This is a genomic window from Nocardia sp. NPDC059228, from assembly GCF_042754245.1.
Classification (GTDB): Bacteria; Actinomycetota; Actinomycetes; order Mycobacteriales; family Mycobacteriaceae; genus Nocardia.
The window spans coordinates 166325-223995 of record NZ_JBHZAL010000013.1; the positions used below are offsets into that span (position 1 = coordinate 166325).

The following is a 57671-nucleotide window of genomic DNA, read 5'->3' on the forward strand; positions in this document are numbered from 1 at the left end:
GCCAGGTTCTTGACCGGGATGATCAGAAGCAGCAGCCCGATCGTCAGCGGGAGCATGACTTTGAGCGGATGACGCATGACCCATGCGGTGAGTCGACCCCAGAAGCCGTTGTCGGTTTCGTGGGCGGTCTTGGTCTTGCGCAGTCGTTTCCATCCCCATTTGTCCACGCGTGGGCCCAGTACCGACAGCATGGCGGGTAGCAGGGTGATCGCGGTGAGTGCCGCCAGCAGCACGGCCGCCATGGTCCCGTAGGCCACGGATTTCAGGAACCCCTGGGGGAACAGGAGCATGCCCGAGCTGGCGGCGATGATCATCGTGGCCGACGACGCCACGGTGCGCCCGGCGGTCATCACGGTGCGGCGCACCGCGGCGCGGGTGTCGTATCCCTCGGCGAGTTCCTCGCGGAAGCGGCTGACGATGAACAGGCCGTAGTCGATGGCCAGTCCGAAGCCGATCATCGAAACGACAGCGCTGACAAAGGAGTTCACGTCGGTGAACTTCGTGATCGTCATGACGATGCCGGTAGCGCCGACGATGGTGAGGCCGCCGACGATCAAGGGCAGCGAGGCCGCGACGATGCCACCGAAGATGACGAACAGCAGGATCGCCACCGCAGGCAACGCCAGTACTTCCATCCGGCGCTGGTCTTGGGCCATGGTGTCGAACAGTGCGCCCCCGATGGGCTGCAGGCCGGTGACCTGCACGGTGACGCCGTCGATGGCGAAGGCGTTCTTGACTTCTCGGAAGTGGCGCATGGTGGTCGTGTCGTCATCGCCTTTGATGGCGATCGAGGCGAAGGCGTGCCGCTTGTCGGGCGAGCCCATCAGTTTGGGTGCGTACTCGCCGGTGTCGGTCTTCCAGTAGGCGCCGTTGATTTTGCTGATCTGGTCGGGATGCTCGCGCGGTAACCGGTTGAGGTTGTCGACGATCTTCTGACTGAACTCGGGATCATCGATGCTGCCACCGTCTGCAGCGGTGTAGAGGACCAGAACATCGGAGAGATGGCTGCGTCCGTACGTGCGGTCCTTGAGTTGCGCGGCCTGGGCCGCTTGCGAGGTCGGATCATCCAATCCGCCCGGGCTGAGGTGGTCATCCAGCCCCAGCCCGTAGGCACCGAGAGCCAGCAGAGCACCCACGACGACACCGATGACAGCCCAGCGGAACCGATAGACCACGTGTCCCAAACGGGTGAACACCACAAATCTCCTTGTCTAAGCCACGCGCTGTCTCCATGGCTCAGCCCGAGCGGCTACAGACTTCGAGATTCGGTGCAAAGGGCGAAGACCAGGATGGCGATGCGATGAGCGCGATGCTGAACCGACTAGTCCTAGATCCGAGCGTGTTGGCCTTCGGCGCTGTGCCGGGCCCTCGAACGGAACGGCAGGCCACGCAATCGGATACCGGTACGACGAGGCACAGCGTGATGAGCAGAGTGCCGCGCCCCCCGGCGGCGGAATCTTCGCACCTGATCCACTGCAGACAACCGGCTCCCCCTCTTCGCCCGAAATGGCCTGTTGCGCAGCATGACAGCCCACTCGGGCGGCAACACTGCACGGGCCCCGACGCTACTGACCAGGCATGCCGAAGAACACCGCCGACATGCGCAAACCGACCATTTCTGTCCAGTTCATCAACGCTGCCACAGTGGTCTCTCAGAATCCGGACCGGATCGGCGCGCTCGCGGACATGGTCAGCGACCGGGCCGTACGCCGACGCGCCCTCATCACGCACAGCCGGACATGAAACCAGCAGCAGCCCAACGCCGCTGCCGATTTCACCCGACCGCCGCCAGAACAACCAGACCGCTCCGTAGACCGCTAAGGGCTACTTCTCGCACGACTATCCCTCACGGGCCGGTCCGGGGTGCAGCCGCAGGTCTCACCGATGCTGAGCTCCACTGCGATCGGCGCCGCGGGTGCGTCGGCGGACTGTGGATTGCCGGCGGCGTCGAGGACTCGGGACAGGGCCGTGCGCGCGATGTCGCCGATCGGCTGTTGCACGGTGGTGAGCATCAGTGGGGCATAGGCGTTCGCGGTGTCGGCGTCGTAGCCGACCAGGGCGACGTCCTGTGGGATGCGCAGGCCGGCGTCGGCGACCGCCCGCAGCGTCGCGGCCGCCTGGGCGTAGGTTCCGATCACCATCCCGTCCGGGGCGGGACGCTCGGCCAGATACCGGCGCACCGCACGATAGGCGCCCTCCGGGGTGAGATCGGTGGGAATCCGCTCTGCCGCAGTCGATCCCACGACGGACAGGTAGCCCTCGTAGCGTTGGGTCACCGTCTCACGGTCACCGTGCGCGACCTCGACCGCGGTGAATCCGCCTACGAAGACGATGTTTTCGCGGCGATGGGTCTGTGCGAGATGACCGGCGGCGAGCCGGCCCGCGTCCACATGGTCGGCGCCGATGACGGCGGTGTCGATGTGGTCCCGATTGTTGTGGACCCAGACGATCGGAATGCGGGCCTGCCGACACAGCTCGGCGGTGGCGCGGCCGTTGGCTCCACCGACCACGATCAGGCCCTCGATGCCGGAATCCGCGAACGCGGCGGCGAATTCGATCTCACGTTCGGGGTCGTATCCGGTGTTACCGATCAGGGTCAGATGGTCGCGCTCGCGCGCCTCGATCTCGATGCGCCCCACCAGGGTGCCGAACAGGGGCAGGCGCACATCGGGGACGAGCAGGCCGAGGTGCCGCCAGCGCCTTGGCCGGCGCAGCGCCCGCGCCGCACGGTCGGGCCGATAGTTGAGTTCGTCCAGCGCCGCGACGACCCGGGCACGCAAGGCGTCGGAAACCGGGCGCGGCCCGTCGTTGAGCACGTAGCTGACCACCGCGGTGGAGGTGCCCGCCCGCCGGGCCACATCGGCGAGGGTCGTGCGTTTGACAGTCACGTTCGTCCTACTCTCGTCGCTCGCGGGCCGGGCGGCCATGCTTGAAATCGTTCTGATTCTTACAGTCTGCGCACGCGCAACGTGCCACGCAAATCGATTAGATTCGTAACATCCACGACCTGATCGCTTAACAGCCGACTGATGGAGTGAATGCATGGCCTTCGTACGACTCACGGGCGTGACCCATTACGAACCGGATTCAGCACATGACAGCTACATCCTGTTCAGTGGCGCGGACTCGATCACCCGTCTCATCGATATGCACGGTGTGGTGCGTCACCAGTGGCCCTACGCCGGTGTGCCGCCCCGCATTCTCGACCCCGCACTGACCGGTGGGCGACTCGGCGACCTCGGTGTACAGCTGTCGCTCAGCGGCGACCCGCGTGGCGGCATCTACGCCAACGGCACTGTGGGGCAATTGAACTGGGACGGCGAGCAGGTCTGGGAATGGGGTGCGCAAGCTCCCGGGGGCGCGGCGCGCCAGAACCATGACTGGGAGTTGCTCGACAACGGAAACCGATTGCTGCTGGTCACCATTCCGCGGGTCGTCCCGTTGCTGGGTCCCGCCGTGGTCGGCGACCAGGGGCTGTACGAGATCGCCCCCGACGGGTCGATCGTGTGGGAATGGCGTGCGGGCGACCACCTCGATGAGCTCGGGTTCTCCGAGGCGGGGTGGAATGCGTTGCGCGAGACCGTCGCTCGCGACCCCGATGACCCCTGGGGAGTGCTGGAGATCAACAGCGCCAAGACACTCGGCCCCAACCGCTGGCACCGAGCCGACCCCGGCACGGTGTTCCAACCCGACAACATCCTGATCAGCAGCCGCAAGGCGAATGTGATCGCGCTGATCGACAAGACCACCAAATCCATTGTGTGGAAACTCGGTCCGTACTTCACCGCCGAGGCCGGGGCGCAACATCAGCGGATCAATGCGCACAAGGTGCCCCGGCCGCTCGATCAGATCTCCGGGCAGCACAATCCCCACCTCATCGCCGACGGCCTGCCCGGAGCCGGCAATATCCTCGTCTTCGACAATCAGGGCGGCGCCGGGTTTCCGCCCGCGCCCCTCGGCATCTACGCGGGATCGCGGGTCCTCGAGATCGATCCGTCGACCGAGCAGATCGTCTGGCAGTACACCGCCGAGGACTCGGGACTGCCGTCGTGGACCTTCTTCAGCTCGTTCGTCAGCAATGCCCAGCGCTTGCCGAACGGCAACACGCTCATCACCGAGGGCATGAACGGGCGCATCTTCCAGGTGACGCCGGACGGTCAGGTGGTGTGGGAGTACCTGTCGCCGTACGAAGGTCACGGCGTCGCCGGTGAGCCGGAGGTGCACGAACCCCGGGTGCCCGGCGTGGATCGGCTCAGCCGCACCCGGCTGGTCTATCGAGCCCAGGCGGTGCCGTTCGACTGGGTGCCCCTCGGCACTCCGGTCGCACACTCAGGAGGACGAATCCCATGACATCGAGTCTGCAAACCACTGCGGTGAGCATTCGGTCACCGCGGGCCGGCACCACCGCGGACGAACGGCCGCGGAGAATACGGCCGTTCGCGCGCCTCGGACCGCATTGGAGGAAGGCCGGGGGCACCGCGGCCGGAATCGGTCTCGCCGCACTCGTCTGGTCCGTGGTGGCGGCCACCGGAATCTTTCCGCGCCAGCTGTTTCCGACCGTGGCGCAGATTCTGCACGCCGGACAAACGCTGTGGGCCGATGACCTGTTGATCTCCGATGTCGCGGCGAGTCTGCGGCGGGCACTGTTCGGGCTGGCCGTCGGTGCGGTCGCGGGCGTCGTCGCGGCGATCGTCACCGCGAACACCCGAACCGGGCGTGGGCTCCTGCAGCCGGTGCTCCGTTTGCTCGCACCGGTCCCGACCATCGGTATGGTGCCGCTCGCGATTCTGTGGTTCGGCATCGGCGAGAACAGCAAGATTCTGGTCATCGCGCTCGGCGTTTTCGTTCCGGTCTGGATCAGCAGTCATTCCGGATTCGCGGGCACCCCGGCCGACTATCTGCAGGCCGCCCGCTGCCTGGGCGCGGGTCGCTGGCAGACGCTGGTGCGGGTCATCGTCCCAGAGGCGGTGCCCGATGTGGTGGCCGGCGTACGGGTCGGCGCCGCAATGGCATTCGTGCTGATCGTGGTCTCCGAGATGACAGGCACCACCGCCGGGATCGGCTATCGCATCTATCAGGCACAGCTGTTCTCGCAGGCCGACCGGCTGATCTTCTGCCTGCTGGTGCTCGGGGTGCTCGGCTCGGTCTGCGATCTGCTCATCGCCGCGAGCACCGCGCCGATCCAGCGCTGGGCGCGGGAGGTGAACTGACCATGGCCATCGCCACCCGAGACCTGACGGTGCACTTCCCGAACGCCGCGCACCCCACGCTCGGCGGGATCGATCTGACCGTGCCGGACGGTTCGTTCACTGTCCTGGTAGGGGCATCCGGGAGCGGGAAATCGACGCTGCTGCACTGCCTCGCAGGGCTCATCACCCCGACATCGGGCACGGTCACCGACAACGGCGCACCGGTGCTCGCGCCCGACCCGCGCCGCGGCGTCGCATTCCAGCGTGACGTGTTGTTTCCGTGGCTGAGTGTCGCGGGCAATATCGACTTCGCCTTACGGGCACACGGGGTTCCGGCCCGGCTGCGCCGCAGCCGGATCGACGAGCTGATCGGCCTGGTCGAACTGCCCGGTGAGGTCCGCGGCAAACGACCCACGCAGCTCTCCGGCGGAATGCGCCAGCGTGTCGGGATCGCGCGCATGCTCGCCGGTGAACCCGACATCATGCTGATGGACGAGCCCTTCGCCGCACTCGACGCGCTCACCCGGCTGAAGATGCAGGACCTGCTCATCGACCTGTGGAATCGGCTGCGCCGCACCATCGTCTTCGTCACCCACGACGTGGACGAGGCAATTCGGTTGTCCGACACCATCAATGTGCTCGGCGGCGGCCGGATCACCAACCGGATCCCCAATCCGCTCCCGCGACCCCGCCCCGCCGATGCCCTCGCCGATCAGCCCGGCTACAGCGAGCTGCGGCGCATCCTCCACCACGAACTCGGTGTCGAGAGCGTGACGGCGTAGACCGGACCTGTTGCCGGCCAAGCGATTCAGCCCAATCCGTGACATACGAAAAGAAGATCAGCCGTGAAGAAACTCATCCGCCCGCTGACGGCCGCCGTCGCACTCCTCGCTCTGCTCGGACCGCTCACCGCCTGCGGCACAGCCGACAATTCCGACCCGAAGACGCTCACCGTGGGATTCGTGGTCGACCCGTCGTGGGCCCAGATCCCGGTGGCCCAACAGTCCGGGTACTTCGCGAACCACGACGTGAAGGTCAAGGTCGTCAACTTCTCGACCGGAGTGGAGGCGTTGCAGGCGCTCGCGGCCCACCAGCTCGACATCGCGACCGCCGCCGATGTTCCGGCCGCGGCCACCTTGACCCGCTCGCCGGCACTGCGCGTCGTGGGCGACGGATCCCGGTGGCAGGGTTCCCGCATCGTGGCCCGGCGCAGCGCCGGCATCACCTCCCTCGACAACCTCGCCGGGCATTCGATCGGCACGCCGCTGGGCACCAGCGCCGCCTTCTTCGCCTCGGATGTGCTCTCGCAGAACAAGATTTCGGCGAATCTCGTTCAGGTGGCGCCGTCCGCGACGGTCACCGCTGCCACGCAGCACAATGTCGACGCCGTCTCGATCTTCCAGCCCTACCAGGCCCAGGTGGCTCAGGCGCTCGGCGACGACGCGGTCCAGCTCGCCGGTGGGAGCTACAACCAGCACAGCCTGTACCTCGCGAGCGATACCGCGATCTCGGCGAAATCGGCGGCGTTGACCGCCTTCTTCGCCGCGTTGAACGACGCCGGAGCGCAGCTGACCGCGCGATCCGACGCCGCGGTGTCCGCGGTCTCCACCGCCACCCAGTTGTCCCCGGACCTCATCCGGAAGATCCTCCCGGAGTTCGACTATGCCCTGCAGTTGCGACCGGACCTCGCCGATACCCTCGGCGCGCTCGCGAGCTGGGCGAAAGAACAGGGGTCGGTCGATCGAGCGACCGCGCTACCCGACTACCGGACGCTTCTCGACGCCACCTTCGTGAGCCACGGGAACTGACTCGTTCCGCCAGTCCGCAGCCCGCTCGGTCAAGCTCGACCGAGGCCGGATGGTGCCGGTTACTGTTGTGCCGCATGGGTTCTGAACTGAACGACTATGTCGCCGGACTGCCGCGCAAGCGCATGGGTGCGGGCGCGCTGTTCGTCGACGAGCAGGATCGGGTGCTGCTGGTCGAACCGACCTACAAGCCGTACTGGGAGGTGCCCGGCGGGGTCGTCGAGGCCGGTGAATCGCCCTACCGTGCGGCTGTGCGGGAGATCCGCGAGGAGCTGGGGCTGAGTGTGCCGATCGGGCGGCTGCTGGCGGTCGACTGGGTGCCCGCCGGTCTGTATCCCGACGACGGGGTGATGATGGTGTACGACGGCGGGCTGCTGGCCGCCGAGCAGGTCGACGCGATAACCCTTCCGGCGGACGAACTTCGGAGCTGGGCGTGGTGTGACACCGAGACGGCGACGCGGCTGCTGCCCGCGGTGCTGGCCCGGCGCGTGGCGGGAGCGCACCGGGCCAGGACGGCCGGGATCACGGTCTATCTGGAGGATGGCTTCGAGATCGGTTGACGCTCGATCGGGGCGCGGCCAGGCCCCGGAGGGTTCGCCCGGTCACGGGGCAATATCTACTACGTCTCGTCGTTTTCGGCCTAGGATGTCTTCAAGGGAGCATCCGCGAACGCGAAGGGGAGTGGAGCGCATGCGAGCAATCACCCGAATCCTGAACTACGTCAAGGCGATGCGGCGGGCTCGCCGTAATCGGACAGATCTCCTCGGCTGGCTCATCCGGCGGCCACAGCTGCTGGTCAGCACCATGATCCAGGAGACGATGCTGCTGTTCTCCAACCGGGTCGACCCGCATCTGAAGGACCTGGCCGAGCTGAAGGCCGCCGCTCTGGTGAACTGCCAGTTCTGCCTCGACATCGGTTCGACGCTGGCCCACTACGGCGGACTCACCGAAGCCCAGGTCACCGAGCTGCCGAAGTATCGGGACAGCGACGCGTACAGCGGTCTGGAGAAACTCGTCCTCTCCTACGCCGAGGCCATGACGCTCACGCCGACCTCACTCGATCTGAGTGAGATTCGGGCCCAGCTGTTGACCCACCTGAGCAAGGCCCAGCTCGCCGAACTGGCCGCGGCCATCGCCTGGGAAGAACCAGCGTGCCCGTGTCAACCAGGCACTCGGCGTGCGCCCGGCCGGGATGGCCGAGGGCATGACCTGTGCGCTGCCCGAACCCCGCCAGGCGGGCTGACACCTTCAGGTTCACACCTTTTCCATTCGCGCAGCAATGAATTCGGCGCGGTCGTACCGTCATAGCCGGTGTCCATGTACTGACCACTTGGAGCAACCATGACCTCGACCGCACCCGTCACCTCCGGAACCGTCGCCGTGCCGGACGGCACCATCTACTACGAAGTCCGCGGCAGCGGCCCACTGATCGCCCTGATCGGCGCGCCGATGGATTCCGGACCGTTCGGCGCGCTGGCCGAACTGCTCGCCCCCGACTACACCGTGCTCTGCAGCGACCCGCGGGGCCACGGCCGCAGCCCGGTCAACGACACCGACAAGGACTCGACTCCGGAACTGCGCGCCGACGACCTCGCCCGTGTGCTCACCCATGTCGGCCAGGGACCGGCCACCGTGCTCGGGTCCAGCGGTGGTGCGATCACCGGTCTGGCGCTGGCCATCGCCCGGCCCGATCTCGTGCCGACCCTCATTGCACACGAGCCGCCGCTGCGCGAACTGCTCCCCGATCGCGACGAGCTGCGTGCTCGGACCGACGAGGTCCGGGCCGTCTACGAGACCGGCGATGTGCTCGGCGCGGTCCGCAAATTCTTCGCCATGACCGGTCTGTTCATGCCCGAGGAAGTGTTGCAGGAGATGTTCGGCGGCGAGCGGGACCCGCAGTCGATCGCCTCCGATGACTTCTTCTACCGCCACGAGCTGCACACCACCTCCGGCTGGCAGCCGTCCCTCGACGCCCTCCGCGCCACCCCGACGAAGATCATCATCGGCATCGGCGACGAATCCGCCGACAAGTTCTGCGATCGCACCTCCCGGGCCCTCGGCGTCGAGCTCGGCATCGAGCCGACCCTTTTCCCCGGCGGCCACGGCGGTTTCATGGAACAGCCCGACGCCTTCGCCAAGCGCCTGCGCGAAATCCTGCAGGACAACTGACCGAATTCGTCGACGACCATGCATGGGCGGCAGGGCCACCCGGGTTTTGCCTGCGGCAATGCATGGTCGTCGGTAAACGTGAGGAATAGGCTGAGGACACACTGATCCGAGGGTGCGGAGGTGTGGACTATGAGGATTCGAACGGTTCGGGGCGTGGGATTCGGGGTGGTGGGGCTCGCGATATTCACGGCCGCTGTGGCGGTCTCGCCGGCGGCTCGCGCCGATGGGCAGCTCTACGTGTGCGATGAGGTGCAGGTCACGATGGACGGGCACGGGCTCGGGACCGGGAACTGCGTGTCCGCGGGAGGCGGAGCGCCTGCCATGGGATTGATCACCGGCGCTTTCGATATCTCGAGGCGCTCGGACAACTACACGGTGCATTGTTCCGACAATGGCGGCACGACCGGAGAATCATGGCTCCCGGGTGAGGTGAACGGGGGCTCGACACAATGCGCTCCGACTTCCTGACCGGATTCAGTCGGGACGAATTGCCCAGCGCGCGTATGTATTTTCGGGATTCACCGTGACGATGTCGGCGACCTGCACGATATCGTCGGGTATCAGGCCGCCGAAATGCGCGAGGCTGGGAACGATCACCGCATCGGCCTCGAGGCGGGAGATCAGCGTGCGTACGCGCACGAACGGGCGATCGGTCTCGGGGCCGAAGACCAGGGTCTTGCACAGGTCGTAGCCGAGCCGGCGAGCCAGATGCTGGATCTGAGCCTCGTCCCAGTGTTGCTGTGCCCCCGACACGTCGTGCCGGAGGAATCCGATCGCTGATGGTTGTGGCCGCATCTTGCCGCTCTCTTGAACTGATCCGCCTGGCGCCGGTGTCAACGCTACGGCTAACCAGTGCCGAACATAGGGTGATCGGGCCAGAAACTGCTCCTCGCAAACGTGTCGCGATCGGAGTGTCCGCGCCGACGCCACCGCGATTACCACCGAAAATGCTTGGTATGCAATGCATTACCTAATTTCGGTGAGCCTCTCTTTGCTGGCGGGAATCCCTCTGAAGCATTACCGTTCCCCTCGTGAGGGACGATTTCGACGGGTCGGTGGCGGTCGCGCAACCGACCGAACCGCATGCGGTGGGATTGGCGACGCGCCTGAATTGGCTGCGTGCCGGCGTATTGGGAGCCAACGATGGAATCGTCTCCGTGGCAGGCATTGTGGTCGGCGTGGCGGCGGCCACCAGCAACAGCACCGCGATCATGACGGCGGGCGTGGCCGGACTCGCGGCCGGCGCGGTCTCGATGGCCTTGGGCGAGTACGTCTCGGTGAGCACCCAGCGCGACAGCGAGCGCGCGCTACTGGAAACCGAGCGACGCGAATTGGCCGAGCAACCCGAGGCCGAACTGGCGGAGCTCGCGGCCATCTATCGGGCGAAGGGCCTCTCACCGGCCACGGCTCAGGCTGTGGCGGAGGAACTCACGGCCCGGGACGCGTTCACCGCGCACGCGGAGGCCGAGCTCGGCATCGACCCGGACGAACTGACCAACCCGCTGCACGCCGCGCTGTCCTCAGCGCTGTCGTTCACACTGGGCGCGCTACTGCCACTACTGGCAATCCTGACGCCCCAGGCGATCCGGGTACCACTCACCATGGCCGCGGTGCTCGCCGCACTGGCCTTGACCGGGGCCGTGGGCGCCCGGCTCGGCCAGGCCCCGGTGGCGCGGGCGACCGTGCGCGTCCTCGCGGGCGGTGCGCTCGCCATGATCACCACCTATACGATCGGGCACCTGGTCGGCGTCGCGATCTGATCGGGAATCGCTGCGGCCGGCCAGGTCTCACGCGATCGGCGTGGGCGTGAGTCGCGGACCCGCCGACGCGGCGGTGTCTTCTTGCAGTGGGTACCCAATGGTGCGACGGCCCGGACGCTGCGGAGACGGCGTCCGGGCCGAGCTGCCCCGGCACTGCATGCGCTGCCCAGCGCACTGCTGGGCACCGGAGGTCCTACGGCGTCACCGGTGGCGGGGAGTCTGAAGTCTGCCGCCGGTGACACGGGGGTGCATTCCCTGCGCGGTGCCGCGCGCAGCGCGCCGCGTAGTGCCCGGATCAATGCCGGCGGGCGCGAAGTTCCGCCGGTGCCAACGAGTTTCGCGTATCCGGCTGGGCCCGGCATCTCGGGAAAGCCGGTAGGCACGCAAGGTCTCCGGCTTGGCACGACTGGTCGGTCATGTGCGGAGTACGGCCGCTGCCTGCGCGCCGGCTTCGCCACGCGGGCAGCCCGCGGCGGGGCCGGCGACCAGGAGATCGCGGGTCAGGGCCGCCGGCCCAATCCCCGGACCGTGCACGGGTACATTCGGGCCGTGAATCCACTGGAAGGCAATGCCGTGACCTAACTTTGTTTGTGATAGCTGTTCAGGAAAATGCGCCACTATTCTGGTCGGCAGTCCAGATTATTGGAAGCCTCCGCATCGAATCGAGTAGTGCAATACGCAGGTAGCCCAGGCGGTCGGGGGATAGGGTGACGACATCAACTATCCGGGCGTCTCAATAAGGGGGGACCTCGATGTCTCGGGATGCAGAACCTGCCGAACTGCGCATAGCGCTCGTCTGCTATGGCGGCGTATCGCTTGCCATTTATATGCATGGCATAACTAAAGAACTGCACAAACTCGTCCGCGCATCGCGTGCTCTGGATCAAATTCTGGAAAGCGACTCGCAGGTCGTGAATCCGTTCGTGGGAGCAGATGGCCAACCATCGGATACGGAAAGCGTTTACTTCGACGTCCTTTCGCGGATGCGGGCGAAGGGGCAGCCGCTGTCGGTCGGGATCGACATCATTGCCGGAACCTCCGCCGGGGGCATCAACGGCGTGGTCCTCGGCAAGGCCATCGCGCAGAACGCGGATCAGGGACCGTTGAAGCGGCTCTGGATCGACGAGGCCGACCTTGGAATATTGGCACGCAGCATGCATATCGGCGGGCCGAAGCTGCGCACGGCGCTGGCGTTCATCGGCAAATTGGCGACCTTCTGGACCGATCGCGCGGTATTGAACGGCGAAGTCATGTCACGGCTCCTGTATCAGGCGCTGGCCGGGATGGATGAGAAGCGACCGGTCGCTTGGTCGGCGAATTCGCGTGGGCCCGCGGCCGAAACGCTGATTTCGCGAACCGGTGAGTTGTCGCTCTTCGTGACCACGACCGATCTGAACGGATTCGACGTAGCGGTGGCGTCGAGCGATGGCGGTGTGGGTCAGCGGGACCGGGAACATGCGCAGGTACTCGAGTTCATCCGGGACGACAACAATAGGGAGGCATTCGGCGCGCAGGCGACACCGACCCTGTCCTTCGCGGCGAGGGCGACCTCCGCCTTCCCCGGTGCGTTCGAACCGGTCAATCCGGGAACTTTCCCGGCCCAGGCTCAGTTTCCTCCTAGCGCACGGGTGAATACCGATCTCTTCCACTACAGCTATCAAGAGGACGGCCGTAACGCGGGCGCCGCCTGGTTCGTGGATGGTGGCGTGCTCGACAACGCGCCGTTCGACCTCGTCGTCGACGCGATCAGCCGCAGACGGTCGTCCACCGAGGTGCATCGCCGGCTCGTCTACATCGAGCCGGATCCGGGATGCGCTCTCTCGGCTCCACCTGCCGACCCCAACAGCGGCAAGGCCGCGAAACGCAGTTGGGCAGCGGATGTTCAGAAGGTGCTCGTCGGAATCAGGGGTAGCCGATCACTGATCAGAGATCTGATCCGACTGCGTGACATGAACGAGAAGATCACCGAGATGGGCGCCATCGCCATGCGCCAGGAGGTCGAGGTTCTCGACCGGATCAGCGCTGCCGTCGCATCGATACCTGGTTGCGAACAGGCTGTGCCACAGCTCAATTCGCAAGATCTCGGTACGGCCATCGAGGCAATGCCCGAACTCGGGTTCTTGAGGGACCAGGAGAAATTCCAGGAGGTTTCGGACAAAATGCACACCGAAGCCGTCACCGCACTCGGTTCGACCTGGAATACCTATCAACGGCTGAAAGTCGAGGCAGCCGCCCGATGCATCGCGGACGCGATCGTGCAATATTTCGCGTTGCCCGGCGAATCGGGGACCGCGGTGTTCATCCGATGCGCTATGGCCGCCTGGCTGCGCAGGCAACCATGCTGGACCGCAAACGACTCCGCGGAACTGTCCAAGCTCCTGCAACACATCGATACCCCGTACCGGCATCGCCGGATCATGTTCATCCTCGCCGGGCTCAACAAGCTCTATACGGCCGAGGGCGGGCCACCGCGGGCGGATATCAACGATCTCAAGGGCCAGGCATGGTCGCAGCTGGACGAGATAACGGCTGCACCCGTTGCCGCGATTCGAGCTCTGGCCGACAAGGGGCTGCTCGACTTTCTGCGCCCGCAACGGTTGCAGGCCAACTTGTTCGAGGGCGAGAGGTTCCGGAAACCGGAGGACTTCGCCGGATGCGAGGAGAATGCGAAGAGTTTCACCGACCTCAAAACCGCTTACGCAGAACAGATTCAGGAAAGACTCGGAAACGGTGGACAGGTGCTCTGGGACGCGTTCGCGGCGATGACTCAGAAGTGGAACAAGCGCGATCGCATCCTCCTGGCCAGCCGGTACCTGGGCTTCCCGCTCTGGGACGGGCTGCTGTTCCCGACGATCTCGTTGTCGTATCTACCGCAATTCACTCCCATTCCGATGACTCAGTTCAGTCCCCTTCGCGCGACCGCACTCGAGCCGCTGGGCGCGGGCAAGCTCAAGGGTGTCGAGCTGCACCACTTCGGCGCGTTCGCCCACGCACCCGACCGGGAGAACGACTACCTGTGGGGCCGGCTCGACGCCGCCGAGCTGATACTCCGCACCCTCGACGAAACATTCCCAGACGGAACACCACTGGGCCGAACCCTGCTCCCGCAGGCGCTGCATGCCGTGCTGACGACCGAAGATGATCTCCGGCGGATCCCGGCGCAATTGCTCGAGTCCCTTCACGCACAGATTCCGGTGCTCAGCGCCAAGATCGCCGAAGGCGGTGACGCCGCGCGCTGGCCATAGCGAAAACAGCTGGCGGACCATGCTTTCTGCGATACACAGCCCACGTTCCGGCGAAAACCACGGGGCCACAACGTTGCACTACCAGGGCAGCGGGCCATTGACATCGAAGAATCCGCCGGTCGGGCCGTCCACGCCGATCAGCGCCATCCGCACGATCATCTCGGCCGCTTCCTGAGCTGTCTGGTGACCGCTGTTGTTGTGCCACACCTCTTTCGTCGCCTGCCGCCCCCGCTCGGCGTCCCGACTCCCGAGATACACCGTGTGTGCCCGTCCGCCACGAGCTGCCGCGCAGTCTCGAAGCTGATCCCGTTGTCAGCTCCAGTCACATGGCCGCCGTAAAGAGCGACGGAGATCGCTCGATGCCTGGTCACCGGGCGCGAATGGTCACCGACAGGTAGCTGTCGCGGGCCTTTGTATCCGTTCGATCTCGTTGGGAGTTATGTGGTCTTTCGTCCGTTACGGTGATCTTCCCACTTGAGCCATGTTCGCCGCCAAGGATTCGGGAATGAGCTCGAAGGGTGCTATCGGTTTGCTGCGCGATGGTCGGGAGTCGGGTGCGGGGACCGGCGCAGTGGTCTGGGGTTGTGTTGTCGGCGGTAGGGCTGCCGGTGAGCTCGGCGGGTCTGGTGGCAGCCCGAATTCCGAAAGGGGTAGGGCAGTGGCGATCCTCGATGATGGTGTCGTGCAACAGGTTTCGTTGCCGGCCGACTCGCTGTTGGACGATTATGGTGCCTGGTTGGCTGGGCATTCCGCTGCGCTGGAGTTGTTCTTCGCGCAGGACGCGCCGAGTGTGGGCGCGCTCGACGACCCCTGGACACTGCAGGGGCTGCAGGCCGCGGTGCGGATGGCACGGACACGGATCGTGGATCGTCGTGGCATCCTCGCCCCCGAGAATCGCGCCCTGATCGATCGGTTCGGACGGTTCGTCGGGGAAGTGTTCGTGCGTCAGTTCGACGGATCGTGGACCAACGTGCTCGACAACGCACCGCCCGACGTGCAGGTCTGGCCGATGGTCCGCTGCACCGGCTACCTCGCCTGCATCGCACCACACAGCGCGGTCGAGATAGCCATCGCACAGGGCCGCCCCCAGGGACCCGCCGCAACACCCGACGGCATCCTCACCGATCTGTACCGGGGGGTGCAGGACAAGTACCTGACCTGGATCGCCGCCGACCCGACCTCGCCGTACCGGGCGACAGCATGAATCGGGCCCGCCGCGAATGTCGCGGCGGGCCCGATCGATTGGCCGGGGCTCAGCGGGTGAATGTCGAGGCGTTCTTGGCCAGGTCGAGCAGGGGTTGAGGGAAGATGCCGAGGACCAGGGTGGCCGCGGCGGTGAGGGCGATGACCGTGCTGGTCAGGGTGGGGTAGACGACGTTGGGCGGGGTGGCCGGCGGGTCGGTGAAGAACATCAGAACGATCACGCGGATGTAGAAGAAGGCCGCGATGGCGCTGGAGATGACACCGACGATGACCAGGGTGGCGGCATCGCCGCCGGTTGCCGCGGCGAACACGCCGAATTTGGCGATGAAGCCGCTGGTGAGCGGGATACCGGCGAAGGACAGCAGGAACAGGGAGAAGATGGTCGCCAGCCAGGGGGAGCGGCGGCCCATGCCGGCCCAGGCGGGCAACGCCGTTGCCTCGTCACCGTTCTCGTCGCGCACCAGACTGACCACGGCGAAGCCGCCGAGGGTGCCGAGGCCGTAGACGGCGAGGTAGAACAGGACGGACGAGACGCCCGCGGTGGTCGCGGCCACCAGGGCGGTCAGGATGAATCCGGCATGTGCCACCGAGGAATACGCGAGCATGCGCTTCATGTCGGTCTGGGTGACGGCGAGGATCGCGCCGACGACCATGGTGGCGATGGCGACCGCCGCGAGCACCGGCCGCCAGTCGTTGCGCAGGTCGGGGACCGCCACGTACAGCACGCGCAGCAATGCACCGACCGCGGCGATCTTGGTGGCGGCGGCCATGAATGCGGTGATCGAGGTCGGCGCGCCCTGGTAGACGTCGGGCACCCAGGACTGGAACGGGACCGCGCCGATCTTGAACAGCAGGCCCACCGCCAGCATGGCGATGCCGAGAATCGCCAGGGTGTGCGAGCTTCCGGCATCGCGGGTGACGGCTTCGGCAATGCCTGCCAGGCGGATGGTGCCGGCATAGCCGTACAGCAGCGCCATGCCGTAGAGGAAGAAGGCCGACGAGAACGCGCCCAGCAGGAAGTATTTCAGCGCGGCCTCCTGCGACAGCAGCCGGCGCCGCCGCGCCAGCCCGCACAGCAGGTACAGCGGCAGCGACAGCACTTCCAGCGCCACGAACATGGTGAGCAGGTCGTTCGAGGCCGGGAACAGCATGAGACCGGCGAGCGCGAACAGGGTGAGGGGGAAGACCTCGGTGGTGGCGACTCCGGCCTTGGTGGCGGCGACTTCGTCGCCGCTGCCGGGCGTGGCCGCCGCCTGCGGGGTGAAGGCGTCCACCCCGCCGCGCGAGGCGGTCAGGCTCCAGGTGCCGGGCCCTTCCCGCCGCACCGGCATGCGGTCGGCATGGCGTTCGGCGATGAACAGCAGTCCGAGGATGCCGACCACGACGATGGTGCCCTGCAGGAACAGGGAAACCCCGTCGATGGCAACCGCGCCCACGACCGCCGTCTCGCGGACATCACGCAGTCCGATCACCGCGCCGAGCGCGACGGCCAGGCCGCCCAGTCCGAGCACCAGCTGGATCCCGTATCGGAATCGCCGGGGCGCGAAGGCTTCCACCAGCACGCCCGCGACGGCGACGCCGAACACGATCAGCATCGGGGACAGGTCTCGGTACTCGATGCTCGGTGCCGGGACTGTCGCGGCGAGCAGCAGACCTCCACTCATTTGTGGGCACCTCCCGTGGTCGTCTGGGCGGCTTCCGGCTGTACGGCCGGCGCCGGGTTGTGCTGTCCGATGGTGGTGAGGGTGCGGGCGACGGCCGGATCGATCCGGTCCAGCGCCGGTTTCGGGTACGCGCCCAGGAACAGCAGGGCGAGGATGAGCGGGACCACGACCACCAATTCACGGGGGAGCAGGTCGTAGAGCCGCTCGTTGCCCTCCTTCACCGGGCCAGTCATCATGCGCTGGTACATCCACAGCACATACAACGCCGCCAGCACCAGCGCGGAGGCTGCGAGGACGGCCGCCACCGGGTATCGGGTGAATGTGCCGATCAGGACCAGGAATTCGCTGATGAACGGTGCGAGACCGGGCAGCGAGAGGGTGGCCAGGCCGGAGATGAGGAAGGTGCCCGCCAGGATGGGCGCGACCTTCTGGACACCGCCGAACGCGGCGATGAGCCGGGTTCCCCGGCGCGACACCAGGAATCCGGCGATCAGGAACAGCGCCGCGGTGGAGATGCCGTGGTTGACCATGTACAGCGTCGCACCGGTGCCACCCTGGGTGGTGAGCGCGAAGATGCCGAGGATGATGAACCCGAAGTGCGAGATCGAGGTGTACGCGATCAGTCGCATGACGTCGGTCTGGCCGATGGCCAGCAGCGCGCCGTAGATGATCCCGATCACCGCGAGCACGCTGATCAGCGGCGCGTAAGTCGAAGTGGCGGAAGGGAACAGCAGCAGGCAGTAGCGCAGCATGCCGAAGGTGCCGACCTTGTCGACCACCGCCATCATGAGCACCGCACTGGCCGGGGTGGCCGATACCGCGGCGTCGGGCAGCCAAGTGTGCAGCGGCCACAGCGGGGCCTTCACCGCGAAGGCGAACATGAAGCCCAGGAACAGCGCGTTCAGCACCGCGGGCGTCGCACCGAGGTGGCCGGAGTTGGCCGCCTCCATGACCGTCCGGAAGTCGAAGGTGCCGCCGCCATTGCTGCCGAGCTTGTCGCGTGCGGTGATGACGTACAGCCCGATGACCGCCGCCAGCATGATGAGCCCGCCGAACAGGTTGTACAGCAGGAATTTCACCGCGGCCCGCGACCGCTGCTGCCGCACCGCCGCATCCCCGGTCCGCGGTCCGAAGCCGCCGATGAGGAAGTACATCGGAATGAGCATGACCTCGAAGAACACGTAGAACAGCAGAATGTCCAACGCGGTGAACGAGATCAGCACCATGGATTCGACGACGAGGGTGAGCGCCACGTAGTAGTGCGCGACCCGCGGGCCGCTGCCCACCTCACGCTCGTCCTGCCATCCGGCGAGCAGCAGCAGCGGCACCAGCCCGGTGGTCAACAGCACCAGGACCAGCGCGATGCCGTCCATGCCGAGGGTGTAGCCGGCCCCGAAAGCCGGGATCCACTGCTGCTTCTCGACGAACTGGTATTGCGCGCCACCGGTTTCGAACCGGGTGGCCAGCCAGATGGCGATGCCGAGGGTGCCCAGCGAGACCAGCAGCGCGAAGACCCGCACCCCGGTGCGCCGGCCCGCCGGAAACAGCAGTGCGAGTGCGGCTCCGGCGAGGGGCACCGCCCACAGCGTGGTGAGCCAGGGGAATTCCCGCACGGCGCCCAACGATGAACTAGCAAGGTCGTTCACAGGAACCTCACCGCCAGCAGGGCGGCGACCACCAGGGCCGCGCCGGTGAACATGGACAGGGCGTAGGAGCGCACGAAACCGGTTTGCACGCGCCGGACCCGGGCCGACAGGCCGCCGATGACGGCGGCCGTGGTGTTGACCAGGCCGTCGATGCCGCGGTTGTCGAGGAACACCAGCGACCGGGTCAGGTGCTGGCCGGGGCGCATGAAAGCGGCCTCGTTGGCGGCGTCGCCGTAGAGGTCGCGGCGGGCGGCCTCGACGAGCGGTCCTGCGGCAGGGGCGGTTTCGGGGATCTTGCCGTGTGCGTACTGGTCGTAGGCCACCCAGATGCCGGCCGCCACCACCGCCAGCGCGAAGAAGGTGATCGCCCAGGACGGGATGAACGGTTCGGCGTGGTGCTCACCGACGACCGGGGCCAGCCAGTTGGTGAGCGAGGAACCGTAGGCGAAGAGCATGCCGGAGAACACCGAGCCGAAGGCCAGCAGGATCATCGGCCCGGTCATGGAGGCGGGTGCCTCGTGCGGGTGCACGCCCGCACGCCAGCGGCGTTCGCCGAAGAACGTGAGGATCATGACGCGGGTCATGTAGAAGGCGGTGATGCCCGCGCCGCACAGTGCGGCGAAGCCGGTGATGATGCCGCCGAATCCGCCGTGCGCGAACGCCGCCTCGATGATCCGGTCCTTGGACCAGAACCCCGCGAACGGCGGAACACCCAGGATGGCAAGGTATCCCAGCCCGAAGGTGACGTAGGTGACGGGCAGCAGTTTGCGCAGTCCGCCGTAGCGGCGCATATCGGTCTCGTCGTCCATGGCGTGCATGACCGAGCCCGCGCCGAGGAACAGCCCGGCCTTGAAGAAGCCGTGCGTGAGCAGGTGCATGATGGCCGCCGCGTAGCCGATGGGGCCGAGTCCGGCGGCGAGGACCATGTAGCCGATCTGGCTCATGGTCGAGGCCGCGAGGGCCTTCTTGATGTCGTCCTTGGCGCAACCGATGATGGCGCCGAACAGCAATGTGATTGCGCCGACTGCCATTACGGCGGCCTGCGCACCCGGAGCCAGATCGAAGATCGGGTTCGAGCGGGCGATCAGGTAGACACCGGCGGTGACCATGGTGGCCGCGTGGATGAGCGCCGACACGGGTGTCGGGCCCTCCATCGCGTCCCCGAGCCAGGACTGGAGCGGCACCTGCGCGGACTTGCCGCAGGCTCCGAGCAGCAGCAGCAGCCCGATGGCCGTGAGGGTTCCGGTGCCGGCCTGACCGGCGGCCCCGAACACGGTTCCGAAGTCGATGCTCCCGAAGGTCGCGAACATGACCATGAGCGCGATGGCCAGCCCCATGTCGCCGACCCGGTTGACCACGAACGCCTTCTTGGCCGCCGTTGCGGCGGAAGGCTTCTCGTACCAGAACCCGATCAGCAGATAGGACGCCAGACCGACGCCTTCCCAGCCCAGGTACAGCACCAGGTAGTTGTCGGCGAGGACCAGCACCAGCATGGCGGCCAGGAACAGGTTGAGGTAGGCGAAGAATCGCCGCCGTCCCGGATCATGGGCCATGTAGCCGACCGAGTAGAGGTGGATCAGCGAGCCCACGCCGGTGATCAGGAGCGCGAAGCACATCGACAGCTGATCCAGTTGCAGAGCGAAGTCCACCTTCAGCCCGGTCAGCGGCAGCCACTCGAACAGGCTGTAGTGCACGGCCCGTTGCGCATCCGACCGATCCAGCATGTCGGTGAACGCCCAGGCCGCCACCACGAACGAGGCCAGCGCCATGAGGGTGCCCACGAGGTGACCCCACGTGTCGCTGATCCTGCCGAGCAGCAGCAGGACCACGGCGCCGGCGAGCGGGAGCGCCGGCAGCAGCCACAGCATCATCTGTGCGGTATCCATGTCAGTACCGCAGCAGGTTCGCGTCGTCGACCGAGGTCGAGCGGCGGGCACGGAAGATGCTCATGATGATGGCCAGGCCGACCACGACCTCGGCGGCGGCGACCACCATGGTGAAGAAGGCGAACACCTGGCCGTCGAGGTTGCCGTGGGTGCGGGCGAAGGTGACGAAGGCCAGGTTCACCGCGTTGAGCATCAGCTCGATGCACATGAACACCACGATGGCGTTGCGCCGCACCATGACTCCGGCTGCGCCGATGGTGAAGAGCAGGGCCGAGAGATACAGATAGTTGTCCGGATTCACCGCAAGCCTTCCTCGTGGGAGTCGTTGCCGTTCTTGCCGCCGCTCGCGTCGGTGCCGTTGTGGCCGTTGCCGTTCCGGTGACTGTCACTGCCATTGCCGACGGTGAGCACCACGGCTTCGGTGTGGGCCCGATTGCGCCGGTGCCGCAGGATGGTGCTGACCGACAGCTCCTCGAAGGAGCCGTCCGGCAGTCGCGCGGGGGCGTCGACCGCATTGTGGCGGGCGTACACGCCGGGCGTGGGCAGCGGCGTGACCCGGGTGCCCCGGCGGAAACGTTCCTTCGACAGCGTGCGCTGATCGGTGGGCGGCCCGAACTTCTCGCGGTGCGCGAGCACCATGGCGCCGATGGTGGCGGTGATGAGCAGCGAGCCGGTCAGCTCGAACGCCCACACGTAGCGCACGAAGATGAGTTCGGCCAGCGCCCCGATGCTGTAGTTGCCGCCCAGGCCGGGTCCGGTCTCGGCGACGCTCTTACCGGACATCCCGCGCGCGATGCCGCCGATGAGCAGCATGCCGAAGCCGATGCCCACCACGATGACCGCGAGCCGCTGCCCGCGCAGCGTCTCCCGCAGTGACTCGGCGGAATCCACGCCGACCAGCATCAGCACGAACAGGAACAGCATCATGACCGCGCCGGTGTAGACGACGATCTGCACGATGCCCAGGAACAGCGCGCTCTGGGCGATGTAGAACGCGGACAGCGTGATCATGGTGGCGGCCAGGCACAGTGCCGAATGCACGGCCTTGCGCGCGCACACCATGCCGAGCGCGCCCAGCACCGCGACCACGGCCAGGATCCAGAACTGCACCGCCTCACCGGTGGAGGTGTGGGTGACGATCTGCTGGGCCGGCTGCGACAGGTGGTCGATCATTGCTGCGCCCCTTCCGCTCCGGCGAGTTCGCCGGTGGCGCCGGGGACTTCACCGCGGTAGTAGGAGCCCTCGTCCGCGCCGGGATACATGGCGTGCGGCGGGGCGATCATGCCCGGCTGCATCGGCGCGAGGAGGTCCTGCTTCTCGTAGATGAGGTCGGCCCGATTGTCGTCGGCGAGCTCGTATTCGTTGGTCATGGTCAGTGCCCGGGTCGGGCAGGCCTCGATGCACAGGCCGCAGCCGATGCAGCGCAGATAGTTGATCTGGTAGACGCGGCCGTAACGCTCACCGGGGGAGAAGCGTGCCTCGTCGGTGTTGTCCGCGCCCTCGACGTAGATGGCGTCGGCGGGGCAGGCCCACGCGCAGAGCTCGCAGCCGATGCACTTCTCGAGACCGTCCGGGTGCCGGTTGAGCTGGTGCCGGCCGTGATAGCGCGGCGCGGTCGGGGTTTTGACCTCGGGATACAGCTCGGTGTTCGGCTTCTTGAACATGGTCGAGGCCGTGACCAGGAAGCCGCCGAGCGGTTCCAGCAGACCGGCCTTCTCGGTGGCCGCCGGGGGCGCAGCGGGCATCGGCGGCACCGGGAAGTCCGAGTATGCCCGGGTGGAGTCCGGATCCGGCGAAGCCTTGGTGCGGTCGCCGCCCGCGTGCCCGGCCCGGATGACCAGCGCGAGCAGCACGACCGCGACCACGATCCCGCCGATCACCATGCCCGGCGTTTGGACGTGGGTCCCGTTGTCCTGCAACACCTTCAGAGTGGCGACGTACATGACCCAGGCCAGCGACACCGGGATGAGCAGCTTCCAGCCCAGGTTCATGAACTGGTCGTAGCGCAGTCGCGGCAGGGTGCCGCGCAGCCAGATGAACACGAACAGGAACGTCCACACCTTGGCGGTGAACCACAGCACGGGCCACCAGCCCGAGTTCGCGCCCGCCCACAGGCTGATCGGGAACGGCGCGTGCCAGCCGCCGAAGAACAGCGTGGTGGCCAGCGCGGAAACCGTTGCCATGTTGATGTACTCGGCCATCATGAACATGGCGAACTTCAGCGAGGAGTACTCGGTGTGGAAGCCACCTACCAGCTCACCTTCGGCCTCGGGGAGGTCGAAGGGCGCCCGGTTGGTCTCGCCGACCATCGATACCGCGTAGATCAGGAACGACGGCAGCAGCAGGAAAACGTACCAGGTTCCGTTCTGCGCCTTCACGATTCCCGAGGTGGCCATGGTGCCCGAGAGCAGGAACACCGCCGCGAAGCACAGGGCCATGGCGATCTCGTAGGAGATGACCTGCGCGGTGGAGCGCAGACCGCCCAGCAGCGGATAGGTGGAGCCCGACGCCCAGCCGGCCAGCACGATGCCGTACACGCCGACCGAGGCCATGGCCAGGATGTAGAGCACGCCCACCGGCATATCGGTCAGCTGCAGCGCCGTGCGGTGCCCGAACATGCTGACCTGAGGCCCGAACGGGATCACCGCGAACGCCATCACGGCCGGGATGAGCGAGATCACCGGCGCGAGAATGAAAATGGGCTTGTCGACGATGACCGGGACGATGTCCTCCTTGAGGAGCATCTTGACGCCGTCGGCGATGGATTGCAGGCTGCCGCGCGGGCCGACCCGGTTGGGGCCGACGCGCATCTGCATGAAGGCCACGATCTTGCGTTCGGCGTACACCGCGAGCATCGGTATCAACAGCAGGAAGATGAAGATGCCGATCGATTTGACCAGCACCAGCCACCAGGGGTCGTGGCCGAACATGGACAGGTCACTCACGGTGGTCCTCCCGTCGGATGCGCACCAGGTGTCCGGGTGTGGTGCCGAGCTGCACCAGCACGTCGGAGCCGGGGGAATTCATGGGCAGCCACACCACGCGGTCGGGCATCTCGGTGATGACCAGGGGCAGGGTGATGTGGCCGTGATCGTTGCCGACCGTCACCGGATCGCCGGTGGTGGCGCCGATCTCGGCGGCCGTGTGCGCCGAGAGCCGCACCACCGGGGTGCGGGCGGTGCCGGCCAGGTTGGGTTCGCCGTCCTGGAGCCGGCCGCGGTCGACGAGCATGCGCCAGGATGCGAGCACCGCGGTGCCCGCATGCGGCTGGGCGATGGGGTGCGGGCGGTGCACCGGGGTCGCGGCGGGCGGGCCTTCCCACGCGCCCAGATCCGCCAATTCGGCTCGGGCACTGGCCGCGTCGGGCAGGCCGAGCCGGATCCCCATGTCCGTGGCGATGGCGTCGAGCACCCGGTATTCGGGCATCGGCGCGGCCTCGCGACGCACGGTGGCGTCGCGCAGGGCCGCGTCGAACTGGCGGTGGCGGCCCTCCCAGGTGAGAAAGGTGCCGTTCTTCTCCATGGCCGAGGCGACGGGGAAGACGACGTCGGCGCGGTCGCTGATATCGCTGCGGCGTAGTTCGATCGACACCACGAAGCTCGCGGCATCGATGGCCGACAAGGCCGCGTGCGGGTCGGGCAGGTCGCCGACCTCCACCCCCGCGATGAGCAGCGCGCCCAGCGTCGGGGCGGCGGCCAGGATGGCGCTGGTGTCGCGGCCCGGCGCCGCGGGGAGATCGTTGACATTCCACGCGTCCCGAACCTGCTGGCGCGCCGCGGAATCCGCGACGGGCCGCCCGCCCGGCAGGAGCACCGGAAGTGCACCGGCCTCCAGCGCGCCGCGCTCACCGGCACGGCGCGGGATCCACGCCAGGGTGGCGCCGGTCTCGTCGGCCAGGCGGGCGGCCGCGGACAGACCACCCGGAATGCCGCCGAGACGTTCGCCGACCAGGATGAGGGCGCCAGGCCCGCGCAGCAGGTCCGCGATCTCGCGCAGGCGGGTGTATCCGGCGGTGGCGGGATCGGTCTCACCGGTGCGGACCGCCTCCAGCACATGCGGTTCCGAGCCGGGCGCGGTGAGCAGCAGGGTGCCGGACATGCGCTGCAGGCCGCGGGTCATATAGGGGGCCAGCGAGTAGATCGGGGTGCCGTTCTTGCGGGCCGCCTTGCGCAGCCGCAGGTACACCATCGGCGATTCCTCTTCGGCCTCGAAGCCGGCGAGCAGCACGAACGGGGCGCGTTCGAGCGCCGCGTAGTCGACCGTGATGCCCTGTCCCGCAATGCGAGCCGCCAGGAAGTCGGCCTCCTCGCCGGAGTGCTCGCGGGCGCGGAAGTCGATGTCGTTGGTGTTCAACGCGATTCGCGCGAACTTGGAATACGCGTAGGCATCCTCGAGCGTGACGCGGCCGCCGATCAGCACACCGGCATTGCCGCGTGCCGACGCCAGTCCGCGCGCCGCAGTCCTGATCGCCTCGGACCAGGAGGCGGGCTGCAGCGTCCCATCCTTCCAGCTGCGCACCATGGGCGTGGTGAGCCGGTCCGGTTCGGTGGCGTACGCGAACGCGAAACGGCCCTTGTCGCAGTTCCATTCCTCGTTGACCTGCGGGTCGTCACCGGCGAGGCGGCGCATGACCTTGCCGCGGCGGTGGTCGGTGCGCTGGGCGCAGCCCGAGGCGCAGTGCTCGCACACCGCCGGGCTGGACACCAGGTCGAAGGGCCGGGCGCGGAAGCGGTAGGTCGAGCCGGTGAGCGCGCCGACCGGGCAGATCTGCACGGTGTTGCCGGAGAAGTAGGAGTCCAACGGCTCCCCGGTGGCGATGCCGACCTGTTGCAGCGCACCGCGATCCATCAGTTCGATGAACGGGTCACCGGCCACCTGCTGGGAGAACCGGGTGCAGCGCGCGCACAGCACACAGCGTTCCCGGTCCAGCAGGATGGCCGCCGACAGCGGAATCGGCTTGGGATAGGTGCGCTTCTCGCCGTCGAAGCGGGATTCGGCACGGCCGGTGGACATGGCCTGGTTCTGCAGCGGGCATTCGCCGCCCTTGTCGCAGACCGGGCAGTCGAGGGGGTGGTTGATGAGCAGCAGCTCCATCACTCCCTCTTGGGCCTTGGCGGCGGCGGGGGAGGTCAGTTGGGTGTGGATCACCATGCCCTCGGCCACCGTCTGGGTGCAGGAGGCGACGGGCTTGCGCTGTCCCTCGATCTCGACCAGGCACTGCCGGCAGGCGCCGACGGGATCGAGAAGTGGATGGTCACAGAACCGGGGGATCTGGGTGCCGATGAGTTCGGCGGCCCGGATCACCAGGGTGCCGACGGGCACGGAAACCGTTGTGCCATCGATGGTTACGGTCACCATGTCGGTGGGGGTCACCCCGCCGCCGGTCGTGGAGCTCACTGTCGAGGTCATCGCGCTCCTTCAGCCCAGACGGTGGACCGGGCCGGGTCGAACGGGCAGGCGCCGAGGCGGATGTGCTCGGCGTACTCGTCGCGGAAGTACTTCAGGGAGGAGAAGATCGGGCTGGCCGCGCCGTCGCCGAGGGCGCAGAAGGACTTGCCGTTGATGTTGTCGGCGATGTCGGCGAGCTTGTCCAGATCGGTCTCGTGGCCCCGGCCGTTCTCCAGCCGCTGCAGCAGCTGGACCAGCCAGTAGGTGCCCTCGCGGCAGGGGGTGCACTTACCGCAGGATTCGTGGGCGTAGAACTCGGTCCAGCGCAACACCGCCCGCACGACGCAGGTGGTGTCGTCGAAGATCTGGAGGGCCTTGGTGCCGAGCATGGAGCCCGCCGCCGATACGCCCTCGTAGTCGAGAGCGACATCGAGGTGCTCGTCGGTGAAGATCGGGGTGGACGAGCCGCCCGGCGTCCAGAACTTGAGGGTGTGGCCGGCGCGGATGCCACCCGCGTAGGTCAGCAACTCCCGCAAGGTGATTCCGAGCGGCGCTTCGTACTGCCCCGGTCGCGCCACGTGACCGGAGAGTGAGTAGATCGTGAAGCCCGGCGACTTCTCGGTGCCGAACGACCGGAACCAGTCCACGCCATTGGCGATGATGGATGGCACGGACGCAATGGATTCCACATTGTTGACCACGGTCGGGCAGGCGTAGAGACCCGCCACCGCCGGGAACGGGGGACGCAGGCGCGGCTGGCCGCGGCGGCCCTCGAGCGAATCCAGCAGGGCGGTCTCCTCACCGCAGATGTAGGCGCCCGCACCGGCGTGCACCACGATCTCGAGGTCGAAGCCGGAGCCCTGGATATCGCGGCCGAGATAGCCTGCGGCATAGGCCTGCTGGACCGCCGCCTGCAGACGGCGCAGCACCGTCACCACCTCCCCGCGCACATAGATGAAGGCGTGCGAGGCGCGAATGGCGTAGGCGGCGATGATGACGCCCTCGACGAGGGTGTGCGGGCTCGCCAGCATGAGCGGAATGTCCTTGCAGGTACCGGGTTCCGACTCATCGGCGTTGACCACCAGGTAGTGCGGCTTGGTGGTGCCGTCGGGACCGGGGCCCTGCGGGATGAAACCCCACTTCATGCCGGTGGGGAAGCCTGCGCCGCCGCGGCCGCGCAGGCCGGAGTCCTTCACCGTGGCGATGACCTCGTCCGGGTTCATGCGCAGGGCCTTCGGCAGTGCGCGGTACCCGCCCTGGTCGCGGTAGGCCGCCAGGGTCCAGCCCTCCGGGTCCGCCCAGTGCTTGGAGAGGACGGGAGTCAGAGCGGTCGTCACTGCGCGCCTCCGTCGATCGGCTTCTGTTCCGCGACATGCAGATCCCGTTCGGCGACATGCAGGCCGGCGAGAGTGGCGGGTCCGGCACCGCCGTCGGTGGCGCCGGGCCGCTGGTCCTCGTATCCGGCGAGAATGCGGGCGGTCTCGCGGAAGGTGCACAACGGGATGCCGCTGCGCGATCCGGTCACGGGTTCCCCGCGCCGCAGCGAATCCACCAGTCCCTTGGCCGATTCCGGGGTCTGGTTGTCGAAGAACTCCCAGTTGACCATGACGATCGGTGCGTAATCGCAGGCCGCATTACACTCGATGTGCTCGAGGGTGACCGCGCCGTCGGCGGTGGTCTCTCCGTGCGTGATTCCCAGGTGCTGCTTCAGCTCCGCGAGGATCTGATCGCCGCCCATGACCGCACACAGCGTGTTGGTGCAGACACCGACGTGATAGTCGCCGGTCGGCGTGCGCCGGTACATCGAGTAGAACGTGGCCACCGCCGTGACCTCGGCATCGGTCAATCCCAGCTGCTCGGCGCAGAATTCGATGCCGGTCCCGGAGACGTACCCCTCCACCGATTGCACCAGATGCAAAAGGGGAAGCAGTGCAGAACGCGGATGGGGGTACCGCTCGATGATCTCGCGGGCCTCGAGCTGCAGACCCTCGCGCACCTTCTCCGGGTAGGGAATCGGCCGCGTGGTCAGGTTGAGCAGGATCTCGGTCATCGGTCCACACCACCCATCACGGGGTCGATGGAGGCGACGGACGCGATCACGTCGGCCACCAGGCCGCCCTCGCACATCGCCGCCACCGCTTGCAGATTCGTGAAGGAGGGGTCGCGATAGTGGACCCGGTAGGGCCGGGTTCCGCCGTCGCTGACCATGTGCACGCCCAGCTCGCCGCGCGGTGATTCGACCGCTACATACACCTGGCCCGGCGGGACGCGCAGGCCCTCGGTCACCAGCTTGAAGTGGTGGATGAGCGACTCCATGGAGGTGCCCATGATCTTGCCGATGTACTGCGGCGAATTGCCGAGTCCGTCCGGCCCGAGCTGCAGATCGGCAGGCCATGCAATCTTCTTGTCCTCCACCATGACCGGGCCCGGCCGCAGCCTGTCGAGGCACTGCTCGACGATCTTGACCGACTCCTTCATCTCGTTGACGCGGATGAGGTAGCGGCCGTAACAGTCGCAGCCGGTGTCGACCTGGACGTCGAACTCGTAGTTCTCGTACCCGCAGTAGGGCTGGGACTTGCGCAGATCGTGCGGCAAACCGGTGGCGCGTAGTACCGGACCCGTGATGCCCAGCGCCATGCACCCGGTGAGGTCCAGGTAACCGACATTGCGGGTACGGGCCTTCCAGATGGGGTTCTGGTTGAGCAGAAGTTCCATGTCCCGCAGGCGCTTCGGCAGCAGGTCCAGCAGCTCGCGCACCTTCTGCACGCCATCATCCGGCAGATCCTGGGCAATGCCGCCGGGCCGGATGAAGGCGTGGTTCATGCGCAGACCGGTGATGGTCTCGAACACGTCCAGGATCAGCTCGCGTTCCCGGAAGCCGAACAGCATGGGGGTGAGCGCACCCAGTTCCATGCCGCCGGTCGCCAGCGCGACCAGATGCGAGGAGATGCGGTTGAGCTCCATGAGCATCACCCGGATGACATTGGCGCGTTCGGGGATGTCGTCGGTGATGTCCAGCAGTTTCTCGACCGCCAGACAGTACGCCGTCTCGTTGAAGAACGGCGACAGGTAGTCCATGCGGGTCACGAAGGTGGTGCCCTGCACCCAGCTGCGGTACTCGAGGTTCTTCTCGATGCCGGTGTGCAGGTAGCCGATGCCGCAGCGGGCCTCGGTGACGGTCTCGCCCTCGATTTCGAGAATGAGCCGCAGCACCCCGTGCGTGGAGGGGTGCTGCGGGCCCATGTTCACGACGATGCGTTCCTCGGCGACCCCGTTCAGGCCAGCGGAGATCTCGTCCCAGTCGTTTCCCACCACGGTGACCGTGTGTTCGGGCCGTTCCTCGGTGTTGCGACGGGACTTGGTGTCGATGTCGTTCATCAGCTGTACGTCCTCCGCTCGTCGGGCGGCGGAATGCGCGCGCCCTTGTATTCGACCGGGATCCCGCCGAGCGGATAGTCCTTGCGCTGCGGGTGGCCACGCCAGTCGTCGGGCATGGCGATGCGGGTCAGCGAGGGGTGACCGTCGAACAGGATGCCGAAGAAGTCGTAGGTCTCCCGTTCGTGCCAGTCCACGGTCGGATAGACCGTGTACAGCGAGGGCAGGTGCGGATCGTCGTCCGGCACCGAGACTTCCAGCCGCACCCGGCGGTTGTGGGTGATGGAGTTGAGGTGGTACAGCGCGTGCAACTCGCGCCCGGTGTCCTCGGGGTAGTGCGCGCCGCTGACACCCAGGCACAACTCGAAGCGCAGGGCTTCGGTGTCGCGCAGCGTCTTCGCCACCAGCACCAGGTGCTCGCGGCGGATGTGCAGGGTCAGCTCGCCGCGGAAGACGACGATCTTCTCCACGGCCTCGTCGAAGGTCTTCGCCAGCGCCGAGCGCAGATTCGCGATGATCTCGTCGAAGATGGGACCGTAGGGCGCGGGCGTGCCGCCGGGCATGGAGACCGTGCGGACCAGCCGGCCGTAGCCGGAGGTGTCGCCGGTGCCGGAGACACCGAACATGCCCTTGCGGACGCCGATCACCTCGTCGGCCGGCTCGGCGGCTGCGGTTGTCTCCGGGGTGTTCTCAGTCGGTTCCACCGCCGCCTCCGGGGGGCTCTCCGTGCCGGTAGGTGCATCAAAGGTCATCGCAGCAGCCCCTTCAACTGAATGGTCGGGGTGCTGGCGAGCGCGGCGCGCTCGGCCTCGCGCACGGCTTCCTCGCGATTGACGCCGAGCGGCATCTCCTGAATCTTCTCGTGCAGCTTCAGGATCGCGTTCAACAGCATCTCCGGCCGCGGCGGGCAGCCGGGCAGGTAGATGTCGACCGGCACGATGTGGTCGACGCCCTGCACGATGGCGTAGTTGTTGAACATGCCGCCCGAGGATGCGCAGACACCCATGGCCAGCACCCATTTCGGTTCGGTCATCTGGTCGTAGACCTGGCGCAGCACCGGGGCCATCTTCTGGCTCACCCGGCCCGCGACGATCATCAGATCGGCCTGGCGCGGCGAGGCGCGGAACGCCTCCATGCCGAAGCGGGCGATATCGAATCGCCCGCCGCCGGTGGCCATCATCTCGATCGCGCAGCACGCCAGGCCGAACGTCGCCGGCCAGAGCGAACTCTTGCGCAGATAGCCGGCCAAATCTTCCACCGTGCTCAGCAGGAACCCGCTGGGCAGCTTCTCCTCGAGACCCATGTCGGACTACATCTCCCGGATCGGGACACCCCGTCTCGCACGGGGTGTCTCATTGGAAATCCCCTGTGCGCCAATCAATCCCAGCTGAGACCGCCGCGCCGCCACTCGTAGGCGTAGGCGACCGAGACGTTGAAGATGAACAACGCCATGGCGGCCAGCCCGAACACTCCGAGCGCGTCGAAGTGCACAGCCCACGGGTAGAGGAACACGATCTCGATGTCGAAGATGATGAACAGCATGGCGGTGAGGTAGTACTTCACCGGAAAGCGCTGGCCCGCAGCATTTCCCGGCCCGCCCGCGACAGCGTGGGGGGTGGGTTCGATACCGCACTCATAGGCTTCGAGCTTTGCCCGGTTGTAGCGTTTGGGGCCGATCAGGGCCGCCAGGAAAATGGAGAACACCCCGAACGCGGCGGCCACCGCGCCGAGAACCAGGGTCGGAACCTCGATATTCACAACAGCACTACCCCTCCTGCGAGCTGGACGACGCAATACGGACGGCAGCTGCCGAGGCGCGGGCTGACATCGTCGTCCGCCGGCCAGTCTCGTTCCCCGGGCACCGCTCAGCGACGGCACGGACCTTCGGGGAGTGAGGCGGTGGCTTCATTGATACCGATGCCCGCGCTCGTGTGAGCTACGGCACAGCCTACAACTCGGATGAGAAGATACATCACGATTCGCAAACGCGTTTGATCGAATTCGGAACGGCCTTTTATGACCGATCGGACGCAATCACGAATGTCACGTGACATGGGTTTGCCCTGATCACGAGGGCGAACGAAGATCAGGCCGCGAAGCTATTACCGAGCACACCCAGGACAGCGTCGGTGAGCCGGATGGGGTCGATCGGATGGGGCACCGCGGCCTCGGCGCGCGACCAATTGGCCAGCCAGGTATCGTCCGGGCGGCCGGTCAGCACGACGATCGGCGGGCAGTCCGCGATCTCGTCCTTGAGCTGCTTGGCCAGGCCGAGACCGCCCTCCGGGGCCGACTCGCCGTCGAGGATCAGCAGATCCAGATTGCCGGCGTCCACGCGCTCGAGGGCGACCGGCCCGGTCGCCACCTCGAGATATTCGATGGGCGGCAGATCCGGGTGCGGCCGTCTGCCCAGCGCCAGCATCACCTGGCTCCGGGTATCGGCGTCATTGCTGTAGACGAGGACCCGCACCGCGGCGGGACGTTTCGCATCGGCCACGTTCCGCATGCTACGTCGGTGGTGGGGGAGTGCGGGGCAGCTTCGCCCGAAGTCGCGCGCGCGTCGCGGAATCGCCTGTCGCGCACTACGTCGATGGCCGATTGTTCGTAATTCACGACCGGTACCATCCAGCGAATGAGGGGATACATCACGCAGCGCCTCATCGAAACCGACGTGTGGACCGACGGGTTGGTGGAGCAGGCGGGGGCCGGGTGAGATGAGCACGCGGGTCGAGGTGGTGCCGGGCGACCACCTGGTGGCCAGCGTGGACGGCGTGGTCGCGATTGTCGCACACCGGGATTCGCGGCCGCTGGCCGCCGGATCCGACGCCGTGGCGGTGCTGGACAAGCTGCTGGATCTGGTCGCGGAGGCGTCGTCGCGGGAGACCCGGCGGACCGGGCGGACCTTCGCCCGGCTGGTCAGCACCTGGCTGATGGCTCGCGACGACGAGGAGAACGTCGAATTCGGGGTGCTCACGCCGGGCAGCCGCGGGCTGGCCGTATTCCTGCACGGGCAGGTCACCGCGATCCTGGAGGACGAGCAGCGCCGCGAGGTGCTGCACGGGCGCGACGCGGGATTCAGCGTCGACCGGGTGGTCAGCCCCGCGCCCGCGCGGGCTGCGGCGGTGTTCGTGGACGACGGCGAGCCGCGGGCGACGTTGCCGCCGCCGGGTATCTTCGCACTGCGCGATGGGCGGGTACCCGGGTCCGGGGCGGTGATGTGGCGGGAGGACGCACCCGATACACCGGTCGGTGGCGTGTCGGCGGGAGCACGCGATTCCGGGGCGCGCACGAATCCTGATCCCCGCGTGCGGCAATCGAGACGCAATGGGCAGCCGGCGAACGAGCCCGCAAGGTCGGGGGACGCCGTGTCCGGCAGCGCAGGCAGGAATGCACCGCGTGCCACTCGGCTCGGGGTCGTCGTGCACGGATACGATTGCGCGCGTGGGCATCTCAACGATCCGCGGGTCTCCCGCTGTGCGGTGTGCGGCATTCGGATGGAACCGGTGACCGGTGTGCTCACCGAGGGCATCCGGCCGCCGCTGGGTGTGCTGCAGCTCGATGACGGGACCTCGTATGCGCTCGACAGCGATCTGGTGATCGGGCGGGAGCCGGAACGATCCGACCAGGTGCGGCGCGGTGCGCAGGCGATTCGGATCCCCGACACCTCCGGCGGCATGTCGCGGGTGCACGCCGAGATCCGGCTCGTGGGGTGGGACGTGCTGGTGATGGACCGCGGCTCGGCCAACGGCACCCACATTCGACCGCCGGGCCGTCCGGATTGGGTACCCGCGGCACCCGGACAGCTGACAGTGCTGAAACCGGGCAGTCAGCTACTTCTTGGCGGCCGGGTATTCACCTTCGATTCTTCGATCAGTCCGGGCTCTCCGCCCTAGGATCACATGAGAATTTAGTCAGGTCAGGCGTACGTTCGGCACCGCGACCACGGCAGACGATGTCAGTCGGCAAATATGTAGATAACCCTGTTGCCGGAAGATGGAACGCGAGCCTCGATGCCCACGCATCCGGTTAGGCATCGAATCGCAATCTTTGCTGGTCACGCCCGGTTATCAGCGGCATCCTAGTAACCACGGATAGTCCCGAGCGTTGGGCGGTGGACACATGCGAATCTCCGAAATACTGCGCCGGAAGGGCAGCGGCGTGGTCACGATTGCACCGGATGCATCAGTGCGTGAACTGCTCAGGGTCCTGGCGACCCACAATGTGGGCGCGGTGATCGTCTCGCGAGACGGTGCCGCCATGTCGGGCATCGTCTCCGAACGAGACATCGTGCGCCGACTCCACGACCAAGGCGCCGCACTCCTCGACGCCTCCGTCTCCTCGATCATGACCGCCGCCGTGCACACCTGCTCGCCCGACGACCGCGTGGAAACCCTCAACGCCACCATGACCGAGCACCGGATCCGCCACCTCCCGGTCCTTCGCGACGGCCGGATGATCGGCATCGTCAGCATCGGAGATGTTGTCAAGAGCCAGATCTCCGAACTCGAAACCGAGCGCGAAGCCCTGGTCAAGTACCTGCAGCACGGCTGACGGATAAACACACTCGTTTCACCCGACTGCCTGCCCGATACGATCGAATCGATTCGTCGTATCGAGAAAAGGCTCTGCGCCCGTGCAGTGAAAGCCCAACGCCTGACGACACTCTGGGCGATTTCACCAAGCGCAGCATTGCACTTCGAACGTGACGACCTCCGCGCCCTCGCCTACCGCTTCGACAACGACAAATGGTGTACCGGCCAGCGTTTCGCCGCCTACACCCAACTCCTCGGCGACCGCTTCAGCGGCCGAGTTCTCTCCGGCGCCCACGCCAATCCCAGCCCCGCACCCTTCTTCCAGCACATCGCCCCACACAGCGTCGTCACCGCCCACCTCGTCGACGAACAAGGCCACCACACCCTCCAGGGCCCGAGACGAAATCCTCGCCTACCTCCGCACCCGCCTCCACCCCGAACCACCCGCGTAGCCTCGCTCGGCTGCCGAAGTATCCGACCCTCGCCGCGCTACGCCGACGACGGGTTCCGGACTGGCGACGATGGACCAGCCACTTGCACGATGCTGCGCCCCGGACAGCACCGTCGCCTATCAGGTTTCGGACGCCTTCAGTGACTGATTCGCTGAGGTCCCAGCCGCTTTCGTATCAAAACAATGGGTGGCGGCGGCTCGACCCTCACCGGCGTTTCTTGAGCCTTGGCGTCTTCGGTGTCTGTTCGACATTCCGAGCATGTCGGCCCTCCGATTCGCGGTGGTGCCTCCGCAGCGCAACGTCCACTGGTTCTGCGCCGACGATGCGGAGGTGTACTCCCGGTAGCCCTTTGTGTGCGCCGTGCTTGGACATGCGGGTCACCACCGCGTCCCCGACGCGCAGCGGTTTGTTGAAGTTCGTCGGGACATAGGCCAGGACCTGCATCGGGGCAGCGCCAGGTCTGTCGTAGGGCGTGAGGGAAACTACCCGAGGCAACGGCGACTTGTTCGGGCGGTCGTTGGACGCGGGTTCCCGGGTAGGACCGACCTCGGTCACCACAAACGTCCTGTCCGGCCATTTCTTCCGTCGTGTCGCCGCGTACCCGAGCGCGGCCGAACGATACGTGTGATCAGAAACTGCGAGCTTGACGCCAATTTCATCGTCACCGCGAAGCCTCTGGCTGCTTTTACTCATTGCCCTCACCTTCCCGCGAGTCGTCTGCGGGTAACGGCGTGCCCGCAGCTGTGCTGAACCCAGTTGAGCAGGGGACGTATCCGCTGCTCAGCATGCCATCACGCTGGCCAGACCGAGGCCGAACCTCACTAAATCCGCCACGTGCCCGGGCACCCCACCCAATGCTGACCGATCCGCTCCAGCAGGGCATCGCGGTGAAGATCCTCGACGGCATCGCCGGCGGCGAGCACGACCCGCGGGTGCTGGTACTCGTCGATCTGAGCCCCGCGATTCCGACGAGCGGCCCGTTCCGCAGGGGCGCGGTGTCGGCGCGGCAGTGGACTGCGGAGGATGGGGAGGCGTTCATCAACTCTTTGCGCAGTCGGGCGTTGCCGATCGGTGTCCACTGCGCGCTGCGTGGAGATCAGCCTGTTCCTGGAGCTTCTGCATCAAGCCCGCGATGGCTGGGTGTGCAAGTGTGCCGAGAGTCCTGCAAGCTCGCCATGGTGACCAGCAGGGCCAGAAGCCGCAGGAGCTGGGCACGTTGTTCGCGCGTGGCGGTGTTGTCGCCGCAGCGGGGAGAATGGTGGTCCGCGGTCGGGTGAGGTGGTGTCATGGCTCTGTGGCGATTGCGCGACTTCCGAGAAGGCGATCTTGACCAAGCGCTTCGGATATGGGATCAGAACCGGCAGATCGACGATGCGACGCCGGTGTTTTCCATCTCCGAGGCGATGGCGGCGGCCCGGGGCGGCCAAGGCGGCGTCGTGGCCGTGGTCGGCGAGGAACTCGTCGGCATCGCGGTAGCGCAGGTCCATGGGGAGCGCGCCTGGGTGCTCCTGGTGGCCCTGGCAGGACAATGGCGCGAGCGCGGGATCGGCAGCGCGTTGCTCGCCGAGCTCGAGCGACGACTGCGTGCGCAAGGGGTGCGCCGCATCAGCGCGCTGCTGCCCTCGCACAGCACCGGAACCAAGGCCCTGGAGAATTCCGGTTACCTCGCTCGTGGCGACCTCACCTACTACGAACGGCCCGAGCCGTCCGGAGTGGCCGACGCGGACCTGCTCGCGCTGCTCGGGGGGCGGATGCTGCCGGTGGGACTGTGGAACCAAATGGCCGGCATGGAGGCGGAGAAGCGGATCGTCGAACAGCGGATCGTGCTGCCGCTGGCGGAACCTGCCTTGTCCGAGCGGTACAACGTCGCCCCGCCGAAGGCGTTCATTCTGTTCGGTCCCCCCGGGACCGGCAAAACGAGCTTCGCCAAGGCGGTGGCTTCCCGACTGAAATGGCCTTTCGTGGAGTTGTTTCCCTCCCGGCTCGCCGCAGCCACCAGCGAGGGGCTAGCCGCGGCCCTGCGGGAGGCGTTCGCAGACCTCGCCGAACTGGAGGCGGTGCTGCTCTTCATCGACGAGGTTGAGGAGATCGCTGGTGTACGTTCCGGGCAAGCAGTCGACCCCGGGCACGGGGTCACCAATGAGCTGCTCAAGCTGATCCCCGGATTCCGTGAGCACGATGACAGGCTGTTGGCCTGCGCCACCAACTCGGTCCGCTCCCTCGACCCGGCTTTCATGCGACCTGGCCGCTTCGACTACATCATCCCGATCGGCCCGCCGAACTCGGGCGCGCGCGCGGCAATCTGGTCCCGCTATCTCGGCTCCGCCGCCGAATCGGTGGATGTGGCCGCGCTGGTCGCGGCGAGTGAGCTCTTCACCCCTGCCGACATCGAGTTCGCTGCACGCAAGGGCTCGCAAGCGGCCTTCGAGCGCGAGGTCAGCCGGCGACTGGGCAAACCGGCCAGCACCGACGACTATCTTGACGCCATCGCCAACACACGACCGACGCTCACCACGCAGGCCATCGAGGAGTTCACCGAGGACATCGAGACCTACAGCCGCCTCTGACCGAGGAGAGACCGGTTCAACTCAACGGGGCCGGATCATCGAGCCACGACAGTGTCGTGGCGATGTTGGCATCGGATTTCGCAAGGTCATAACAGAAGTCGTGCTCGGGGCGATCGGGTACGCGTAGGCAAGAGACGAGACGGGCTATCCGGCGCAAGACGTTGTCAGTGCCAGCGGTATCGCAGAGGCGGACCAGGGCTCGGCCTTGCTGCGCAATCGCTTGGATGAACGCCGAGGAGGCGGCCGGCGCGATCGCTTGCGCGGCTCGTGAAAGCCCCACTCCCGCTGGGAAGTCCGCTGCGATCAGTCGGCTTCAAGCCGACGTCTCGAGGCACCAGGCCGCGATGTCCTGATGCCGTGCCTCATCGGCGATCGCGCGCGCCAGCCGCAGCCGGGCGGACGCGGCTCGCGGTCATCCCGGATCGATCCGGTGCGGTCGACACATCCGGGCTCGATTGAGCGAATGAACAGTGGGTGAACCATGATCGAGTGGTGTTGTGTTGTCCGATGGGTACAGGCGGGTCGCGAACTTTGATATCTGAAGCGAATAACCGGGCGGCGCACCGCATCTCGATCGGATTCGGGGGACCGTTGTGAGACCTCGCTTCGCACGCAGCGTATTTCTCCGGGGTGCGCTCGGAATCGCGGTCGCCGGTGTCGGTTTCGCTGGAACTACCCGACTGCCCGCCTCCGACGCGGCGCCCGCCGCGGGCTCCTCCGACGGCGCTGCCGGCTCCTCGGACAGCGTCTCCGGCTCCGGCACCGGTAGTGCCGACCCGAAATGGCGTGCGTTGCAGGACAAGCTGCGTGGCCGGGTGATACTGCCCGGCGATCTCGGATACCCGATGGCCAAAGAGGTCTTCAACACTCGCTTCGACGACGAGATGCCCACGGCCATCGTGCAGGTCGCGGATGCCGCCGATGTGGCCACGGCCTTCGGCTTCGCGGCCGAGAACGATCTCCAGGTCGCCGCGCGGGCGGGCGGGCATTCCTATGCCGGGGTCTCCACGGCGACCGGCACATTGATAGTCGACGTCCGGCGGCTGCGCGGCGTCCGAGTCGAGGCTGGACAGGCCGTCATATCACCGGGCCACACCCTGTACGAGGTCTACGGGGAACTCGACCGGTCCGGGCAGAGCCTGCCGACGGGCATGTGTCCCAGCGTCGGCGTCGCGGGTCTCACCATGGGCGGCGGGTTCGGCTTCGAATCCCGTACCTACGGCCTCACCTGTGATCGGCTGACCGCCGCCACCCTCGTCTTGCCCGACGGCACCATCACCGAGGTGTCGGCCACCGCCAGCCCCGACCTGTTCTGGGCGCTGCGTGGCGGCGGCTCGCTGTTCGGCATCGTTACCTCGCTGACCTTCGACACCATCCCGGCGACCGCGAAAGACGTGGTGCGCCTGACCTTCTCGGGCGAGAACGCGGATCGCGTCATCGGCGGCTGGCAGGAGTGGCTGCGCGGCGCCGACCGCGAGCAGTGGGCCGATGTCAGCCTGGACGCCGACGGCGAGGGCGGCCTCCGCTGCTGGATGCAGCTGGTCTGCCCGGCGGGTTCGGCCGATACGGTGACGGCCGCGCTCACCGATGCGATCGGCGTCGCGCCCGCCAACACCGATACCCGCACCCTCAGCCATATGGACACCGTTCTGTATCTGGCAGGCGGCACGCCGGATCAGCCGCGCGTCGCCTTCACCAACGGCTCCGACATCGTCTCGGACCTCACCCCCGACACCATCGGCCGGGTGCTCGAGGCCATCACCCGGTTCTCCAGCGTCGGCGGCACCGGCTGGGTGCAGATCAACACCCTCGACGGCGCGATCCGCGACCTGTCGCCCACCGCCACCGCCTTCCCCTGGCGCGACCACGCCGCCATGGTGGAATGGGGTGCCTACGAACCGATTCCGCACGACGCCGCACTGGCCTGGCTCTCCGACGCCCACGCCACCCTCGCCCCCGATTCGGTCGGCGCGTACGTCAACTACCTGGAGCCCGGCGATCCGCTGTCCCGCTACTACGGCGACAACCACACTCGCTTGTCCGAGCTCCGCACTCGTGTGGACCAGGACAATCGGATCCGTTCCGTCCTGACCTCCTGAGCACGCGCCCGGCGATGACCGGGCACCGACGCGGGCAGGGGAGTGCTGCCAGACGTCGCCTCGCTGAGCCGGACGACGCTACTGGTCGAGGGCCTCGATGAGGGTGTGGAGGCCGGATTTGACGGACTCGCGCTGAGCCGGGGTGAGGGATTCGAGGGCGCCGGCGAAGCGCTGGATGCGGGCCGAGGTGAGGCCGGTGACCAGGTTGTGGGCGGCGGCCGTGGCGGTGAGGAGTTGGGCCCGGCCGTCCTCCGGGTCGGCGTCCCGGGTCAGGTAGCCACCCTTTTCCAGGCCCGTCACTATGCGGGACATGGTCGGGGCGCTGACCCGTTCGATATTGGCGAGGTCGCCCAGACGGAGAGGTCCGGAGCGGGCGACGGTCGCCAGGGCCGAGGCCGCCCCGGGGCTGAGGGCCCCGAGGTCGCCGGAGTGGCGCAACAAGCGTAGGAGGCGGCCGATCGAGTGGTACAGGTCGGCAGCTTCGGTGAGCTGGTCGGGGTCGGCGACGCTCGTGGGCTCGGGCAGCGTGATCTCCTCCGGTCAGATTCCCTCGCGGACGGCTTCCCGCAGTTCGGCAGCCTCGTCCGGGACGGTGGGGCTACCGGCGAACCACGAGGCCACCGCGCCGATCAGCATCATAATCGCGGCTCCCAGGAAGACCACGACCAGACCCGAGTGGAACGGGCCAGAGATCAAGTGCGGGAAGAACTCCTGGCCGGTGAGGACGTCCTTGTGCACGCCCGGGTGGTCCAGGATGCCGGTCGGGCCCAGCAGCGCCTCGATCGGGTTCACGCCGAGAAAGGCCGCGAACAGGCTGCCGACCGGCGGCAGACCGGAGATGTTCTCCGCGACATCGGCGGGCACACCCTGCGCCTGCAGACCCGAATTCATCGCGCTCGGCAGCGTATTGGACAGGCCGATGATCATGAGCGAGAAGAACACACCGATCGACAGCGCCATACCGCCATTGAGCAGCGTGCCGCGCATGCCGGACGCGACACCGCGCTGCGACGCCGGCACCGCGGACATGACCTCGGCGGTGTTGGGCGAGGCGAACATGCCCGAGCCCAGGCCGTTGAGCGCGATGACCACCGCGAACGCCCAGTAGGGGAAGTCCACCGGCAACACCACCAGCAGCACGAACGTCACCGCGGTGATCGCCATGCCGAGGGTCGCGAACAGCCGCGGGCCGTAGAGGTCGGACAGCTTGCCCGAAACCGGCCCGGCCACAAGGAATCCCACCGTCAGCGGCAGCAGGTAGATGCCCGCCCAGAGCGGCGTGGACTCGTAGTCGAAGCCGTGCAGCGGCAGCCAGATGCCCTGCAGCCAGATGATCAGCATGAACTGCAGACCGCCACGGCCCAGCGACGACATCAGGCCGGCCAGGTTACCGAGCCCGAACGCTCGGACCTTGAGCAGCGACAGGTGGAACATCGGCTGCTCCACCTTGGTCTCGATCCAGCAGAACAGCGCGAGCACCGCGATGCCGCCGAATACCGCGGCCAGCACCCACGGGTTGGACCAGCCGGTATTCGAATCCCCGTACGGCTGAATGCCATAGGTGATGCCAGTGAGCAGGGCGGTCAGTCCGACCGCGAAGGTGACGGTGCCCGGAATGTCGAGCGAGCCCGCGTTGCGCTGACCATTGTCGTGCAGCGACCGGTACGACCACACGGTCCCGAGAATGCCGAACGGCACGCTCACCCAGAACACGGCCTTCCAGTCCCACTGCGCGAGCAGGCCGCCCAGCAGCAGGCCCAGGAACGAACCGGCCACGGCCGCAACCTGATTGATGCCGAGCGCGAAGCCGCGCTGTTCGGCGGGGAACGCGTCGGTGAGGATGGCGGCCGCGTTGGCCATGAGCATGGCGCCGCCGATTCCCTGGAACACACGCCAGCCGATGAGCCACACCGCGCCGCCACCGTGCGTGAACGGATCGAACGAGAGCGCGACCGCCGCGATCGTGAAGATCACGAACCCGTAGTTGTAGATCTTGACGCGGCCGACCATGTCGCCGAGCCGGCCGAACATGACCACCAGCACCGCGGACGCGAGCAGGAAGCCCATCATCATCCACAGCAGGTAGCTGACATTGCCCGCCGCAAGCGGGTTGAGATCGATGCCCCGGAAGATGTCGGGAAGCGAGATGATCACGATCGAGGAGTTGATCGTGACCATGAGCATGCCCAGGGTCGTATTCGACAGGGCTACCCACTTGTAGTGCGGGTGGTCATGCTCGATTCGGAGTCGCCTCCGAATGGTCTGGACATCACCGGTATCCAAACCGGTGGTTGGGGCCGCAGCCATCAGAGCCTCCCGCAAGTCAACGAACGAACAGCGCCTCAATATAGTTGCATGTCGCTAACTAATAAAATCGTGTGATGGCTCACTCACCGGAATCGCCTGCCGCATCCGGCCCACCTCGACACCCGCCGGTAGCCGATGAGCGCTCCGCCACTACCGGCAGGATCGAGCGCGTCGAGTCGAGAGTGAGAGGATCGGGGCGGGCATGCGGCCGAGTGTGTGAGAAAGGTCCGACAAGGATTGAGGGACAACCCGACTGCTCAACACGTTTTCCGGACGCCCCCGGAGTTGTTGCGGTGCTGCGGATTCCGCGCGGCACCCGAACGGTACGAGAACCGCTTTCCGAACGCGAGCGTGAATCAACAAGGGAGGCGGCTTCGGTGTCGATGTTCGTCGGGTCGACGGGGTGGCCTGGTCGACACGCTTTTGCTGTGACACCGCCTGGCCGGTGGCACCGTTTAGGCTTGCCAAGCGGTATCCCCTGTGCGGGTTTGTTCCTGTGCTGTCGAGTTTCCTATCGTCGCGAACCGGAAGGCTCCAGGCATGCGACGTTCGTTCACCGGCGCCCTGGTTGCCACGGCCGCCGCGAATCTGGCCGCGGTAGGCCTGTGTACCGGTGGCGCCGGACTCGGCCGCGCCCAGCCGCCCGGCGCAGACGTCTCCGGTGGGGGAGTCCATCTGACGGCGTCGGTCGACAGCATCGAGGCGAACCCGCCCGGTGACCGGACACCGAACTTCCTCATGACGTTCTCGCATGCCGCGCAGATGTCCGGCGATTACTCGGTCACCGTCGACGGCGGCCAGATCACGTCCGGACAGGCGGTCGCGGGATTCATCCTCGGCTGCGGGATCAGTGTGGACGGCGGCTTCGGTGTCGAGATCGGCACCGGTCAAGGGCTGGGAGTCAGGATTCTCCCCTTGGTCGGCCTGCCCAGCGCCTCGACCATCCTGCCCGGTACGGGCCGGCCCAGTGTCGGCGGGACTCTGGGTGTGGGCGAAGGCGTGTTCGGGAACCTGGGACCCGGCCAGGTCACCGTTGTGACGACGGAGACGGCCCGTCTGGATGCCAGCACGACGTTTCCGTATCGCATCGCGTTCAACAATGCCGCGCTGAACATCGCCCAATGCGCCTCACCGGTGTCGGCCGTCCCTTTCGTCACCACCACGGTGAGCACCGCCGAGGGACTCGCGCAGACCACCGCCTACGGCGACCAGTTCACCTTCTGAAACCCGGCCGAATCGGGTCCTACGGGCGAGATCCTGTACTGGCGGCCAGGCTGGTCCGCAGGCCCAACGGTGCCGGTAGCATGGGCTGCGCCCCCGCGTGTGATGTGCGCACGATGCCGCGCTGCGGGGTGTCTGCTGCAAGTTCGGTTCTTCTCCGGATCTTCCCGACCACGTGAGGAGTTCGACGATGACGACTGTGGCACCAGCCAGTAACTGGCCTCTCATGCTCGGCAGTGCAGCGGTGTTTCCCGCCCTGGACGGCGGTCTGAGCGCACCGTTCATCTTGGTGGGCGACTCGGATATGACAGCCGCCGATCCCGGTGCCTTCGCTCGGCAACTCGACAGCCCGAGGTACTCGTTCCGGGAGGCGCTGCGCGCCGCCGGCGCCGATTTGATCCTGGTGTCGCTGGGCGGTAGTGACACTCTCGACGGCGGCGCCCACCGCAGTGTGCTCGAGGTCCTGTTCCGCGCGATCGGCGAGCGCCTGGGCTCGACTCCGTTCACGGTGTGCGGGATCGGGCGTGGAGCCCTGCAACTGCGCTACACCCTGGCCAGGTGCGAGTGCGACCGCATCGACCACCAGACCGGGCAGTTCGTGTCCTACTCCAGCACTACCCCGACCGCCGCAGAGGCCGACGAGCTCAACCAGGTCGGCTGCTGGCCGGTCATACCCCGCAGACTCGAGGTCGCAGGCCCCGGCATCACCGCGGACAGCTTCGACTACGAGAACAGCGCCTTCGACGACCTGATCACCGGCGCGGCAGCCAACCGGAACCCGCTGTTCACCGAAGAACTGGGCACCAACATCATCGAACAGACCATCGATCTATAGGACATGCGCCCGCGTGTGCCGGATCGGTAACCATCTGGACGGACACCGGGCCCGCTCGGCAAACGCTCGCCTTCACCACGCAAGGCGAGCGTTTGTCGTTCCCTTCCCCGCCGGACCCGATGGTCCCTCGACACCGCGATGGTGTTCAGTGGCCGCATCCCACCAGAAACCTGGATCAGGTCCTGGCCGGGATATGACCCTCACACCAGTCTCTGATCAGCCACTGACCGCGCTGACAGAACCGGCCCGCGCGCGGTGCCAGCGCAACGACCCGAGCCCCACCCGAATCACCGAATGGAGGCTCAGCAGAGTCTCTATCACCGGCGATACCGGCGCCGCCCTACCCGGCCCGCGAGCGAGTGGTATTCGATCGGAGCCACTCGATCACCTGCTCGGCATGGCGGTCTGGCGGGAAGACCGGGTAGAAGACGTGCTCGATGACCCCGTCCCGGACGACGAGTGTCAGGCGCTTGTACAGATCGCGGCCGCCCGACTCGAAGGCGGGAAGCGATAGTTCGGCGGCCAGGTGGAAGGAGGTGTCGGAGAGCAATCCGAACGGAAGGTTCAAACGGTCGACGACCTCGCGCTGATATTCGGTGTCCTGACTGGACAGTCCGTATACCCGGGCGGCACCGGCCGCCAGCAATTCAGTGTGATGGTCGCGGAAGCCGCACGCCTCCGGGGTGCAGCCACGTGCGCCGGGGATCTCGTTCCACCCGAGGGGTATGTCGGTATCGGGCCGGCCGGTGAGTGGATAGAAGTAGATGATCGTCCGCCCAGCAGGCAGCGCGGCCAGATCGACCTTCGTACCGTCCGTGCAGTCGAGCACGAGCGCGGGCAGCCTCGTACCGGGCAGATGTGCTGCCGCGCCGTCGTCCTCGGGCACGGGCAAGTCCGACGGCAGTGTGAAGAGGTCGGTCACAGGTGGCGCGACCCGGCTGTGGCGATAGGCGGCATCACGCAATCGAGCCGCGAGCGCGCCTCGGCGTTCGTTCAAAGCGGTGATGCGCGAGTCGATTTCATCGATGGCACGCTGGTATTCCGCCAGCGATGCCGGGCAATCATCGACGTGCTCACCGCCCGAGGCGAGGCATTCGAGAAACGGCCGCGTCTCATCGACCGGAATCCCGAGTCGGCTCAGCTCCTTGATCTCACACACGAGCCGCGCGTCGTGCTCGGAGTACTCGCGGTAGCCGTTGCCGGAACGGCCCGGCGTGATCAAACCCATTGCCTCGTAGCGTCGAATCGCCTTCGGGCTCACCTTCGCCAGCTGCGCAACCTGCCCTATTCTCACCCGCAGACGGTAAACGTTGCCCCCGGGGACAAGGTCAAGCGTGCCGACGGACCGCCTCGACCGGCTCGGATCTCCTGGCGGCAAAACGTCTCGACCCACAGTCACCCGCCGATTCCGCCGCGCCATACGGCGCCTCTCGCCGCCAGCTACGCCACCTGGCCCACGCGATGCCTGGCCGAGCAGCGGGGGAGCGGGATGGGATGTGGCGGCTCAAAGCGACAGCCCCCGCCGCGGCAACAACGCTAGCCCACTGACGTGCACCACTGATGGTTCCCGACATCTCTCGGGGGATGATGGTGTGGCGTGTGGTGGTTGTTGTGTCCGGTTGATCTACCGACCGACGAGTGCGTGGTCCTGCTCGATAGGTGCAGATATGAGCTACAGCTCAGATGCGGGGAATGGGTTCGGGCGACCAACGGCCGGAATCGAATCCGGCGCCGTGGCCGCTTTTGCTGCCGCGTGGGAAGCCGGTATCCAGCCGCCTGCCATTGCCGACTATCTGCCGGACGCACGCCTGGGTGCGCTGATCGAACTGATCCGGATCGACCTGCGGCATCGGTGGCTGCGCCCACGGGCAGAGAGCCGTCCCGAGGAACCCGTCGCGGCAACGCCCGCGCGTAAGCGGCTGCGCGAATACTGCTCCGAATTTCCCGAGCTGACATTGGAGCAAATTCCGGCCAGCCTGGTGTACGAAGAGTTCGTGATCCGCGGCCAATGCGGCGAGCAGGTGGACCTGGGCGAATACCTGCGGGAATATCCCGAGCAGGCGGCGCGACTGCGCGAGCTGCTCAACGCCGGCGACGAGAATCGGGGCACCCGGCGCACCGGCATTGAACGGACCGTCGCAGCCTCCGCCGACTCGATCGCCTCGTCGGGGGATGCGGCCCACGCAGCCACCGACCTCCGCACCATCCAGGGCACCACAGGGACACGGACCACCAGCCTGGACCGAATCGTGGTCGGCGACCGTATCGACGATTTCGACCTGCTTACCGCGCTGGGCAGCGGTGCATTCGCTCGGGTGTTCCTGGCCCGGCAGCGGTCGCTGCAGCGGCTGGTGGCAGTGAAGATCTCCGCCGACCGCGGCACCGAACCACAGACGCTGGCGCAGCTCGACCATGACTACATCGTGCGCGTCTTCGATCAGCGGCTGCTGGACCAGCCAGGTCTGGACCTCGCACCCGATGGGCATCGGCTGCGGATGCTGTACATGGAATTCTTGCCCGGCGGCACGCTGCTGAGCGTGTTGCGCAGGGTGCGGGCCACCGCGCCGGAACAGCGCACCGGACATCTGCTGCTGGACGCGGTCGACGCGGCGATGGCGGAGAAGGGCGAGATCCGGCCGACCGATTCCAGTGTGCGCGCGGAGATCGCGACGCTTTCATGGCCGGAGACTGTCGCCTGGCTGGGGCGTCGGGTCGCTGAGGCGCTGGCCTACGCGGACGCGCATGGCGTGCTGCATCGCGACGTCAAACCGGCCAATGTGCTGCTCACCGCCGAGGCCGTGCCGAAGCTCGCCGATTTCAACATCAGTTTCAACCGCGACCTGGTCGACGCCAATCCGGTCGCCTATTTCGGCGGATCGCTGTCGTACATGTCGCCGGAACAGCTGGAGGCCTGTCACCCCGGCTACGACCGGTCCGCCGACGATCTCGACACCCGCGCCGACATCTATTCGCTCGGCGTGGTGTTGTGGGAGCTGCTCACCGGCACCAAGCCGTTCGACGACACCACCGCGGGCGAACACAGCGACGCCACCACGCTGGCGGCCATGTTGAAGCGCCGTGGCGCCGGGGTGGATCCCGGTGCGCTCGAACGAATTCCGCCCGACTGCCCGGCGGCACTGCGCCGGGTGTTGCTGATGTGCCTGGCGTCCGAGCGTGACAAGCGGTGGGCCGACGGCGCGGAACTGGCCCAGCAACTGCAAGTGTGCCTCGACGAGCGCGCCCGCGACCTGGTCGACCCGCCGCCATCCAGCTGGCGGCTGCGACTTCGGCCGTGGGTGGTGCCAATGGTGGTGCTGGCCATACTCACTCCGAACGCGCTCGCTGCGGCGTACAACATCGAGCACAATAAGACGCTGATCATCGACCGGCTGAGCCTTTCAGCGCAGCGCGACTGGTGGATCGCCGTAGCCCTGGTGAACGGGGTGTTATTCCCGCTGGGCATCGGATTGGTGCTTTATATGTCGCGGTGTCTGCTCATCGTCTCGCGCGGGCTACGCCAGGGTCGGGAATACGACCCGCGGGTGCTGGCCCGGGCTCGATCGGACGCCCTGCGGTTGGGCGATCGTGCTGTGCTGGTACCGCTTTCGCTGTGGAGCCTGGCGGCGATCATCTTTCCGATCGTGATGCACCTCATGACAAAAGAACTCACCGGGGATGCGGCGCTGCACTTCCTGGGCGGGGCGCTGGTCTGCGGCGCAATCGCGGTGGCCTACCCGTCCATCCTGGTGGCGTTCTACATGGTGCGCTGTATCTATCCGATGTTCCTCCCGCACGGCGACATCACGACGGTCGATGCGCTGCACCTGCGCAGACTCGGTCGGCGCTGCACCGTCTATCTCGCGGTAGCGGCGTCGGTGCCGTTGCTCGCGATTGCTCTGGTGACCTTGCTGCCGCCGGACGCAATTCCGTTGATGCTCGTGGCGGTGCGGGTATTGTGCATCGGTGCGATCATCGCATTCATCATCGTCTATGTGTTGTTCCGGGCGATCGAGGCCGATCTGGGGGCGTTGGGACGTGTGATGGATCCCGTCGGCGGACAGCGGGAGCCGAATGACGCTAGTCGACTATGAGCGCACAGGGCTGGTTTCACTCCCGTTCCACCACCGTCAAATCCCACAGAAATCACCGCCACCAGTCGCACCGGATGCGGAATAGTCGCATTGCATGCGAGTCGCATGTCAGCGCACCACACCGGCATGTCGCAACCCGACTCCGGGACTGCGCCGACTACTGGTTGCGACCATGTACTGGCTGAATTCTCTTGGCGGGCAACATCATTGCCCGGGTCAGCCACCGAGCGCGCACACTCTGACCAATTCGCATCCCATCCCAATGGGCCGAGCTTGCCGTAGTCGCCGAAAATCCAACGAAGCCCGCGTGGCCGCCTGATTGAGCTTCCTGCAGATCGGTGAGATTCCCGTTCGCGACACTGCGGGTCAGACTCCGCGAAACGCCTTGTCGCCGACCCGGTCCGGGTCGGTGATGTGGGACAGGAACAGGCGGGCGGCGGGGGCGGGGGTGCGGGTGGTGACGACGTGCCAGGGGCGGTTGAGGGGAGTGCCCTCGATCGCGATGACTTCGAGCAGTCCGGCGGCCAGGTCGGTGGCGATGGCGTCGGAGTGGATGAGGGTGATGCCCAGGCCCTCGCGGGCGGCGGCCAGCGCGGCGCCGTGAGTGCCGAGAGTCAGCGTGGGCGGGCGGATTTGGAGGCGGTCGAAGAGAGCGAGGGTGGTGTCGCGGGTGCCGGAGCCTTTGCCGCGCAGGAGCCAGGTGGCCTCGCAGGGGTCGCGCCAGGCGTCGGGTGCGCCTACCACGACGAGCTGACAGGGGCGGCGGGCGCGGGTGACCAGTCCGGCGTCGCGGGGTGGGCGGCCGGCGATCACGAGATCGGTTTCGTGGTGGGTCAATTCGAGGTACAGCACGTCGCGGGGCTGGATGGACAGGCCCAGTTCGATGTCCGGGTACCGGATGCGGAAGGACGCGAGCAGCCTGAGCAGCACGTATTCGCCGGCCGTCGCCACCACGCCGATACGCAACCGGCCGGTCTCGGCTTCCCGCACCGCGGCGTGCGCCTCCTTCATCAAGCCGAGGATGCTGCGGCAGTAGTCGGCGTAGACCCGCCCGGCCTCGGTGAGCGCGATACCCCGCCCGGATTTGGCGACGAGTTTCGCGCCGAGTTGTTTCTCGATGTGTGCTACGGCGGCGGAGGCCGCCGCCTCGGTGATGTGCAACTGCGCGGCCGCGCGGCGAATGCTGGAGTGCTTGGCAACGGCGAGAAAGGTTTCCATGCGCACTGCGCTCACCGTACCCATACTCAACGGTAGCAAACTCGACGAAAAGGTTGAGCGAGAACAGAAACAATCGAATTGTTTGTCGTTAACGGCCCGGTCATCCTGGGAATCACAAGTCGCCCAACCCGGTTCGCAGGAGGAATGATGGCCGGATCTGTCGATGATCAGCGCAGCCGGTGGGATCCGGGTGTGCAGTCGTACGCGTCGATGGGATACTACGCTCCCGACTATCAGCCCAAGGACACCGATGTCCTGGCGGTCTTCCGGGTGACGCCCCAGCAGGGCGTCGATCCGGTGGAGGCGTCCGCGGCGGTGGCGGGTGAATCATCCACGGCCACCTGGACGGTGGTCTGGACCGATCGGCTCACCGCGCACGAGCGCTACCAGGGCAAGTGCTACCGCGTTGACGAGGTTCCGGGCCGCAGGGGCGAGTACTTCGCCTATGTCGCCTACGATCTCGATCTCTTCGAGGAGGGTTCCATCACGAACCTCACCTCCTCGGTCATCGGCAACGTATTCGGTTTCAAACCACTGCAGGCATTGCGGCTGGAAGATATGCGTATTCCCGTGGCGTATGTCAAGACCTTTCAGGGTCCGCCGCACGGAATCGTTATGGAACGGGAGTATCTGAACAAATACGGCCGCCCGCTGCTGGGCGCCACGGTGAAACCGAAACTCGGTCTGTCGGCCCGCAACTACGGCCGCGTGGTGTACGAGGCCTGCCGGGGCGGACTCGATTTCACCAAGGATGACGAGAACATCAACTCGCAGCCGTTCATGCGCTGGCGCGACCGCTACCTGTTCGCGATGGAGGGCGTCAACCGCGCCATCGCCGAAACCGGAGAAATGAAGGGGCATTATCTCAATGTCACGGCCGCCACGATGGAGGACATGTACGAGCGCGCGGAATTCGCGAAATCGCTCGGCAGCTGCATCATCATGATGGACCTGACGGTCGGCTACACCGCCATGCAGTCCATGTCGAAGTGGGCACGGCGCAATGGCATGCTGCTGCACCTGCATCGGGCCGGGCACTCCACCTACACCCGGCAGAAGACCCACGGCGTCAGCTTCCGGGTGCTGGCCAAGTGGTGTCGGCTGATCGGCGTGGATCACCTGCACGCGGGTACTGTCATCGGCAAGCTGGAGGGTGATCCGCACACCGTCAAGGGCTTCTATGACACGTTGCGCGACAACCACATTCCGATGAACCCGGTCAACGGCATCTTCTTCGACCAGGACTGGGCCAGCCTGCCCGGCGTCATGCCGGTCGCCTCCGGCGGCATCCACGCCGGCCAGATGCACCAGCTGCTGGACCTGTTCGGCGACGACGCCATCCTGCAGTTCGGCGGCGGCACCATCGGCCATCCGATGGGCATCGCCGCGGGCGCGGAAGCCAACCGGGTCGCTCTCGAAGCAGTGGTCAAGGCGCGCAACGAGGGTCGCGATCTGCTCAAGGAGGGCCCGGACGTGCTGCGCCGCGCCGCCCAGATCTGCCGCCCGCTCGATGTCGCGCTCGCCACCTGGGGTGATGTCACCTTCGACTACACCTCCACCGACGCCCCCGACGCCGTCCCGACGGCCTCCCGCTGAAAGTCGAGGAATCCCCATGCATCTGCGCCAAGGTACCTTCTCGCACCTGCCGGACCTCGACGACATCGAGATCGCCGCCCAGGTCCGCTACGCCCTGCTCAACAACTGGCCGGTGTCCATCGAGTACACCGACGATCCGCACCCGCGCAACAACTACTGGGAGATGTGGGGCCTGCCGCTGTTCGATCTGGACGAGCCCGACGGGGTGCTCGCCGAGATCAACGCCTGCCGGGCCACGTTCCCGCGCCACTACATTCGCGTGAACGCCTATGACGCATCCTACGGCCGGCAGACCACGGCGCTGAGTTTCCTCGTGCAGCGCCCGGCCCGCGAGCCCGGTTTCCGTCTCGACCGGACCGAGTCCGACGATCGCCGTCAGCACTACGGCTTCCACGCCTACGCACTCGACGACCGCCCGGGCCAAAGGTATGGCGGCTGAACAGCTTTCGGAACCGGAGGATATCGTGAGCGCGGAACACCCCGCGGTACCGGGCAGCCGGCAGCCTGCAGCCGGCCGCCCGGCGGGCGGGTTCCAGATGCATCGGCCCGGGGTCACGAGCCCCGCACCGGTGCGCGGTACGGCCGCCGATGGCCCTCCCCGACCGGAGGATTCGGCGGCCGACCACCTGCACCGCCCCGCTTCCGGCCCACCGGAGATGCTGGCCGACGACGCCCTGCTGGATCTGTCGACGGATGTCGCGGGCAAGGACGTCGAGGACACTCTCGCCCGCCTCGACGCGGAACTGGTGGGTCTGGCGAACGTCAAACGCCGCGTGCGGGAAATCGCCGCATTGCTGCTGATCGATCGGGCCCGTCAGCGTTTCGGGCTCCAGGCTACCCGCCCGACCATGCATATGAGCTTCACCGGCGGGCCCGGCACCGGGAAGACCACGGTGGCCCTGCGCATGGCCGAGATGCTGCACGCCCTCGGGTACATCCGGAAACCCAAGGTGCACACCGTCACCCGTGATGATCTGGTCGGCCAGTTCATCGGTCATACCGCACCCAAGACCAAGGAGGCCCTGGCCAAGGCCGCCGGTGGAGTGCTGTTCATCGACGAGGCCTACTACCTGTTCCGCCCCGAGAACGAGCGCGACTACGGGCAGGAGGTGATCGAGATCCTGCTGCAGGAGATGGAGAACGAGCGCACCAGCCTGGTGGTTATCTTCGCCGGCTATCCGGACCGCATGGAGACCTTCTTCTCCGCCAATCCCGGCCTGTCCTCCCGGGTGGCCCACCACATCGAGTTCCCCGACTACACCCACGACGAGCTCATGGCCATCGCCGAACTCATGGTGCGCCAGGAGAACTTCCGCTTCGATCCGGAAGCAGCGCAGGCCTTCTCGCGCTATCTGAAGCTGCGCATGGCCCGCCCGCGCTTCGCCAATGCCCGCAGTGTGCGCAATGCCCTCGAGCGCTGCCGGCTGCGGCAGGCCAAACGGCTGGTCGAACTGCACCGGCCGGTCGGTCGCACGGATCTGATCACCCTGACGGACAGCGATGTCCTCGGCAGCAGTGTGTTCGCGGACGCCCTCGCCGACGAGGGGGCCCCTCCATGACGAATTGAGAGCGATTGTGCCCGAAGGATTGAAGACCCTCACCCGCTACACCATCGAGCAGGAGCACCGGCATCCCGGATCGTCCGGGGAGTTCTCGGCGCTGCTTAACGTGCTCGCCACCGCAACCAAGATCATCGGGAACCAAGTGACCCGGGGAGCGATCGTCGGCTCCCTGGGCGCGTCCGATGCCGAGAATCTGCCGGTCACCGTGCACCGGAAGATGGACGCGATCGCCAACGACATCATGGTGGCCGAGAGCCAGTGGACCGGACCGTTGGCGGCGCTGGTGTCCGAGCAGATGCGCGAATGCCATCAGGTGCCGACCGAGTACCGGCGGGGGAAGTATCTGCTGGCCTTCGATCCGCTGGACGGATCCAGCAATATCGACGTGAATCTGCCGGTGGGAACGATTTTCAGCGTGCTGCGCGCTCCGGAGGACGGGCGCGAGGCCGCCGGTACCGACTTCCTCCAGCCGGGCGTCCAGCAGGTGTGCGCCGGCTTCACGCTGTACGGGCCCGCGACCATGCTGGTGCTCACCACCGGCAACGGGGTGGACGGGTTCACGCTGGACCGCGAGGTGGGCGCGTTCGTGCTCACCCATCCACGCATGCGAATCCCCGACGACACTTCCGGTTTCGCGATCAATGCCGCCAATGAGCGGTTCTGGGAACGCCCCGTCCGCCGCTATGTCCACGAATGCCTCGAAGGCGTCGACGGCCCGCGCGGACGGGATTTCAATATGCGCTGGGTCGCCTCGCTGGTGGCCGACACCTTTCACATCCTGACCCGCGGCGGGCTCTACATGTATCCGCGCGATACCCGCAATCCCGAACGCCCGGGCCGGGTTTCGCTGCTGTACGGGGCCAACCCGATCGCCTTCATCGTCGAACAGGCCGGGGGCGCGGCCAGCACCGGGCACGAACGGGTGCTGGATGTGCGGCCCGAGGAGCTGCACCAGCGGATCCCGTTCATCTTCGGCTCCCGCAACGAGGTCGAACGGATCGAGCGCTATCACCGCGAACCGGAGGAGGGGCCCAGTTTCGACGCCTCGCTCTTCGGTTCCCGCTCTCTGTTCCGCGCGTCCCGGCACTGAAACGCCGGTTGTGTGAAAGCTGTTGTCCGGCAATCGAGGAGGTGCCATGTCGGTCAAACATCCCGTGGTCGCGATCACCGGGTCGTCCGGTGCGGGGACGACCAGCGTCACGCGAACCTTCCAGGAGATATTCCGCCGCGAGGGAATCAGTGCGGCCATCGTGGAAGGGGATTCGTTCCATCGCTACGACCGCAACGAGATGAAGCTGGCCATGGCCGAGGCCGAACAGCATCGCAACCTGACCTTCTCGCATTTCGGACCGGAGGCGAACCTGCTCACCGAACTGGAGTCGCTGTTCCGCGAGTACGGGGAGACCGGTGTGGGCGCGGTACGGCGCTACCTGCACGATGACGACGAGGCCAAACCCTTCGGGCAGCCGGCGGGCACGTTCACGCCGTGGGCGGAGCTGTCGCCGGGCAGCGATCTGCTGTTCTACGAGGGCCTGCACGGGGCGGCGGTCGGCGACGGCGTCGACGTGGCCCGCTATGCCGATCTGCTGGTGGGCGTGGTTCCCATCATCAATCTGGAGTGGATTCAGAAGGTGCACCGCGACAAGACCGAACGCGGCTACTCCAGCGAGGCCATCATCGACACCATCCTGCGGCGCATGCCCGATTACGTGAAGCACATCTGCCCGCAGTTCTCGCGGACCTATGTGAACTTCCAGCGGGTGCCCACGGTGGACACCTCGAATCCCTTCACCGCCCGGACCATTCCGACCGCGGACGAGAGTTTCGTGGTGATCCGCTTCGCCGACCCGAAGGTCATCGACTTCCCGTATCTGCTGTCCATGCTGCACGATTCGTTCATGTCGCGGCCCAACAGCATCGTGGTGCCGGGCGGGAAGATGGACCTGGCGATGCAGCTCATCTTCACGCCGCTGATCCTGCGATTGATGGACAAGCGGCCCAAGCGGCTGCGCTGATCCCGGTTGCGCAACGCGAGAAACGGCGGCCGCCCGGCGAGGGCGACCGCCGTGGGTTACGCGGATCGAAACGGTCAGACGGCGGTGGGCATCTCCTTGGCGCGGCTCTTCACCAGGAAGGCCGAGACCACCTCGAAGACGCCAATAGCGATCAGCCAGCAGCCGACCACCACGACCAGGGCCGTGATCGAGCGGAACGGCTCCACGATCAGCAGACCACCACCGACGATGAGCAGGATGCCGAACAGGATCTGCCAGCCCCGGCCCGGGACGGCGGCATCGGACATGGCGGCCACCAGCACCGCGGTGCCGCGGAAGATCCAGGTGATGCCGATCCACAGCGCCAGCAGGCCGATGGCCTGGAACTCGTTGCGGAAGCAGAAGAAACCCAGAATGAACGACAGGATGGCGGTAATGAAGGACAGCACCCGCATCCAGGTGCTGATGTGCATTCCGAAGGCCGCGATCAGCTGGAAGACACCGGATACGAGCAGGTAGATGCCGAACAGGACACCGGCGACGACCAGGGTGGGTCCGGGCCACACCAGCACCAGGATGCCCAGCACCACCGAGAGAAGGCCGGTGACCAGGATCGACTGCCACGCGCTGCGGGCCAGTGCGTGGACCGGCCCTTCGTAAACTCCCTCTTTGCTGGTTGTCATATTCAGCAGAATATGACCAGTTCGGGTCGTTTGCGATCAATTAGCCAAGTGTTGCGCGGCTGTGACATGACTCAATCGTCGTCGGCGCTCTGGCGCGCGATGCGCCGCATCCAGCGAATGTCGGCCCGCCAGGTGTATCCGGCAACCAACAGCGAGCCGATGACCGCGGCATTGAGCATGGAGGAACCGTTCACCACCAGCGACACCAGGCCACCGATGAGCGCGCCCGTGCTGAACGAAACATATTGCGTCGCATAGCCGAGCCAGTCACGGGCAGTGCCGCCACCGAAGACGTGCCGCTCGATGCCCTGCGCGAGTTTCACCAAGGTGCCGGTGACGTAGCTGACCGGAATGGAGACCTCGCCGTTCTTGACGAAGGAGGTGTTGAGTGCGCCCATGCCGAAGGCGACGAACAGGATCGGGATCAGGCCGATGCCACGCTCGCCGAGCACGGCGTCCGCGATGGCCGCGAGCAGCAGCGCGCCTGTTGTGAGCATGGTCGCGCCGTGCGGATGGTTGGTCCACCAGTACCGGCGGCAGACCGAGGCGATGAAGACGCCGGCCAGGAAGCAGATGATGATCGCGGCCGCGCCGCCGGCCAGGGCCGGGTCGCCGGCGAAGTTGCCGAGAACCGTGCGTTCCGTATTGCCGGTCATGAAGGTGACGAAATACCCCTCCGAGTGGGTGTACGCGGCCGCGCCGATGAATCCCGCCAGCATTGACAGCACCGCGGACAGCCGCATTTCGAGACCCCAGAAGGGCTTCTCGGGTTGCTTGCCGGACGCAGTCACAGCAACAGGCTAGCAATCTGCGGCATGTCGGCCCGGAGGTGAAAATTCGCGCCGGTGACGCCGTGCAGCCGGTGCGGTACATTGCGTATGTTAACCGCAATTCGCAACTGGAATGTCCAGTGGGAACAAGGAGAAGTCATGACCTCCGCCGTCGTCGTCGACGCTGTCCGCACCCCCTCCGGGAAGGGGAAAACCGGTGGCGGCCTGTCGGAAGTGCATCCCGCTACACTGCTGTCGGGCGTGCTGGAAAGCCTGGTCGAGCGCACCGGAATCGATCCCGCGCTGGTCGATGATGTGATCGGCGGTTGCGTCACGCAGAGTGGCGAGCAGGCGTTCAATATCTCCCGCACCGCGGTGCTGGCGGCCGGCTTCCCGGAAGCGGTGCCCGCCACGACGGTGGACCGGCAGTGCGGATCCTCACAGCAGGCCGCCCATTTCGCCGCGCAGGGTGTCATCGCGGGGGCCTACGACATCGCCATCGCCTGCGGCGTGGAATCCATGTCGCGGGTGCCGATGTTCTCCAACGCCCAGGGCCGCGACGCCAATCGCGGGCCCATCGCGCACCGGTACCCGGACGGGCTCGTGCAGCAGGGCATTTCCGCCGAGGTGATCTCCGCGCGCTGGAAGTTCGACCGAACCGCGCTCAACGAATTCGCGGCGCGCTCGCACCAATTGGCCGCCGCCACCGCGGCAACCGGAGGCTTCGACAACGAACTGGTCCCGGCGGGATCGCTCACCGCCGACGAGACCATCCGTCCCAGCACCACCGTCGAGGGCTTGGCCGGGCTGAAGCCCGCCTTCGTGGACGCCGAATTCAAGGCCCGGTTCCCCGAAATCGAATGGTCCATCACCCCCGGCAACTCCTCGCCCCTCACCGACGGCGCGTCGGCGGCGCTCATCATGAGCGAGGAGAAGGCCGCCCAGCTCGGCCTGAAGCCGCGCGCCCGCTTCCACTCCTTCGCGGTCACCGGTGACGATCCGCTGCTCATGCTCACCGCCGTCATCCCCGCCACCCGCAAGGTGCTGGCGCGAGCGGGACTGTCCATCAACGACATCGACGTCTACGAGGTGAACGAGGCGTTCGCACCCGTGCCGCTGGTCTGGGCACACGAGCTCGGCGCCGACCCGGCCAAACTCAACCCGCGCGGCGGCGCCATCGCACTGGGTCACCCGCTCGGCGCCTCCGGGACCCGCATCCTCACCACCATGCTCAACCACCTCGAACAGACCGGCGGCCGCTACGGCCTCATGACCATGTGCGAGGCGGGCGGCCTGGCCAACGCCACCATTGTCGAACGTCTCTGAGTTCGCGCCTCGCATCGCGGGCACGATCGACAGCGAGCGAGCCGAGGCCGACAGGGCTGCTGCCCTCGTCGGCCCGGAGGCCTCGACGAAGCGACCCTTTCGCCGCCGTCCCGACAGCGCATCGGGTGCGTGTGCGCTGCACGCCGGACGGCTTCCTGGGCACGGGAAATCGCCGGCACTGTCGGGGACCGGCCGTAGGCTGGCGTCGGTTGCGCGGGCAGCGCGTGGGATGGGCGGAGGCGTTGTGCAGGTTTCGTGGGATCAGGTGTTCAGCTGGCGGGTCCAGCGGCAGTTCGTGGATCCGCGGACGACGAGCGATGCCGTGGCCGTGGTCGAGCGGCTGTGCGGGGTACAGGCGCAGGTGACGTCGGCGGCGGAAACCGCTGTGGCGCTGCGGCGTTCGACGGGTGAGCCCGGTGCGGTGGTGGCGGCGCTGGGGGAGGGCACGCTGATGAAGACGTGGGCGATGCGTGGCACGCTGCACGCGCTCACGCCGGAACAGGGGGCCGCAGCGTTGTCGCTCATGGCGTCCGCACGCACATGGGAGAAGCCCGCGTGGACAAGGGCGTCCGGGGCGACGCCGGATGACGTGGCGGCGCTGGTCAAGGCGGTCGGCGATATTCTCGACGGGCGTGTGCTGACTCGCGCCGAACTGGTCGCCGAGCTGATCGCCGAGCGGCGATTCCAGCCGCTGGAAGACCATCTGCGCTCCGGGTGGGGTTCGATGCTGAAGCCCCTGGCCTGGCAGGGCGCGCTGTGCCACGGCCCGTCCCGCGGTACGTCGGTCACCTTCACCAATCCCACGCACGTCATCCCCGGCTGGTCCGGCATCCCCGACCCGGATGCCGCCGCGCCCACCGTCATCCGCGCCTACCTCGGCGCCTACGGCCCCGCCACCCCGGACATCTTCAATACCTGGCTGACTCGCGGCTTCCTGAGCAAACCGACTGTGCGCCGCTGGTTTTCCGACCTCGGCAACGAGCTGACGGAGATCGACGTCGAGGGCCGCCCCGGCTACTTCCTCACAGCCCACCTCGACGAACTCGCCAGGACCGAACCTACTTCCGCAGTCCACCTCCTCGGCCAGT

At 66.8% G+C, this 57671-nt stretch carries 52 protein-coding genes and 1 pseudogene (2 of these 53 running past the window's edge); 26 read left to right on the forward strand and 27 right to left on the reverse strand.

All coding sequences use genetic code 11. The annotated features are described in order from the left end of the window. Positions 1-1196 carry the beginning of an MMPL family transporter gene (locus ACFXKA_RS21525; RefSeq protein WP_379428592.1) on the reverse strand. 1204 nt of this gene lie to the left of the window's left edge, so only the first 1196 of its 2400 coding nucleotides appear in the window; the start codon lies at positions 1194-1196; its stop codon lies beyond the left edge, outside the window. Between the two features lie 382 nt (positions 1197-1578). Between ACFXKA_RS21525 and ACFXKA_RS21530 the strand changes: the two genes are divergently transcribed. After that, positions 1579-1743, forward strand: coding sequence for a hypothetical protein (locus tag ACFXKA_RS21530; protein ID WP_379428593.1), 165 nt, complete (start codon positions 1579-1581; stop codon positions 1741-1743). Between the two features lie 74 nt (positions 1744-1817). Here the strand turns inward: ACFXKA_RS21530 and ACFXKA_RS21535 are convergent, their stop codons facing one another. Then, entirely contained in the window at positions 1818-2888 is a 1071-nt protein-coding gene (locus tag ACFXKA_RS21535; protein ID WP_379428594.1) for a LacI family DNA-binding transcriptional regulator, read from the reverse strand. 154 nt (positions 2889-3042) lie between these two features. Between ACFXKA_RS21535 and ACFXKA_RS21540 the strand changes: the two genes are divergently transcribed. From ACFXKA_RS21540 to ACFXKA_RS21570, 7 genes are all read left to right on the forward strand, one after another. After that, positions 3043-4350 carry an arylsulfotransferase family protein gene (locus ACFXKA_RS21540; protein WP_379428595.1) on the forward strand — a complete coding sequence of 436 codons (1308 nt, stop codon included), beginning with the start codon at positions 3043-3045 and terminating at the stop codon, positions 4348-4350. Further along, positions 4347-5210, forward strand: coding sequence for an ABC transporter permease (locus ACFXKA_RS21545; RefSeq protein WP_379428596.1), 864 nt, complete (start codon positions 4347-4349; stop codon positions 5208-5210). The genes ACFXKA_RS21540 and ACFXKA_RS21545 overlap by 4 nt, the downstream gene beginning before the upstream one ends. Before the next feature lie 2 nt (positions 5211-5212). Further along, positions 5213-5971 (forward strand): ABC transporter ATP-binding protein, encoded by a 759-nt coding sequence (locus tag ACFXKA_RS21550; protein ID WP_379428597.1) that lies wholly within the window; start codon positions 5213-5215, stop codon positions 5969-5971. A 63-nt stretch (positions 5972-6034) separates the two neighbouring features. Beyond that, a complete protein-coding gene (locus tag ACFXKA_RS21555) occupies positions 6035-6997 on the forward strand; it encodes an ABC transporter substrate-binding protein (RefSeq protein ID WP_379428598.1) in 963 nt (320 codons plus the stop codon). 74 nt (positions 6998-7071) lie between these two features. Next, positions 7072-7554, forward strand: a complete 483-nt coding sequence (locus tag ACFXKA_RS21560) for an NUDIX hydrolase (RefSeq protein ID WP_354832823.1) — start codon at positions 7072-7074, stop codon at positions 7552-7554. A gap of 130 nt (positions 7555-7684) precedes the next feature. Continuing rightward, positions 7685-8302 carry a carboxymuconolactone decarboxylase family protein gene (locus ACFXKA_RS21565; RefSeq protein ID WP_379428599.1) on the forward strand — a complete coding sequence of 206 codons (618 nt, stop codon included), beginning with the start codon at positions 7685-7687 and terminating at the stop codon, positions 8300-8302. A 33-nt stretch (positions 8303-8335) separates the two neighbouring features. Continuing rightward, positions 8336-9163, forward strand: coding sequence for an alpha/beta fold hydrolase (locus ACFXKA_RS21570; RefSeq protein WP_379428600.1), 828 nt, complete (start codon positions 8336-8338; stop codon positions 9161-9163). A gap of 474 nt (positions 9164-9637) precedes the next feature. Here the strand turns inward: ACFXKA_RS21570 and ACFXKA_RS21575 are convergent, their stop codons facing one another. Continuing rightward, a complete protein-coding gene (locus ACFXKA_RS21575) occupies positions 9638-9916 on the reverse strand; it encodes a hypothetical protein (RefSeq protein ID WP_379428601.1) in 279 nt (92 codons plus the stop codon). Between the two features lie 278 nt (positions 9917-10194). Here ACFXKA_RS21575 and ACFXKA_RS21580 point away from each other — a divergent pair, with 278 nt between their 5' ends. Together ACFXKA_RS21580 and ACFXKA_RS21585 are read left to right on the forward strand one after the other, a co-directional pair. Further along, positions 10195-10923, forward strand: coding sequence for a VIT family protein (locus tag ACFXKA_RS21580; protein ID WP_379428602.1), 729 nt, complete (start codon positions 10195-10197; stop codon positions 10921-10923). Positions 10924-11675: 752 nt separating this feature from the next. Continuing rightward, positions 11676-14168 carry a patatin-like protein gene (locus ACFXKA_RS21585; protein ID WP_379428603.1) on the forward strand — a complete coding sequence of 831 codons (2493 nt, stop codon included), beginning with the start codon at positions 11676-11678 and terminating at the stop codon, positions 14166-14168. A gap of 78 nt (positions 14169-14246) precedes the next feature. Here ACFXKA_RS21585 and ACFXKA_RS21590 read toward each other — a convergent pair whose 3' ends face one another. Beyond that, the gene (locus ACFXKA_RS21590; RefSeq protein WP_379428604.1) at positions 14247-14426 is read right to left on the reverse strand and encodes a hypothetical protein; all 180 of its coding nucleotides are present in this window, start codon (positions 14424-14426) and stop codon (positions 14247-14249) included. A 223-nt stretch (positions 14427-14649) separates the two neighbouring features. On the opposite strand from ACFXKA_RS21590, the gene ACFXKA_RS21595 reads away from it, so the two are divergent. Then, the gene (locus ACFXKA_RS21595; RefSeq protein ID WP_379428605.1) at positions 14650-15372 is read left to right on the forward strand and encodes a hypothetical protein; all 723 of its coding nucleotides are present in this window, start codon (positions 14650-14652) and stop codon (positions 15370-15372) included. A 49-nt stretch (positions 15373-15421) separates the two neighbouring features. On the opposite strand, the gene nuoN is transcribed toward ACFXKA_RS21595, so the two are convergent. The 15 genes and pseudogenes from nuoN to ACFXKA_RS21670 all read right to left on the reverse strand — a co-directional run bounded on the left by nuoN (position 15422) and on the right by ACFXKA_RS21670 (position 31836). After that, positions 15422-17035, reverse strand: coding sequence for an NADH-quinone oxidoreductase subunit NuoN (nuoN, locus tag ACFXKA_RS21600; RefSeq protein ID WP_379428606.1), 1614 nt, complete (start codon positions 17033-17035; stop codon positions 15422-15424). Then, positions 17032-18648, reverse strand: coding sequence for an NADH-quinone oxidoreductase subunit M (locus ACFXKA_RS21605; RefSeq protein ID WP_379381087.1), 1617 nt, complete (start codon positions 18646-18648; stop codon positions 17032-17034). The genes nuoN and ACFXKA_RS21605 overlap by 4 nt, the downstream gene beginning before the upstream one ends. Positions 18649-18677: 29 nt before the next feature. Beyond that, a complete protein-coding gene (gene nuoL, locus ACFXKA_RS21610) occupies positions 18678-20549 on the reverse strand; it encodes an NADH-quinone oxidoreductase subunit L (RefSeq protein WP_379428638.1) in 1872 nt (623 codons plus the stop codon). Positions 20550-20568: 19 nt separating this feature from the next. Next, positions 20569-20868, reverse strand: a complete 300-nt coding sequence (gene nuoK, locus ACFXKA_RS21615) for an NADH-quinone oxidoreductase subunit NuoK (protein ID WP_354832807.1) — start codon at positions 20866-20868, stop codon at positions 20569-20571. After that, positions 20865-21740, reverse strand: a complete 876-nt coding sequence (locus ACFXKA_RS21620; RefSeq protein ID WP_379428607.1) for an NADH-quinone oxidoreductase subunit J — start codon at positions 21738-21740, stop codon at positions 20865-20867. Before ACFXKA_RS21620 ends, nuoK begins: the two co-directional genes overlap by 4 nt. After that, positions 21737-22312: an NADH-quinone oxidoreductase subunit NuoI gene (gene nuoI, locus ACFXKA_RS21625; RefSeq protein WP_354833131.1), complete on the reverse strand. Its 576-nt coding sequence runs from the start codon at positions 22310-22312 to the stop codon at positions 21737-21739. Before nuoI ends, ACFXKA_RS21620 begins: the two co-directional genes overlap by 4 nt. After that, a pseudogene (nuoH, locus tag ACFXKA_RS21630) lies at positions 22307-23497 on the reverse strand (NADH-quinone oxidoreductase subunit NuoH); the annotation flags it as partial. The pseudogene nuoH and the gene nuoI, both read right to left, overlap by 6 nt. A 7-nt stretch (positions 23498-23504) precedes the next feature. After that, positions 23505-25976, reverse strand: coding sequence for an NADH-quinone oxidoreductase subunit G (locus tag ACFXKA_RS21635; RefSeq protein WP_379428608.1), 2472 nt, complete (start codon positions 25974-25976; stop codon positions 23505-23507). Then, entirely contained in the window at positions 25973-27292 is a 1320-nt protein-coding gene (gene nuoF / locus ACFXKA_RS21640) for an NADH-quinone oxidoreductase subunit NuoF (protein WP_379428609.1), read from the reverse strand. Before nuoF ends, ACFXKA_RS21635 begins: the two co-directional genes overlap by 4 nt. Then, a complete protein-coding gene (gene nuoE, locus ACFXKA_RS21645) occupies positions 27289-28005 on the reverse strand; it encodes an NADH-quinone oxidoreductase subunit NuoE (RefSeq protein ID WP_379428610.1) in 717 nt (238 codons plus the stop codon). The genes nuoF and nuoE overlap by 4 nt, the downstream gene beginning before the upstream one ends. After that, positions 28002-29333, reverse strand: a complete 1332-nt coding sequence (nuoD, locus tag ACFXKA_RS21650) for an NADH dehydrogenase (quinone) subunit D (protein WP_354832798.1) — start codon at positions 29331-29333, stop codon at positions 28002-28004. Before nuoD ends, nuoE begins: the two co-directional genes overlap by 4 nt. Further along, on the reverse strand, positions 29333-30082 hold the full coding sequence (locus ACFXKA_RS21655; RefSeq protein ID WP_379428611.1) for an NADH-quinone oxidoreductase subunit C: 750 nt from the start codon (positions 30080-30082) through the stop codon (positions 29333-29335). The genes nuoD and ACFXKA_RS21655 overlap by 1 nt, the downstream gene beginning before the upstream one ends. Further along, the gene (locus tag ACFXKA_RS21660; protein ID WP_326311010.1) at positions 30079-30633 is read right to left on the reverse strand and encodes an NADH-quinone oxidoreductase subunit B family protein; all 555 of its coding nucleotides are present in this window, start codon (positions 30631-30633) and stop codon (positions 30079-30081) included. The genes ACFXKA_RS21655 and ACFXKA_RS21660 overlap by 4 nt, the downstream gene beginning before the upstream one ends. 74 nt (positions 30634-30707) lie before the next feature. After that, the gene (locus tag ACFXKA_RS21665; protein ID WP_033090134.1) at positions 30708-31088 is read right to left on the reverse strand and encodes an NADH-quinone oxidoreductase subunit A; all 381 of its coding nucleotides are present in this window, start codon (positions 31086-31088) and stop codon (positions 30708-30710) included. Positions 31089-31416: 328 nt separating this feature from the next. Continuing rightward, positions 31417-31836, reverse strand: coding sequence for a hypothetical protein (locus ACFXKA_RS21670; protein WP_379428612.1), 420 nt, complete (start codon positions 31834-31836; stop codon positions 31417-31419). Between the two features lie 208 nt (positions 31837-32044). Between ACFXKA_RS21670 and ACFXKA_RS21675 the strand changes: the two genes are divergently transcribed. Together ACFXKA_RS21675 and ACFXKA_RS21680 are read left to right on the forward strand one after the other, a co-directional pair. Next, the gene (locus ACFXKA_RS21675; RefSeq protein WP_379428613.1) at positions 32045-33223 is read left to right on the forward strand and encodes an FHA domain-containing protein; all 1179 of its coding nucleotides are present in this window, start codon (positions 32045-32047) and stop codon (positions 33221-33223) included. Positions 33224-33449: 226 nt separating this feature from the next. Continuing rightward, on the forward strand, positions 33450-33881 hold the full coding sequence (locus tag ACFXKA_RS21680; protein ID WP_354832789.1) for a CBS domain-containing protein: 432 nt from the start codon (positions 33450-33452) through the stop codon (positions 33879-33881). Positions 33882-34004: 123 nt separating this feature from the next. On the opposite strand, the gene ACFXKA_RS21685 is transcribed toward ACFXKA_RS21680, so the two are convergent. Both ACFXKA_RS21685 and ACFXKA_RS21690 read right to left on the reverse strand, forming a co-directional pair. Next, positions 34005-34241: a hypothetical protein gene (locus ACFXKA_RS21685; RefSeq protein WP_379428614.1), complete on the reverse strand. Its 237-nt coding sequence runs from the start codon at positions 34239-34241 to the stop codon at positions 34005-34007. Between the two features lie 277 nt (positions 34242-34518). Further along, a complete protein-coding gene (locus ACFXKA_RS21690; protein ID WP_379428615.1) occupies positions 34519-35007 on the reverse strand; it encodes a hypothetical protein in 489 nt (162 codons plus the stop codon). Between the two features lie 161 nt (positions 35008-35168). On the opposite strand from ACFXKA_RS21690, the gene ACFXKA_RS21695 reads away from it, so the two are divergent. The 3 genes from ACFXKA_RS21695 to ACFXKA_RS21705 all read left to right on the forward strand — a co-directional run bounded on the left by ACFXKA_RS21695 (position 35169) and on the right by ACFXKA_RS21705 (position 38980). Next, positions 35169-35591 carry a hypothetical protein gene (locus ACFXKA_RS21695; RefSeq protein WP_379428616.1) on the forward strand — a complete coding sequence of 141 codons (423 nt, stop codon included), beginning with the start codon at positions 35169-35171 and terminating at the stop codon, positions 35589-35591. A gap of 9 nt (positions 35592-35600) precedes the next feature. Then, entirely contained in the window at positions 35601-36881 is a 1281-nt protein-coding gene (locus ACFXKA_RS21700; protein WP_379428617.1) for an ATP-binding protein, read from the forward strand. 593 nt (positions 36882-37474) lie between these two features. Further along, complete coding sequence (locus ACFXKA_RS21705; protein ID WP_379428618.1) at positions 37475-38980, forward strand: FAD-binding protein; 1506 nt, start codon at positions 37475-37477, stop codon at positions 38978-38980. Between the two features lie 78 nt (positions 38981-39058). Here ACFXKA_RS21705 and ACFXKA_RS21710 read toward each other — a convergent pair whose 3' ends face one another. Both ACFXKA_RS21710 and ACFXKA_RS21715 read right to left on the reverse strand, forming a co-directional pair. Then, positions 39059-39421 (reverse strand): MarR family winged helix-turn-helix transcriptional regulator, encoded by a 363-nt coding sequence (locus ACFXKA_RS21710; protein WP_379428619.1) that lies wholly within the window; start codon positions 39419-39421, stop codon positions 39059-39061. A gap of 99 nt (positions 39422-39520) precedes the next feature. After that, positions 39521-41287 (reverse strand): MFS transporter, encoded by a 1767-nt coding sequence (locus tag ACFXKA_RS21715; RefSeq protein WP_379428620.1) that lies wholly within the window; start codon positions 41285-41287, stop codon positions 39521-39523. A 540-nt stretch (positions 41288-41827) separates the two neighbouring features. On the opposite strand from ACFXKA_RS21715, the gene ACFXKA_RS21720 reads away from it, so the two are divergent. Both ACFXKA_RS21720 and ACFXKA_RS21725 read left to right on the forward strand, forming a co-directional pair. Continuing rightward, positions 41828-42511 (forward strand): MspA family porin, encoded by a 684-nt coding sequence (locus ACFXKA_RS21720; RefSeq protein ID WP_379428621.1) that lies wholly within the window; start codon positions 41828-41830, stop codon positions 42509-42511. A gap of 187 nt (positions 42512-42698) precedes the next feature. Beyond that, positions 42699-43343 carry a hypothetical protein gene (locus ACFXKA_RS21725; protein ID WP_379428622.1) on the forward strand — a complete coding sequence of 215 codons (645 nt, stop codon included), beginning with the start codon at positions 42699-42701 and terminating at the stop codon, positions 43341-43343. A 340-nt stretch (positions 43344-43683) separates the two neighbouring features. Here the strand turns inward: ACFXKA_RS21725 and ACFXKA_RS21730 are convergent, their stop codons facing one another. Then, positions 43684-44637 (reverse strand): redoxin family protein, encoded by a 954-nt coding sequence (locus ACFXKA_RS21730; protein WP_379428623.1) that lies wholly within the window; start codon positions 44635-44637, stop codon positions 43684-43686. Between the two features lie 40 nt (positions 44638-44677). Here ACFXKA_RS21730 and ACFXKA_RS21735 point away from each other — a divergent pair, with 40 nt between their 5' ends. Continuing rightward, positions 44678-47434, forward strand: a complete 2757-nt coding sequence (locus tag ACFXKA_RS21735; RefSeq protein WP_379428624.1) for a protein kinase — start codon at positions 44678-44680, stop codon at positions 47432-47434. A gap of 366 nt (positions 47435-47800) precedes the next feature. On the opposite strand, the gene ACFXKA_RS21740 is transcribed toward ACFXKA_RS21735, so the two are convergent. Beyond that, entirely contained in the window at positions 47801-48676 is an 876-nt protein-coding gene (locus ACFXKA_RS21740) for a LysR family transcriptional regulator (protein WP_379428625.1), read from the reverse strand. A gap of 123 nt (positions 48677-48799) precedes the next feature. Between ACFXKA_RS21740 and ACFXKA_RS21745 the strand changes: the two genes are divergently transcribed. Genes ACFXKA_RS21745 through ACFXKA_RS21765 form a run of 5 tightly spaced genes read left to right on the forward strand, consistent with a single transcriptional unit; the run spans position 48800 to position 53825 of the window. Then, positions 48800-50248, forward strand: a complete 1449-nt coding sequence (locus ACFXKA_RS21745) for a form I ribulose bisphosphate carboxylase large subunit (RefSeq protein ID WP_379428626.1) — start codon at positions 48800-48802, stop codon at positions 50246-50248. Positions 50249-50264: 16 nt separating this feature from the next. After that, a complete protein-coding gene (locus ACFXKA_RS21750) occupies positions 50265-50687 on the forward strand; it encodes a ribulose bisphosphate carboxylase small subunit (RefSeq protein WP_379428627.1) in 423 nt (140 codons plus the stop codon). Positions 50688-50712: 25 nt separating this feature from the next. Beyond that, complete coding sequence (locus tag ACFXKA_RS21755; RefSeq protein ID WP_379428628.1) at positions 50713-51807, forward strand: AAA family ATPase; 1095 nt, start codon at positions 50713-50715, stop codon at positions 51805-51807. Between the two features lie 16 nt (positions 51808-51823). Further along, positions 51824-52900, forward strand: a complete 1077-nt coding sequence (locus ACFXKA_RS21760) for a class 1 fructose-bisphosphatase (RefSeq protein ID WP_354832763.1) — start codon at positions 51824-51826, stop codon at positions 52898-52900. Positions 52901-52946: 46 nt separating this feature from the next. Continuing rightward, entirely contained in the window at positions 52947-53825 is an 879-nt protein-coding gene (locus tag ACFXKA_RS21765; protein ID WP_354832761.1) for a phosphoribulokinase, read from the forward strand. Between the two features lie 74 nt (positions 53826-53899). Here ACFXKA_RS21765 and ACFXKA_RS21770 read toward each other — a convergent pair whose 3' ends face one another. Both ACFXKA_RS21770 and ACFXKA_RS21775 read right to left on the reverse strand, forming a co-directional pair. After that, a complete protein-coding gene (locus tag ACFXKA_RS21770; RefSeq protein WP_354832760.1) occupies positions 53900-54487 on the reverse strand; it encodes an HdeD family acid-resistance protein in 588 nt (195 codons plus the stop codon). Between the two features lie 71 nt (positions 54488-54558). Then, the gene (locus ACFXKA_RS21775) at positions 54559-55230 is read right to left on the reverse strand and encodes a YoaK family protein (RefSeq protein ID WP_379428639.1); all 672 of its coding nucleotides are present in this window, start codon (positions 55228-55230) and stop codon (positions 54559-54561) included. Positions 55231-55416: 186 nt separating this feature from the next. Here ACFXKA_RS21775 and ACFXKA_RS21780 point away from each other — a divergent pair, with 186 nt between their 5' ends. Both ACFXKA_RS21780 and ACFXKA_RS21785 read left to right on the forward strand, forming a co-directional pair. Continuing rightward, positions 55417-56583: a thiolase family protein gene (locus tag ACFXKA_RS21780; protein WP_379428629.1), complete on the forward strand. Its 1167-nt coding sequence runs from the start codon at positions 55417-55419 to the stop codon at positions 56581-56583. 244 nt (positions 56584-56827) lie between these two features. Beyond that, positions 56828-57671 carry the 5' portion of a winged helix DNA-binding domain-containing protein gene (locus ACFXKA_RS21785; protein WP_379428630.1) on the forward strand. The gene runs 371 nt beyond the window's last position, so 844 of the gene's 1215 nt are visible here — the first part of the coding sequence; its start codon is at positions 56828-56830; its stop codon lies beyond the right edge, outside the window.

Bases quoted from the DNA above. Each gene is read 5' to 3' on its own strand.
- ACFXKA_RS21530 (WP_379428593.1), top strand. From the start codon at position 1,579: ATGCCGAAGAACACCGCCGACATGCGCAAACCGACCATTTCTGTCCAG.
- ACFXKA_RS21540 (WP_379428595.1), top strand. From the start codon at position 3,043: ATGGCCTTCGTACGACTCACGGGCGTGACCCATTACGAACCGGATTCA.
- ACFXKA_RS21545 (WP_379428596.1), top strand. From the start codon at position 4,347: ATGACATCGAGTCTGCAAACCACTGCGGTGAGCATTCGGTCACCGCGG.
- ACFXKA_RS21550 (WP_379428597.1), top strand. From the start codon at position 5,213: ATGGCCATCGCCACCCGAGACCTGACGGTGCACTTCCCGAACGCCGCG.
- ACFXKA_RS21560 (WP_354832823.1), top strand. From the start codon at position 7,072: ATGGGTTCTGAACTGAACGACTATGTCGCCGGACTGCCGCGCAAGCGC.
- ACFXKA_RS21565 (WP_379428599.1), top strand. From the start codon at position 7,685: ATGCGAGCAATCACCCGAATCCTGAACTACGTCAAGGCGATGCGGCGG.
- ACFXKA_RS21570 (WP_379428600.1), top strand. From the start codon at position 8,336: ATGACCTCGACCGCACCCGTCACCTCCGGAACCGTCGCCGTGCCGGAC.
- ACFXKA_RS21585 (WP_379428603.1), top strand. From the start codon at position 11,676: ATGTCTCGGGATGCAGAACCTGCCGAACTGCGCATAGCGCTCGTCTGC.
- ACFXKA_RS21595 (WP_379428605.1), top strand. From the start codon at position 14,650: ATGTTCGCCGCCAAGGATTCGGGAATGAGCTCGAAGGGTGCTATCGGT.
- nuoN (WP_379428606.1), bottom strand. From the start codon at position 17,035: ATGAGTGGAGGTCTGCTGCTCGCCGCGACAGTCCCGGCACCGAGCATC.
- nuoL (WP_379428638.1), bottom strand. From the start codon at position 20,549: ATGCTGTGGCTGCTGCCGGCGCTCCCGCTCGCCGGCGCCGTGGTCCTG.
- ACFXKA_RS21620 (WP_379428607.1), bottom strand. From the start codon at position 21,740: ATGATCGACCACCTGTCGCAGCCGGCCCAGCAGATCGTCACCCACACC.
- nuoI (WP_354833131.1), bottom strand. From the start codon at position 22,312: ATGCCCGCTGCGCCCCCGGCGGCCACCGAGAAGGCCGGTCTGCTGGAA.
- ACFXKA_RS21635 (WP_379428608.1), bottom strand. From the start codon at position 25,976: ATGACCTCGACAGTGAGCTCCACGACCGGCGGCGGGGTGACCCCCACC.
- nuoE (WP_379428610.1), bottom strand. From the start codon at position 28,005: ATGACCGAGATCCTGCTCAACCTGACCACGCGGCCGATTCCCTACCCG.
- nuoD (WP_354832798.1), bottom strand. From the start codon at position 29,333: ATGAACGACATCGACACCAAGTCCCGTCGCAACACCGAGGAACGGCCC.
- ACFXKA_RS21655 (WP_379428611.1), bottom strand. From the start codon at position 30,082: ATGACCTTTGATGCACCTACCGGCACGGAGAGCCCCCCGGAGGCGGCG.
- ACFXKA_RS21660 (WP_326311010.1), bottom strand. From the start codon at position 30,633: ATGGGTCTCGAGGAGAAGCTGCCCAGCGGGTTCCTGCTGAGCACGGTG.
- ACFXKA_RS21670 (WP_379428612.1), bottom strand. From the start codon at position 31,836: ATGCGGAACGTGGCCGATGCGAAACGTCCCGCCGCGGTGCGGGTCCTC.
- ACFXKA_RS21675 (WP_379428613.1), top strand. From the start codon at position 32,045: ATGAGCACGCGGGTCGAGGTGGTGCCGGGCGACCACCTGGTGGCCAGC.
- ACFXKA_RS21680 (WP_354832789.1), top strand. From the start codon at position 33,450: ATGCGAATCTCCGAAATACTGCGCCGGAAGGGCAGCGGCGTGGTCACG.
- ACFXKA_RS21690 (WP_379428615.1), bottom strand. From the start codon at position 35,007: ATGAGTAAAAGCAGCCAGAGGCTTCGCGGTGACGATGAAATTGGCGTC.
- ACFXKA_RS21695 (WP_379428616.1), top strand. From the start codon at position 35,169: ATGCTGACCGATCCGCTCCAGCAGGGCATCGCGGTGAAGATCCTCGAC.
- ACFXKA_RS21700 (WP_379428617.1), top strand. From the start codon at position 35,601: ATGGCTCTGTGGCGATTGCGCGACTTCCGAGAAGGCGATCTTGACCAA.
- ACFXKA_RS21715 (WP_379428620.1), bottom strand. From the start codon at position 41,287: ATGGCTGCGGCCCCAACCACCGGTTTGGATACCGGTGATGTCCAGACC.
- ACFXKA_RS21720 (WP_379428621.1), top strand. From the start codon at position 41,828: ATGCGACGTTCGTTCACCGGCGCCCTGGTTGCCACGGCCGCCGCGAAT.
- ACFXKA_RS21725 (WP_379428622.1), top strand. From the start codon at position 42,699: ATGACGACTGTGGCACCAGCCAGTAACTGGCCTCTCATGCTCGGCAGT.
- ACFXKA_RS21740 (WP_379428625.1), bottom strand. From the start codon at position 48,676: ATGGGTACGGTGAGCGCAGTGCGCATGGAAACCTTTCTCGCCGTTGCC.
- ACFXKA_RS21745 (WP_379428626.1), top strand. From the start codon at position 48,800: ATGGCCGGATCTGTCGATGATCAGCGCAGCCGGTGGGATCCGGGTGTG.
- ACFXKA_RS21750 (WP_379428627.1), top strand. From the start codon at position 50,265: ATGCATCTGCGCCAAGGTACCTTCTCGCACCTGCCGGACCTCGACGAC.
- ACFXKA_RS21765 (WP_354832761.1), top strand. From the start codon at position 52,947: ATGTCGGTCAAACATCCCGTGGTCGCGATCACCGGGTCGTCCGGTGCG.
- ACFXKA_RS21770 (WP_354832760.1), bottom strand. From the start codon at position 54,487: ATGACAACCAGCAAAGAGGGAGTTTACGAAGGGCCGGTCCACGCACTG.
- ACFXKA_RS21775 (WP_379428639.1), bottom strand. From the start codon at position 55,230: ATGCGGCTGTCCGCGGTGCTGTCAATGCTGGCGGGATTCATCGGCGCG.
- ACFXKA_RS21780 (WP_379428629.1), top strand. From the start codon at position 55,417: ATGACCTCCGCCGTCGTCGTCGACGCTGTCCGCACCCCCTCCGGGAAG.